We start from the raw sequence: 57671 nt of genomic DNA, 5'->3' as shown, positions 1-57671 counted from the left end.
TCCGATATTTCATCTGCTGCATTCTTTATGGTGGGTGCTGCCATTACTGAAGGTTCCGATGTCACTTTGGAAGCGGTAGGGATTAACCCGACCCGTACCGGTGTGATTGAAATCCTGAAACAGATGGGTGCAGATTTAACGGTTGAAAATGAACGTATTGCAGGCGGTGAACCGATTGCCGACATTCGTATTCGCGGCACGCGCACCTTAAAAGGTATTCACATGCCGGAAGATCAGGTGCCATTGGCGATTGATGAATTCCCTGCTTTATTTATTGCCGCTGCCTGTGCAGAGGGTCAAACCATTTTGACCGGTGCTGCCGAGCTTCGCGTAAAAGAATCCGACCGTATTCAGGTGATGGCAGATGGCTTGCAAACCATGGGCATTGACTGCACGCCAACCGATGATGGCATCATCATTGAAGGTAAGGGCAAGTCTGGTGACTGGTCTGCAATTTTCACAGGCGGTGAAATTGAATCACATCATGACCATCGTATCGCCATGAGTTTTTCCATGGCGGGCTTGCGTACTTCAGGTGAAATTAAAATTGTCGGTACTGAAACCGTGGCAACCAGTTTCCCAACCTTCACTGAATTGGCTAACCAGGCAGGTCTGGCGATTCAGGTCAGTGAATAATTAGTCTAATTTTGTGTATTTGTTAAATAACAGCCAAGCTTTTGCTTGGCTGTTTTGCTTTTATTGCTTATGCTAAAACCATACAACAAGAAAGCCTTTGGATACACAGATGAGAAAATTACAATTTACTGCAAACTGTGAAAAGCATAGTCATGTGTCACAGCAACCGAATGACTGTCATGTGACTCAGGAATATGTTGCGGACTTATTGTCTAAAGAACTGGGTCAATACGGTTTTCAGACCTTGTCGCAAAGTGGTGATCAGGTTGCGGTAAGTGTAGACAATCAATCCTTGCCATTATCGGTCACCTGCCAGAGTCGTGATGCAGAAGGGCACCTGGTCTGTGAGATTACTTCTTACCCAGCTGAAGATCAGGATTGGCTAGACCGTATTACGGAACAAAGTTTATTGAATCAATTGGCCCAAGCAGTAGAAAATACCTTAAAAGAAGATGAATCTTTTAGTGGCTTTACATGGAAGGGTTAAATATTTATTTTGACCACATGAATAAATCAAGAGGAGGGCTAAGCCTCCTCTTTTATTTGAAGCTATGCAGAAACCCCATATAAATGGATGCTCTATGCTGCTATTGTAAGTTTATTCATCTACAAGAAAGCGGGAGATCGCCACCCGTAATTGCTTTAAATATCCAGTAAAGAAATGATTTGCGCCGGGCAAGATGGTGAGTAAATGTCGCTGCGGTTTGGCCCATTCAATCAAGTCGGACAATAAGGTCACTTCGTCAGCTTCACCATGCAGGAACAGAATATCTCCTTTAATCTGGGGGGTGACGTAATGACGCACACCTGCAACTGTCGCAGTAGGTAGTCCACATAAAATCAACTGTTTGGGTTTAATTTCATCGGGCAAGGCATGAAAACACTTTGCCATGACATGGGCACCAAAGCTAAAGCCACCCGCATAAAAAGGCAGGCTAATATGCTTGCAGCGAATCTGTTGAATGATTTCTAGAATATCATCGGTTTCACCATGGCCTTTATCGTGCTCACCCGTACTCTGGCCAGAACCACGGAAACTCGGGCGATAAACCATACAGCCACGCTCAAGAAACATCTGCGCAAGTAGCGCTGGAACTTTATGCTGTGGCGTTCCGCCTTGTAACGGATGGGGATGACATACCAGCGCGAATCCTTTCACTTCACCCTGTGGATAATCAACAAAAACTTCCAGCTGACCTGCAGGACCTTGAAGGAAAATTTGCTCGGACATGTAAAACCGACTTATGACAGAAGAATCGGTTATTTTAGCGCTAAGACCCAGTAAAAACACACATTGGCAATAACACAACGCTACTGTTATAGTCTGTTTAATTGTTTTTTGAACAGGTTATTCATGCTCGCCTTAATTTCTCCTGCCAAGACTTTAGATTACGAATCTGTACTTCCAACCGATGCACATACACTGCCAAGATTGCTGAAACATTCACAAGAACTTATAAATGTGAGTCGTCATCTTTCTGCGACCGAGATTGCTAATTTAATGAGTGTGAGTGAAAAAATCGCCAATTTAAATGTCGAGCGTTTTAATGACTGGCAACCGGAATTCAATTTTTCTAATGCACGACAGGCTTTATTTGCCTTTAAAGGGGATGTGTATACCGGACTGGATGCCTATGCGCTGAATGAGCAGCATATTGCATATGCACAGCAGCATTTGCGAATGCTGTCCGGACTGTATGGCCTGTTGCGTCCTCTGGATTTGATGATGCCTTATCGCCTGGAAATGGGAACCAAGCTTGAAAATCCACGTGGTCATCATCTTTATGATTTTTGGGATAATATCATTACCGATTTGATTAACCAGGATTTAGCCGAGGTGCATTCAGATCTATTGGTGAATCTTGCTTCGGATGAATATTACAAGTCAGTCAAACCAGGCAAAATTAAAGCCGAGATTATTAAGCCGGTTTTTCTGGACCAGAAAAATGGCAAATACAAGGTGATTAGTTTTTATGCAAAAAAAGCACGTGGATTAATGGCACGTTTTATCATTGAAAACCAGGCAAAACGTGCTGAGGACTTAAAATCATTTAATATGGATGGTTACTATTTTGATGCGGACAGTTCGCTAAAAGGTGAGCTGGTCTTTAAGCGTGACGAGCAGCAAGCCGCTTAAATGAGAGAATAACGAGGTAAAAATCCCGATAAATTTCGGGATTTTTATTGCTCAAAAATAAACAGGATTTTGAAATATTTTATCATTATATTTTAGTGTACGTTTGTTAACATCATGAGAAATGATGAACAATAAAAAATTATGATGAAAAAATTATTAGTTCCCACCCTTATTTTTGCTGTGGTTTTACTGGGATATGGGGTTTATCACGACAATCAAATGAAAAAAAGACAGGAAATGGATCAATTGATTCAGGATGCTCATCAATCTTTGAAAACTGTTGAAACGAATCCAAATAATATGGTTCTAGAACCGCTGGAAACTGCAAAAACCCCTTCTGCAGGGCCTTTACATGTGAAATCTAGCCAGTTTTAGCCTCAGGATTTTTACTATAGGTTTGAAAAATATTGTTATCTTATTGAAGATTAATTCAAAATAAATTTTAAAAACAATAAAAAAGCATTGTGTTATAATTTGCCAAGATTTTAATTGAATCATTATATTTATATTGTAAGTATTTGATTTATTTTATCTATGTAGGCTGCATAAAAGTTATGCGGCTTTTTTGTTTACAATTTTTGCGATCCGGTTGTATCGAACTGAATGAGAAATTGTGCAAAATATTTGTTTTTAAAAGGAAATTTTTAAATATCCATTGCCTGGCATCTATAAACTTAATGGTGATTTGAGAAACGGATCATTAATTTTGTAGCGTGCTGACGGCATAAAGTTTACTTACAGGGGTAAAGTCATGACGACTCCTAATCCATCTTCAGAGCATATGCTTGAACGCTTATTTAAGCTGAGTGAAAATAAAACCAGTTTTCGCACAGAAGTTCTTGCAGGTGTAACAACTTTCTTAACCATGTGTTACATCATTATTGTCAATCCAATGATTTTATCCGAAACCGGCATGGATCATGGGGCTGTCTTTGTTGCAACCTGTCTCGCAGCCGCAATTGGCTGTCTGGTTATGGGACTGATTGCGAATTATCCGATTGCACTTGCGCCTGGTATGGGCCTGAATGCTTACTTTACCTATTCTGTGTGTATGGGCATGGGTGTACCTTGGCAAACTGCACTGGCTGCTGTATTTGTCTCCGGTCTGGTATTTATTGCAATCAGTATGTTTAAAATCCGTGAAGCCATTGTCAATGCTATTCCCATGTCGCTGAAATTTGCGATAGGCGGGGGGATTGGCTTATTCCTGGCACTGATTGCATTAAAGAATTCAGGCATTATTGTCGACAATCCGGCAACGCTTGTTGGCTTGGGTGACTTGAAACAACCGACGGTATTGCTGACCTTGCTTGGCTTCCTGATGATTGTGGTGATGCATCACTTTAAAGTCCGTGGGGCAATCATTATCAGTATTCTGGTGATTACCGCGATTGCTACGGCAATGGGACTGAACGAGTTTAAAGGTGTTGTAGGGGCCATTCCATCGATTGCTCCAACTTTCCTGCAAATGGACTTTGAAGGCTTGTTCACAGCCAGCCTGATTGGTGTCATCTTTGTATTTTTCCTGGTCGACCTGTTTGACTCGACGGGTACGCTGGTGGGGGTTTCACATCGTGCGGGTCTGTTAAAAGATGGCAAATTACCACGTTTGAAAAAAGCACTGTTTGCTGACTCGACCGCAATTGTGGCGGGTGCGGCATTGGGTACTTCATCAACTACGCCTTATATCGAATCGTCTGCGGGCGTTGCGGCTGGTGGCCGTACCGGTTTGACTGCTGTGGTTGTTGCCGTGTTGTTCGTGCTGTGCTTATTCCTGGCACCTTTGGCGCAATCGGTTCCAGGTTTTGCTACTGCACCTGCATTATTATTTGTAGGTGTGTTAATGATTCAGGGTATCGTCAACATTGAATGGGATGATATTACGGAAGCTGTTCCTGCTTTTTTAACCATCGTATGCATGCCATTTACCTATTCAATTGCCGATGGTATCGCGATGGGCTTTATCAGCTATGCATTAATCAAGCTCTTCACAGGTAAAGCGAAAACTGTGCCTTATATGGTCTGGATTGTTGCGGCACTTTGGGCATTGAAATTTGCTGTATTTGGCGGCTAATTCACCCCATTCAGAATAGGGTGTAAACTCGGTTTGCACCCTTTTTTATTTTTGAAAAATTTTATAAGGATAAGATATGAATCAACTTGAGCTTATTCAAGCCCTGCCAAAGGCAGAGTTACACGTCCATATTGAAGGGACTTTCGAGCCTGAGCTGATGTTCGAGATTGCTCAACGCAATCATATTGATATTCCGTATAAATCTGTTGAGGAAGTAAAACAGGCTTATAACTTTCATAATCTGCAATCTTTTTTGGATATTTATTATGCAGGTGCGAATGTCCTGATCCATGAACAGGACTTCTATGATCTGGCCTGGGCATATTTTGAAAAATGTGCTGAAGACCATGTGGTTCATACCGAAATGTTCTTCGATCCGCAGACTCATACCGATCGTGGCATTGCTTTTGCAACGGTGATTCAGGGCTTAAAACGTGCCTGTGATGATGCACAAAGCAAATTGGGTATCAGCTCGCATTTGATCATGTGTTTCTTGCGCCATTTAAGTGAAGAAGCGGCATTTCAAACTCTGGAACAGGCTTTACCTTTTAAAGAGCAAATTATTGCAGTAGGGCTGGACTCGAGTGAAGTGGGACATCCACCATCTAAATTTGAACGTGTGTTTGCCAAAGCGCGAGAAGAAGGCTTTTTGGTGGTGGCACATGCTGGCGAAGAAGGTCCGGCTGAATATGTCTGGGAAGCACTGGATTTGCTGAGAGTGAACCGGATTGACCATGGTGTGCGTTCAGAAGAAGATCCAATGCTGATGCAGCGTTTGATTGCAGAGAAAATGCCTTTAACCGTATGTCCTTTAAGTAATTTAAAACTCTGTGTGGTAGATGATATGGCTCAGCACAATATCCGCCGTTTATTGCAACAGGGCGTGCATGTAACAGTCAATTCAGATGATCCATCCTATTTTGGCGGTTATATGAATGATAATTTCATTGCAATTACCAAAGCTTTAAACCTGTCAAATGATGAGTTGAAGCAATTGGCAAAAAATTCGTTTGAAGCCTCCTTTATTCCTGCTGCTGAAAAGCAGAAATGGGCGAAGGAAATTGATGCTTTAGCATAATTGAGCATCTTGACATATGTTTCTGATTCAGCGGATTCATGTATGGGGCTGCTGAATAATCACGGGTTAAATATTAGGGTCGAATGTGAAAAAGAGTTTTTGCTGGCTATTTGCTGTCGCTTTGCTGGCTGGTTCTGTACCGGTTTTTGCAACGGATAAAAATTCTACTTTCACCCAGAAGATGTTGAAACCGGTGATCGAGCAAGGCTGTAAAAGTGAATTAAATGCTTCAAAAGTCTGGCAATCCTCAGCCTTGTTTATGAGTTCAGGGCAGCAAACTACAGCACAAAAACAAATTTGTGGTTGCGTTGGTGAGCATGCATTGCAGGATATCTCGGCCAAAGAACTGGCTATGGCATCGATGAATGAATCTGCAAAGAATAGTCTGATTAAACAGGCGGTGATCAATAGCGTAAAAGGCTGTGCCCAAGATGCTTTGAAATAGCTTAGCCTGATAAATTGCACAATAAAAATGCCGCATCCGTGATACACTAGTGCGGCTTTTTTATGGTAACAACATTGATTATTTTGCTTGTCGGGTCATGCTGCGCAAGATGTTATCTTTATCAATGAAATGATGTTTTAATGCCGCGGCAATATGACCGATGACAAGTAAGCCTGCAAACCAGGACAAATAAATGTGTACAGGTTTCACGATGGCTAAAAGATCGGGATCGTCCTGAACCAAACGTGGAATTTCGAATAAATATAATACAGGTGCCGGATGTCCCGCACTCCAGCTAAATAGACAGCCGGTAATGGGTAGGGCAAGTAACATGAGATATAAAGCGAAATGGCCCAGATGTGCAAAAGTTTTCATGAGCGGTGACATGCTGTCGGGTAGCGCTGGAACAGGGTGGGTATAGCGCCAGAATATGCGAATCATAACCAGAAAAAGAATGGTGGTGGCGATGTTCTTATGTAAGGTAATGACCTGACCTTTAAAGCTGCCATCGACATCATAACTTAGAAAATTTCCGCTATAAAAGCCAATGCACCATGCCGCAATAAAAATAGCAGCCATGAGCCAATGCAGCATTTGTGCCGTACGCGTATAGTATTGTGAGGTATTTTTCATGTTATACCCATGTATCCATATATCATTCTTAATTCTGGGTATGCTAATCAAAAAGCCCATATTTGAAAATGATGGATATGGAACGAAGCGTGTGCTTCTTGCAACACTGAGTGTATGCAGGTTTTTTAAGCAGATCATCCGAGTGTGGAAAATTCAATTGAAATATAGATTTCTTCCTGAGAAAAGTTTCGGCAAAATATGCTCAACAGATTTTAGACTCAAGGATTAACTGTGAAAAAAATAATTGCTGTCCTGGTACCTCTTGCTTTGGCTTTAACTGCTTGTGTGTCAACGAATACCACAACCGGCACAGCGCCTACAACACAATCGGCAACTCAACAACTTGGTATGACTGCAATTAAAATTGCAATTAATGCAAAATGTACCACCGAGTTGAATGCTATTCCGGCATGGCAAAATGCAACCAAGTTAATGACCGCAACTCAAAAGCAAAATATTCAGACCGAAATTTGTGGTTGTGTCAGTGAAAAAGCACCGCAAAACGTAACGGCAGTAGATTTGGCGACAGCTGCAATTGATCCGGCTGCACGTAATACTATTGTTTCAAATGCAGTGACTAAAACCATTAATGCTTGTGTTGCTGAAGCAATGAACTAATACAGCTTTAATTCATGTTAAAATTAAAGAGGCTGATGTTATTCAGCCTCTTTTTTTGTAGGTAAAGTATTGATGAAAATTGCGGGTGTAGATGAAGCGGGGCGTGGCCCTCTGGTGGGTTCGGTGGTTGCGGCTGCAGTTATTTTAGATCCCAATAATCCGATAGAAGGTTTAAATGATTCTAAAAAACTCACTGAAAAAAAGCGTGAAAAATTATTCATAGAAATTCAGGAGAAAGCCTTGGCCTGGGCCATTGCTGAAGCGAGCCATGAAGAAATAGACCAGATCAATATTCTACAGGCTTCTTTATTGGCTATGCGTCGCGCTGTAGAGGCTTTGCAGCTTCAGCCAGAACATGTACTGGTCGATGGCAATAAAGTTCCACAAGGCTTAAGCATGAGCTGTGATGCGGTGGTCGGTGGGGATGCGCTGCATGCAGAAATTTCAGCGGCCAGTATTTTGGCAAAAGTGACACGTGACCGTGAGATGGTGGTGCTGGATCAGCAATATCCGCATTTTGGTTTTGCCAAACATAAGGGTTATCCAACCAAAGCCCATTTTGAGGCGATTGCTGAGCATGGCGTGATTGATCAGCATCGCCGTAGTTATGCACCGGTTAAAAAGGCGTTGGCCTTGCTGGAAAAAAAATAAGCAGCAGATAAATTTAAAGCGGCTATATAGCCGCTTTATATTAGAACAACCTTTAACGGTTTAACGATTAAAGTCGTTCTGGATATTTTGTGGGAAATTATCTTCTTCAAAAGAAGGTTGATAATCCTGATCCAGGTGTTGCAGATGTTCATGCATAGCGCGTTCATGTTGAATTCGTTGGTAAATTTCTTCACGATGAACAGATACTTCTTTTGGAGCATTTACGCCAATACGAACCTGGTTACCTTTTACGCCAAGCACAGTGACACTGACTTGGTCCCCAATCATTAATGTTTCACCGACACGTCGGGTTAGAATCAGCATGTTTATCTCCTTGCAAAACGCTAAACGTGCAATTGATTTTAAAAGTTAAAAACACAACCTTAGTACCATAGAAATATTATCAGAACGCTCTGTCAAAAAGTTGACACAAAATAATTCTGTTAATATTTTCAAAATCCTCGGTTACAAATATAACAGAGCCACTATAAAAAAAACTATAGTGGCTCTGTTCTTTTTGTAGTATTTCGCAAATTCTGTCCAACAATGACCAGATTTGTTACTTTACATATTTAAGCACGTGCGCTTGATTCACCAGATTCACGGTCTAAACCGAAAGCAGTGTGAAGAGTACGCACAGCAAGCTCTAAATAATTTTCTTCAATGATTACTGAAATTTTAATTTCAGACGTTGAAATCATTAGGATGTTGATGCCTTCTTCAGCTAGAGCAGTAAACATTTTGCTTGCCACGCCAGCATGTGAGCGCATGCCTACACCTACGATCGATACTTTAACGATGTCTGAACGGGTCGCAACTTCACGTGCACCAATTTCTTTCGCAGTTTGCTCCAGAATTGCTTTTGCTTTAGCAAACTCGCCACGGTTGACCGTGAAAGTGAAGTCAGTGGTACCGTCTTCTTCCACATTCTGGATGATCATGTCGACTTCAATATTCGCTGCACCGATTGGCGCCAGGATTTTGGATGCAATACCAGGCAGGTCAGGCACGCCCAAGATAGTCAATTTTGCTTCGTCACGGTTAAACGCGATACCAGAGATAATTGGCTGTTCCATGTTGTCTTCCAATTCAGTAGTAATAAGAGTTCCGACGTTGTTTTTGAAGTCTTCGTCAAATGCGCCATCATCATCGTTATCGAAGCTTGATAATACGCGTAAAGGCACCTGATATTTTCCAGCAAATTCAACTGAACGGATTTGCAGGACTTTCGAACCCAGTGATGCCATTTCCAGCATTTCTTCAAAAGAAATACGATCAACTTTTTTCGCTTTTGGTGCAACGCGTGGGTCAGTGGTATAAACACCATCTACGTCTGTATAAATCTGGCATTCATCTGCTTTAAGTGCAGCTGCAAGTGCCACACCAGAGGTATCTGAACCACCACGGCCTAAAGTTGTGGTGTTGCCCAGTTCATCAAAGCCCTGGAAACCGGCAACTACAAGTACGCGGCCTGCATCCAGGTTTTCAGTGAGTACGTCAGTATCAATAGACTCAATGCGGGCTTTATTAAATGCGCTGTCGGTTTTAATGCCAACCTGGCGGCCAGTCAGTGATTTTGCTTCTACTCCAATCGAGTTAAGCGCCATCGCTAACATAGAAATCGTAACCTGTTCACCCGTAGACACCATCTGGTCTAATTCGCGTGGATCAGGGGTTTCGGTAATGGCCTTCGCTAAAGCAAGCAGGCGATTGGTTTCGCCACTCATTGCCGATACAACCACCACCACCTTGTGGCCGTGGTCATGCCAGCGCTTTACACGACGAGCAACATTTAAAATGCGCTCGGGAGTACCCATAGAGGTACCGCCATATTTTTGAACGATTAATGCCATAGTTGTTCCATATAAACCATGACCCTGATTTTCCGGTCAGGGTCAGTTACACAAAAGGTGAAGTTTTATTTTGCTTCAAGCCAAGCAGTCAAATCTGCCATCACTGTCGCAAACTTCTCGTTAAGTGGCGCGCCACCTTGTGCCAAGTCAGGTTTGCCACCACCTTTACCACCCAGCTCGGTTGCCAAGTGTTTGATGATGTCACCTGCTTTAATGTTTGCAGTAAAGTCTTTTGCTACAGAAGCGAGAAGGCTGACCTTATCACCTTCTACAGCCGCAAGTACAATCACTGCATTGTCTAATTTAGATTTTACACCATCGTGCAGGTTGCGAAGCGATTTCGCATCCATGTTTTGCACAGTGGTAATCAATGTTTGACGACCAGCCACAGTTTGAACTTGGCTTAAAAGTTCAGCTGCCTGGAAGTTTGCCAATTTCTGGTTGAGCTGTTCAATCTGTTTTTGCAGGCTGGATGCTGTATCTGCCAGCGCTTCAACTTTCTCAATGGTTTGTTCTTTTTGTGCTTTTAACAGACCGTTGATGGTGTTGATATCACGGTCGGCTTTTTGAACCACTTCAACCGCTTTTGTGCCCGTTACCGCTTCGATACGACGTACACCTGCCGCTACACCACCTTCAGAAGTGATTTTAAACAGACCGATGTCACCGGTACGTTTCACGTGAATACCGCCACACAGTTCGATCGAGAAGTTTTTATCTTCAATGATTGAACCCATGGAAAGTACACGAACTTCATCGCCATATTTTTCACCGAACAGCATCATTGCACCTTTTGCTTTGGCAGATTCGATGTCGAGAAGCTCGGTAGAAACGGCGGTGTTGGCAATCACTTCACGGTTAACAAGACGCTCAACTTCCTGCAGTTGTTCGAATGAAACAGGTTGGTCATTGGCAAAGTCAAAACGTAAAATGTCAGATGCAACCAGTGAACCTTTTTGCTGTACATGAGAACCCAACACTTGACGAAGGGCAGCATGCAACAGGTGTGTTGCAGAGTGGTTGCGTGCAGTTGCTTCACGGATGTCTGCTTTAACAATTGCTTCAACAGATTGAGCGGCTTTTAAGCTACCCATAGTCACGATACCTTGGTGTACGAATGCACCACCAGATTTCTTGGTATCCTGAACTTCGAAGATGCCGGTCTCGTTTTTGAAAATACCCGTATCGCCAATCTGACCGCCGCTTTCTGCATAGAAAGGTGTCTGGTTCAATACAATCAGTGCTTCATCGCCTTCAACCACTTCATCAACCTGTTCGCCATCTTTATAGATTGCAACAATTTGGCCTTGAGCTTGAGTGGCTTCGTAACCTTCGAACTGGGTTTCACCTTCAACTTTTACAATGCTGTTGTAGTCGATGGCGAATTTGCCTGCATCACGTGCACGTTGACGTTGTGCCGCCATTTCAACTTCAAAGCCAGCTTCATCAATCGTGAGGTCGCGTTCACGTGCGATGTCAGCGGTTAAGTCAGTCGGGAAGCCGTAAGTATCATAGAGTTTGAAAACGGTTTCGCCTGGAATCACTGAACCTTTCAGTTGAGCCAATTCGCCTTCAAGCAATTTCAGACCTTGCTCTAAAGTTTTCGCGAATTGTTCTTCTTCTTTTAAAAGTTGTGCTTCGATACGTGCCTGGTTAGCCGCAAGTTCAGGGTATGCGGCACCCATTGCTTCGATTAAAGGTTGCAACATTTTGTGGAAGAACGAACCGGTTGCACCCAGTTTGTTACCGTGACGCACTGCACGACGGATGATACGACGCAGCACATAACCACGGCCTTCATTCGACGGGTTCACGCCATCTGCAATCAGGAAGCAGCATGAACGGGCATGGTCAGCCACCACTTTAAGGGAAGCAGGGTAGTCAACAGGTTTGTTTGCTGCTTTTGCGGCAGCTTCAATTTCAGTGGTATCTAGGCCAATGATTTCAGCCGCAGCTTTTAACAACTGCTGGAACAGGTCAATTTCGTAGTTTGAGTTAACGTGTTGCAATACTGCAGAAATACGTTCCAAGCCCATGCCAGTATCGACAGATGGTGCTGGAAGAGGGTGCAATACACCATCCGCAGTACGGTTGAACTGCATGAATACGTTGTTCCAGATCTCGATGAAACGGTCGCCATCTTCTTCAGGCGTACCCGGCAGGCCGCCCCAAATGTGATCGCCATGGTCAAAGAAGATTTCAGAACAAGGACCACAAGGACCGGTATCACCCATTGCCCAGAAGTTGTCCGATGCGTATTGACCGCCTTTGTTGTCGCCAATACGGATGATGCGAGACGCATCTAAACCAATTTCTTTGTTCCAGATGTCGAATGCTTCGTCATCGGTATGGTAAACAGTGGCATAGAGTTTGTCTTTTGGCAGACCTAACCATTTCTCATTGGTCAAAAAATCCCAGGCAAATTTGATCGCATCACGCTTGAAATAATCACCAAAAGAGAAGTTGCCTAACATTTCAAAGAATGTGTGGTGACGTGCGGTATAACCGACGTTGTCCAGGTCGTTGTGTTTACCGCCTGCGCGTACACATTTTTGTGATGACACTGCACGCACATAATCACGTTTTTCAAGACCCAGGAAGCAGTCTTTAAACTGGTTCATCCCAGCGTTGGTGAATAATAATGTTGGGTCGTTGGCAGGAACCAGAGAACTCGACGCGACACGTGTATGCCCTTGCGATTCAAAATAGCTTAAAAAAGCTTCGCGAATTTCAGCTGATGTCATAAAACGAGTACTCACAACCAAGTCACTCCATAAATCTTGTATTTGGCTAATAGCATGTCAAGCAAGTCTTACTTTTATAAAGCTGGCCTGAGATACTGGCTTAAAATTTTAAAACGCTAAAGTATAACGGAAAAAGCCGCATGCACCAATCACTTTAAGGCGAATTAATCACAATTCTATTTAAGCGGTATTTGGCTTTCTGGCCTTCAATTGATCAGCCGAATTCTGCCTTAGGTATAGGATATAAAATAAATGAAAAGTGAAGTAAATATTTTGATGCAGCCTTCTCTGAATAAATTTTGAGGCAAAATAAGCTTAAAAGCAGCAGGCTAAAACCCTTGCTGCCAGATATTTCATGCATAGAACAGCATAAATGGTATCGGTATCTGGTTAAAATCCATTAACATAGAGCTGTGTTTACATCTACCCAAGAGTTAAGGATATCTGATGCAACGAGTAGCCATTAATGGTTTCGGGCGAATTGGTCGCAATGTATTACGGGCTTGGTTTGAAAATCCTAAGGATTTTCATTTTGATATCGTGGCCATTAACGATATTGCAGATGTAGAAACACTGGTGCATTTATTTAAATATGACACCACTCATGGGCGCTTTAAGGGCAAGGTTGAAGTGCTTTTACAGGATGAACAGATTTTTTTGCACATTTCTGCAGGTCTGGCGCAATTAAAGGTACAGGTCTTTGGTCAGCAACAGCCTGAAAGCCTGCCTTGGAAGGACCTAAATATTGATGTGGTGCTGGAATGTACCGGTTTATTCCGTTCGCGTGCAGCAGCCACAGGGCATATTCACGCAGGGGCAAAACGGGTCATTATTGGTGCTGCGCCTTTTGATACGGTGGATGCGGCCATTGTGTATGGGGTCAACCATCACGAAGTCAAAGCCACAGACCAGATTATTTCCAGTGTATCCTGCACCACGCAGGCCTTGGTGCCTTTGGTTAAAATTATTGATGATGCTTTTGGCATTGATACGGCATTGATGACAGAAATTCATGCAGTGACGGCAGATCAGTCGGTGCTGGATCATGCCCACCGCGATTTACGCCGTGCCCGTGCTTCGGGACATAACATTATTCCAACCACATCTTCGGCGCTGGGGGCATTAAAACGGGTGATGCCAAAAATGGCAGAGCGTATAGATGGCTATTCCATACGCGTACCGACCATTAATGTAGCTGCCATTGACCTCACTTTTGTTGCGCAGTCGCATGTCACAGCACATAAAATCAATGAGATCCTGATCAAGTCGGCACGTCAGGATTATGCGGAAATTATGGATGTTACCGATGAACCGGTGGTTTCCTCAGACTTTAACCATTCGCCTTATTCACTCATCGTGGATTTAAGTCAAACTATGGTGGTGGGACATCAGGCCAAAGTCTTTGCCTGGTATGACAATGAATGGGGTTATGCGAATCGCTTGCTGGACCTCTGCGAATCCTTTACCCATAAATAGTGGGCCTTGTTTAAAAGAGAGTGCAAGATGGATTTTTCATCTTGCTTACTTTTGAAAGGCATGGGGTTTTATAGCGTCTGGGGTAAATAATGCGACCTGTAACTCAATTATTATTAATTTGTTCGAATGGTTTGTTAATTCTTGAGTAAAGATGCAGGTTTCAGTAGGATGAATAGGCTGCCATGAAGTTACATTTTATTTGATGATTTAGCAGTGGCAGTGAATTGCCGACCCGAAGTCGACTTATAATGATGCTTATAATAAATATAAATCTAAGCACGGTTAATTTTATAATCACTTTTCGATTACTATATGAAAATTATAAGCTTTTGAAATTTAATCCCATCGATTCATGACACAGATCAGTCATCAATCAATAACACGAGCAGCGTACCTATGTTGATATTTATCTGGGGATTTATTTTCCTTTTAGCCATAGCAGTGATCTTTTTGATTTGGGCACAATTTACCAATCAAGGTGCTGCCCTCAGTGAAATTCAATTGAATCAACAATTGGAAACAAAAGTGATTCATCTGGAAGAAAACCTTAAAAAAACCCTGGAAATTATGCAGGACCTGGCGAAGAAAATGCATATTCAGCAAGAAGTGATTGATAAGACCACGACTAAACTGAGTCAGGTGGAATCCCAAAATGCCGAATTGATTGGGCTGTTGGCAAAAACGGTTCATTCAACCGACAAAACCTCACTTTAATTTGAAAATTTAAAGGTAAGCTTTATGCCCGTAGCATTCTTAAAATTACTGCGGATGCCATACTTATGGCCAGCGTAGGTGATAAAGAAAAACGTGATGCTGCCAACAGGATAATGACAATAGCAATCATATTCGCGGGGTTGTTATTGACCAAATATGCTGCAATGACTGAGTTCAGCACGCTGCCGGGCACAACTTCTATAATTTGGCATTGCTTATTGCTGAGTGTTTTATTTTTGAGTCAAACATAGCGCAGGATACGTGTCAGATAGATATTACAGAACAGCATAGGTTCACCTGAAAAGAAAGCAACATGACTGTACCTTCTTATCGCCGGGTTGAAGCAAATGGCATACGCTTGAATCTGATAGAAAAAGGTCAGAGCCCGTTGGTCCTGTTCTGTCACGGATTTCCAGAAACTTCCCATGCATGGCGTAACCAGTTGTCCGCACTAGCCGCTGCAGGCTACCGTACTGTCGCACCTGACCTCCGTGGTTATGGGGGTAGCGACCGGCCAGAGGCAGTCGGCGCGTATACGGTGCTGCAAGTGATCGGTGACATGGTCGCTCTTATGGATGTGCTTGGAGAGAAGCAAGCCGTCATTGTTGGAGGGGACTGGGGTGCGATAATAGCTTGGCAAGCAGCACTTATCCGGCCAGAACGATTTCGTGCGGTCGCGGCACTGGGCGTGCCTATGATGGGACGTGCACCCATGCTACCCAGCAAGCTTTTCCCACAAACTTCCGATGCCTGGTTCTACACACATTACTTTGCATCACCGGGGCTTGCGGAGCGTGAGCTGGAAGCCAATGTTGCTGCAACCCTGCGAAAAATATACTTTGCCGCTTCAGGGGATGCAGGCCCGCGTGATGATCCGAAAACACCGAATCCGTTTGGAATGGTTCCTCGCTCTGGCGGACTGCTCGCCATGCTGCCTGACCCTCAAACCCTACCAGCTTGGCTTGGTCCCGACGATTTTACCTTATTTGTGCGCTCATTCGAGCAAAGTGGCTTTCGCGGCGGCCTGAATTACTACCGCAACCTAGACCAAAACTGGGAATCAGAAGCTGCTTTTCAAGGCTTGCATGTTAATGTGCCCGCCATGTATCTCGTGGGTGAGCGAGATACCGGACTCGCCATTCCTGGGATGAAAGACATCATCAATGCAATGCCATCTTTACTGTCTTAGCTTTGAGAGTAGTTCAAGTCATCCCAAAGGCTGGTCATTGGCTTCAGCAGGAAGCGCGCGATGTGCTCAATGCTCTGCTTCTGGGTTTTCTAGATTCCCTCTAAAAAGTCTTCGAGCGCGATGTGCTTGTTAGCGCTCCCCATGTAACATGAATATTCATCACAAGCATGGAGAGTGACCAGTTATATTGCAAAATAGAAGGGGTATTTCTGATGTTAATCCAGACAAAATAACGTGATCCCGGCGCCTGGAGTAGCTAACTTATTATTGATTTTAAAGTCGCGAGATAGAGTCAAAGTATAAAAATTATTTAATTGGCAATGAATCACATCTTTTATGCAAAAGTCTGATGCACAGTAAAGATGATCGTGCTAGACTAGGAGAAATCGGGTGTGCTCCCGATTTTTTTATGCGGATTACTTCCGCGCTGACAAGTATTTAGGTTTACAACATGCCCATTTCAGAGACATGGTTATTACCTGATGGTGTAGCTGATGTATTACCAGAACAAGCGCAAGTAATAGAAGCTTTGCGCCGTGAAGCATTGGATTTCCTCGCATCTCGAGGTTATCAGCTGGTGTACACGCCATTTATCGAATACATCGAATCTCTTTCTTCTCTTTCAGAATCGAATCAAGATTTAGACTTAGCCACTTTTAAAGTCATCGACCAGCTTTCTGGCCGTTTGCTGGGTGTGCGTGCCGATATGACACCGCAAGTGGCCCGTATCGATGCGCATGTATATCCGGTCGAAGGTGTAGCGCGTTATTGCTACGCTGGCACGGTTTTACACACCAAGCCTCAAGGTTTTAATACCACGCGTGCACCGCTACAACTGGGTGCGGAACTTTTTGGTTCAGACAGTATTGATGCTGACGTCGAAATGATTGACGTGATGCTCAACTTATTGAAAACAGCAAGCTTTGCGGATGGCATCCATCTGGATTTAGGTCATGTGGGCTTGTTCCGCAGTCTGGTTAAACACGCTGGTTTAACCAAGGCGGAAGAAAATCAGCTTTCGGATCTTTACCAGCGCAAAGCCTTGCCTGAACTGGCTGAATTTACACAAGAATTAAAATTCGGTGCAGATTTTTATGCACTAGGCCGCTATTCAAGTGATTTGGATGCCTTAGAAGCCAACCTCAGTGCTGAAATTATTGCAGACCCGGCATTTAAACAGGCATTTGATGCAGTAAAAACGACCCGATCTGAAATTCAGGCACGTTGGCCAGACTTGCATATTGGTATTGATGTTGTAGAACTTCGTTCATATCACTACCACACTGGTTTAATGTATGCCGTTTATGCGCCAAACCGTGCAGCACCGCTGGCTCAAGGTGGTCGTTATGACGGCATTGGCGAACATTTTGGACGCGCGCGCCCGGCAACAGGCTTCTCTTGTGACTTATATGCACTCAGTGCAGGTCAGTTCAAACAGGTTCAAAAAGTGGTTGCACCGAAAGGTACAGACAAAGCATTGCTTGAGGCGATCGCTGCTCTGCGTGCACAAGGCTTAAGTGTGATTCAGTTATTAGGTAATGATGATTTAAACTCGATTCCGTTTGCGACTCACCAGTTGGTGAACAAGGCGGGTGAGTGGACAGTCGAACCGATTTAATCGCAGAACTGGATGTTCATGTCATTCAGTTGTGTTTTCTATTTTAACAGCATGATGCAATGAGGCTATTATGGGCAAGAATGTTGTGGTACTCGGTACCCAATGGGGCGACGAAGGTAAAGGCAAAATCGTCGACCTGCTCACAGATCAAGCGGCAGCGGTCGTTCGTTATCAAGGCGGACACAACGCAGGTCATACTCTTGTGGTTGGTGGTAAGAAAACTGTATTACACCTCATTCCATCTGGTATTTTACGTGAAAACGTACTGTGCTTAATTGGTAACGGTGTTGTACTTTCACCGGAAGCGCTGATTAAAGAGATGGATATTCTTGAAAAAGAAGGCGTGCCAGTACGTGAACGTTTACGTATTTCTCCAAACTGTCCATTAATCCTTCCAAACCATATTGCACTTGACCAAGCGCGTGAGAAAAAACGTGGCAATGCAAAAATTGGTACAACTGGCCGTGGTATTGGTCCCGCTTACGAAGATAAAGTTGCACGTCGTGCAATTCGTGTTGCTGACCTGGTACGTGGTGGTGAACATCTTAAAGCTCAACTTACCGAGCTTCTTGAATACCACAACTTCCAGTTGACTCAATTCTACGGTGTAGAAGCGATTAATCTTGAAGATGTACTTACTCTTTGCGACCAATGGCGTGAAGTTGTTGCTCCATTAGTTGTGGATGTAACAGGTGAACTTCATAAATACCGTAAAAACGGTGATAACATCATGTTTGAAGGCGCTCAAGGTTCACTTCTTGACGTTGACCATGGTACATATCCGTATGTAACGTCTTCAAACACGACTGCTGGTGGCGTAAGTTCTGGTTCTGGTCTTGGTCCATTGCACCTTGACTATGTATTGGGTATCACTAAAGCCTATACAACACGTGTAGGTGCTGGTCCATTCCCAACTGAACTTGTTTACGATGCTGCGAACGATGTTGGTGATGCAATCGGTAAACACTTGGGTACTGTAGGTTCAGAATTTGGTGCGTCTACTGGCCGTCAACGTCGTTGTGGTTGGTTCGATGCTGAAATTCTTCGCCGTTCAGTAGAAGTAAACTCACTTTCTGGTATCTGCTTGACTAAACTTGACGTTCTTGACGGTTTAGAAGAAGTGAAAATCTGTGTCGGTTACGAAGCTGCTGATTCTGGTTGCGTAGGTTCTTCTGATGCGCTTGCATTCGAAACTTTAAAGCCAATCTACGAAACCATGCCAGGCTGGTCTGAGTCTACTTTTGGTGCTAAATCAATTGATCAGTTACCAGAAGCTGCACTTAACTACGTAAAACGTCTTGAGCAATTGATTGAATGTCCAATCGACATCATTTCAACTGGTCCAGACCGTGAAGAAACAATTATTCTTCGCCATCCATTCGAAGCTTAATCTGCCAAGAATCAGGACGTATAAAAAGCCCCGCAATTGTGGGGCTTTTTTGTGCCCGTTTTATTTAGAAAATATATCTACGACCAGTATGCAGACTGTTTTGCCAGACTAAAGTTGCATCTAGGCATACTGTTTAATTCACTTGCACTTGCTAGAATGTCAAATATAAAACAAATACAAGGTTGTGCATGATGCATAAAAATATATCAGCGACGATGTTTTATTCATTACTGTTTGCAATGGGTGGTGCACCGACGATTGCCATGCTGGTTATTCAGGCACAAACACAGGATCCCGCAATTATTAATGCGGCGTTCATTGGATTAAGTGTCATCGTTGCATGTATTTTGGTTCCGGTCGTGCTTATTCAAAATGCGTTTTTATTTTTTAAGCGCAAAAATGAACAACTGGAACAGAAAATTAAACCACTTTGCCAGATATATTTAGGGCTGAATGTTTTGTGTTTAATTTATTGGCTTAGTTTTCAATTTCTTAAATAAGCCTGTTTACATAAATGATATGATTGTGGAGATAATATTAATTTAAAGATTATCCACTATTTCATATAATCTCTTGAAAAGAGATATCTATTTTCAAGGTGGAGATTATTATAATGAACAGCAAGCTGATTTTAAGTTTGTGTGCAGCAAGTGTAATCACGATTTCCGGTTGTACTACTGTAGCGGACATGGCAGGGGCAGACTCATCCACATTAAATGTTACTGCTGCGCAGGGCTTTAATAAGACTGTTCAGGAAGCGAGTGCCAATAAAACCTTAGATACTTCATCTGCGACTTATAAGCGAATTAATTCGGTATTTTTACGTCTAAAACCTTATGGCGACCAAATCAACCAGACAGGCCAAAAGTTCGACTGGCAATTGGCTGTGCTGAAGTCAGACCAGATCAATGCTTATGTGGCACCAGGCGGTAAAGTGGTGTTTTACACTGGTATTGTAAATAAGTTAAATCTGACCGATGCTGAAATTGCAGCGGTGATGGGCCATGAAATGGTGCATGCCTTGGAAGAACATTCCAAACAAAAAATTGGTGCACAGGCTTTAACAGACCTGGCGTTAAACATTGGTTTGGGCTATGCAGGCAATAATGTCAGTCAATTGGGTGCAGCAGCAGCTCAGTTAGGTGCACAGGTGGGTGTGGGTTTACCCTATTCACGTAGCCTTGAAAGCCGTGCTGACCAAGGTGGTTTGATGTTGATGGCGCGTGCCGGTTATAATCCGCAAGCCGCAATCACGCTTTGGGAAAAAATGAACAAGTTGGAAGGTGCGGGAGGTACATCATTCCTGTCGACTCACCCTTCAAATGGTCAGCGTATTGAAGCAATGCGTAAAAACTTGCCAGCTGCTCAAGCCATCTATAACAGACGTTAATCAGTCGTTAAGCAAAAAAAGGATGCTTATTGCATCCTTTTTTGTACGCAAATTTTTTGATTTTAAAGAATATAAGTTATTTGACGCAGGTGAAGCAACACTTCACCTTAATGAGTTACGGCGAAATATCTATGGTGCTGGATTCGGCTGCTGGCGGTGAATATCTTCAATACCCTGTAAAATTTCAGCAGATAAGTCAATTTCAAAGGCCTGGATGTTTTCCTTAAGCTGATCCGGATTGGTTGCGCCAATAATGGTACTGGTCACAAAGAATTGCTGCTTGATAAATGCCAATGCCAGTTGGGTCAGGGTTAAACCATGCCGTTCTGCAAGCTGAGCATACTGTTCGGTTGCCCATTCACTTTCAGGATTGCTATAACGGCTAAAACGGGAAAATAGGGTGACCCGTGCATTAGCTGGACGAGCGCCATGACGGAATTTACCGGTTAAATAACCAAAAGCGAGAGGTGAGTAAGCAAGTAAGCCGACATTTTCATAATGGGCAATTTCAGACATGCCAATTTCATAAGTTCGGTTCAGCAGGCTATAAGGGTTTTGTACGCTGACAAATTTTTCCAGGCCTAATTTTTCAGCCAGATGTAAAAATTTTAAAGTTCCCCACGGGGTTTCATTGGACAGCCCGATATAACGGATACGGCCTTTTTTTATTTCATCACTTAAGGCACTTAAGGTTTCTTCTAAGGCGGTGACTTGCTGCTGGTTTTGTGCTTCTGTATTGCCATAACCCAATTTTCCGAAGAAATTGGTTGGGCGTTGTGGCCAATGTAACTGATACAGGTCGATATAATCGCTTTGTAAACGTTTTAAGGAACCATCAAGTGCCGAGCTAATCTCAGCTGCAGTAAAGCGGGTTTTGCCGTCACGGATATGGCTGCCACCTTGTGAAGGACCGGCAATTTTTGAAGCAATGAACAGCTGGTCGCGCTGACCACGCTGTGCAATCCAGTTGCCCAGGATGGTTTCAGTTGCTCCTTGAGTTTCAGGCTTTGGCGGTACCGGATACATTTCTGCCGTATCCCAGAAAAATAACCCTTGATCTAAAGCATATTCAAGCTGTTGAAAGGCTTCTGCCTGGGTATTTTGTTCGCCAAAGGTCATGGTGCCCAAACAAATTTCAGGAAGCAGAATCCCGGTGTTGGCTAAAGGTTTGAGTCGCATAAAGGTGGATCCTTTAATTTTTATCAAGTTTGAAATCGTGCACTAGGCTAACTGATTTTCGGATCGGCGTTAAATCATGAATTGTTTTAAAGTTGTCATAAAAATTTAAAAAGAACAGCTCAGAAATATAGACATAAAAAAAAGCAAATCTCAGGATTTGCTTTTAGGGTGAATGGAAGAAAATTTATTCTTCATCATCCTCGTCTTCTAAAGACGCATCATTTTCTTCAGCAGAAACATCATAAATCAGGATGGCTTTACCATCGGTCTGGATCATGCCTTGTTCTTCCAGTGTTTTTAGGACACGGCCGACCATTTCACGCGAACAACCCACAATACGGCCAATTTCCTGACGGGTAATACGGATTTGGCGGCCATTTGGTAAAATCATGGCTTCTGGTTGTGAAGAAAGGTCAATCAGGCAGCGTGCAATACGGCCAGATACATCAATAAATGCCAGGTCAGTCACTTTACGAGTCGTATTTTTTAAGCGACGTACAAGCTGGGCAAATACGGCATAGCTCAGATCTGGATACTGTTTGCTTAATTCGTGGAAGTTTTCATAAGTGATTTCGGCAATTTCACATACGTCGCGTGTACGAACTTCTGCAGTACGTTGTGGATTTGCTTCAAAAAGACCCATTTCCCCAAAAAAGTCTCCAGCATTCAAATAAGCAACCACAATTTCACGTTCATCATCTTCACGTAAAATAATGGAAACTGAACCTTTTAAAATCAAATAAAGCGATTTTGATTCTGAGCCTGCATCTACAATTGCAGTGCGTTTTGGATAACGATTTATATAGGCACGTTTTAATAATGCTTTCACTGACTCTGGAAGTTGACCTGGAGACAGTGCATCAGTGCTAAGTTGTGAAAAGTTTGAAGTCATGCTAACGGTTCCGAATATGGATAATTAATAGATCGCACAAGACCTAAAGTGAACTTGTCACACAGAAGAGCTGAAATTCCTTCTCAACTCAATTTATGTTAGTGTACAGGTACATCGTAAATTTATAGTTTTTTTCAGGTAGTTGCAATGCAAACAAGCGTTCATTGGCTAGAGAATGTTGCTTTTGAGGCAAAATCGGAAAGTGGTCACCAAATCGTGATGGATGGGGCTGAAGCATATGGCGGTCAAAACCGTGGACCACGTCCTATGGAATTGATATTAATGGGACTTGGTGGGTGTGCTTCCTTTGATATTGTGACGATTTTAAAAAAATCACGCCAAGATGTGACGGATGTCGTGTGTCAGCTCAAGGCTGAACGTGCGGATAGTATCCCAGCCGTGTTTACCAAAATCCATTTACATTTTGTGGTAACGGGTAAAGCAGTCAAAGAAAAACAGGTCGCTAAAGCAGTTGAACTTTCAGCTGAAAAATATTGTTCTGCAAGTAAAATGTTATCGGATGGTGGTGTGGAAATTACCCACGATTTTGAAATTATTGAAGTGGAATAATAAACTTTAGATGGCAATTCATTTCCGGATTGCCATTTTTATGCTGCATCAGCATTAAAAAATACTAATAAAGAAAAAAGATTCTATCCCGGTAAAGATTTAAAAATAATCTATAGCATTTTAATAGATCTTTTCCTCCAAATCTTAAGGCCTAGAAGGTTCATCAAGCAAATGAATTGACTCACAGTCAAAATGAACTTTTATAAACTCTCATGACATTTCTCTAAAAGATATAAAAATATATATGGAATAAAATTTCATACATAAATGTCCCAAATGAACTTGAAAAAATTAGCTTAAATACCCATATTATAATTAAGGTTTATATTTAACTTTAATTATATTAGTTCTTGAAATTTAAAAATATTTTTTAAAAATATTATTGAAAAATATCAAACCATTCCCATCTTTTATCCAAGTACAAAATTTGTTGTGAGGAAAATAAGAATGCGTTTTGAAAAATTTACAAACCGCTTGCAGCAAGCTCTATCAGATGCTCAATCTCTGGCAATGGGTAAAGACAATACTTCGATTGAAGGTATTCATATTTTATCCGTGCTTCTGGAAGAGCCAGCCAATATCAGCTTGTTTCAGCAGGCCGGGGCAAATCTGCGTGATCTGCAAACCAAAGTGCAGCAAGCATTAAATGATGCACCGACCATTGCCAATCCGACTGGAGATATCAACCTTAATCCTGAAGCAGTACGCGCTTTGAATCTGGCAGACAGTTATGCCCAAAAAGCCGGAGATGAATTTTTATCCACCGACTGGGTGCTGCTCGCTTTGGCGGAAACCGGTGCAACCAAAACTTTACTCAACAATGTCGGCGTAACTACTGAAAGCTTACGCAAAGCGATTGAAAAAATTCGAGGTGACGAAAAAGTCATGAGTAATACCCATGAAGATCAACGTGATTCACTCAATAAATACACCATAGACTTAACTGAACGTGCCATGTCCGGCAAACTGGACCCTGTGATTGGTCGTGATGAAGAAATCCGACGTACCATTCAGGTCTTGTCACGCCGTACCAAAAATAATCCGGTACTGATTGGCGAGCCTGGAGTGGGTAAAACGGCAATTGTGGAAGGTTTGGCACAACGTATTGTTAATGGTGAAGTTCCGGAAGGTCTGAAAGGTAAACGGGTTTTATCTTTGGACTTGGGTTCATTGCTGGCGGGTGCAAAATATCGCGGTGAGTTTGAAGAGCGATTAAAAGCAGTTCTGAAAGACTTGGCCAAACATGAAGGCGAAATCATCCTCTTCATTGATGAGTTGCACACGCTTGTAGGTGCAGGTAAAGGTGAGGGTGCCATGGATGCAGGCAATATGCTGAAACCTGCATTGGCCCGTGGTGAGCTGCGCTGTGTCGGTGCAACCACATTGGATGAATACCGCCAGTTCATTGAAAAAGATGCTGCCTTGGAACGCCGTTTCCAGAAAGTATTGGTTGATGAACCAAGCGTTGAAGATACCATTGCAATTCTGCGTGGCTTAAAAGAGAAATATGCCACCCATCATGGGGTACAGATTCTGGATTCAGCGATTATTGCCGCAGCGAAAATGTCGCACCGCTATATCACTGACCGTCAATTGCCCGATAAAGCCATTGACCTGATTGATGAAGCAGCTTCGCGGATTAAAATGGAAATTGACTCCAAACCTGAGCCACTCGACCGTTTGGACCGTCGCCTAATTCAGTTGAAAATGCAGCTGGAAGCGGTGAAACAGGATGCAGATTCGGTAAGCAAGGCAGAAGTCAGCCATTTGGAAAAACAGATCGAAGAAGTACAGAAAGAATACAGTGATCTGGAAGAACAGTGGATTGCTGAAAAACGACTGGTTGAAGGCACCAGCCAAGCGCAAGTTGAACTCGATAAAGCGCGTACTGCGTTTGAAAAAGCCCAGCGTGAAGGTGACTTAGCCGAAGCAAGCCGTTTGCAGTATGGGGTTATTCCTGAGCTGCAAAAACGTCTCGCTGCTGAAGAAGTCGCAGAGGAAAACGGTGAGGAACCGAAACTGATCCGTACCAAAGTCACTGAAAATGAAATTGCCGAAGTGGTCAGTGCTGCAACGGGTATTCCAGTTGCGAAAATGCTGCAAGGTGAGCGCGAGAAACTGCTGCATATGGAAGAATTCCTGCATAGCCGTGTGGTTGGGCAGGATGAAGCTGTGGTGGCTGTGTCCAATGCGGTGCGCCGTTCACGTGCAGGCTTGTCTGACCCGAACCGTCCAAGTGGTTCGTTCCTGTTCCTCGGTCCAACCGGGGTAGGTAAAACCGAATTGACCAAAGCTTTGGCAAACTTCCTGTTCGACAGTGATGATGCCATGGTGCGTATTGACATGAGTGAATTCATGGAGAAGCATTCGGTCAGCCGTCTGGTGGGTGCGCCTCCGGGATACGTCGGTTATGAAGAGGGCGGGATCTTGACTGAAGCGGTACGCCGTAAGCCTTATAGCGTGGTGTTGTTCGATGAGGTCGAGAAAGCGCATCCAGATGTGTTTAACATTTTGCTGCAAGTACTGGATGATGGTCGTTTAACCGACTCGCAAGGCCGTGTAGTGGACTTTAAAAATACGGTGATTGTGTTGACTTCCAATCTGGGTTCACAAGATGTTCGTGAATTGGGCGATAACGCATCCGATGATGAAGTTCGTGCAGTGGTGATGGGTGCTGTATCTCAACACTTCCGTCCGGAATTTATTAACCGTATTGATGAGTTGGTCGTGTTCCATTCACTAAAAAAAGCACAAATTCGTGGTATTGCCGATATTCAGTTGGAGCGTTTACGTGAACGTTTAAGTGAAAAAGATATGAGACTAACAGTGGATGACAGTGCGTTTGATCAGTTGATTGAAGCTGGTTTTGATCCGGTGTACGGTGCTCGTCCATTGAAACGTGCCATTCAACAGCAAATTGAAAATACCTTGGCTCAAAAAATTCTGGGTGGTGAATTTATCCCAGGAGATACCATTCATGTTAAGGGTGAAAATGGTCATCTTGAGTTTGAGAAAATGAAATTAAGTTAGTTACTTGTCTTTACTGAAAGATAAAAAATGAGAAAAACCTGGCTTCGGCCGGGTTTTTTTATTCATTCGCGTTTATTATTTTTTGTGAAGTTCATCTGACTTTATTTGATTTCTCAACTTTTTAAACGCTAAAATGGCAACGCCTTATATAAATACACTTGTATAAAAAGCAGTTAAAATAAAAACAATATCACCTTCCAAAGAGAAGGTTAAATGGAATAGTAATCATGATCGAATTTAAGCGGATTCGTCTGCTCAAAAATGAGCCCTATAGTGCATATAAGAAATGCAGCCAGGTAACCGTCCAAGAACTCAAGCGTATGTATGGTATTTATCAAAAATATTATGCCAATACACGCTATGAAATTTTTGAACGTGACTTTTTAGAAAAAACTGGTGTTTTCCTTATTTTTGAACCTAAAAATAAACAAATTGTTGGCTTTTCTACAGTTTCAGTCCGGTGATTACCACGGGTTCTGGCTTAATTCGCTATGTCATTGATGATGAACTGGAAGTGGTTGATTTTTATCAAGCTATTCCATGTTTCCGCTTTTTAGGCCGGAAAATGACGGTGGATTTGGTGGGTGAAAAACTGGATCATAGCGTGGCGGTCAAAGTTCTGGCAGAGTTTAGGCAAGAGGATTATTTACCCATCAGTATTTTGGGTATTGAGCATTGCAATAAGAAAAAGCCCTATTACATTATGTTGAGTGAAGGAAATATTCATAAAAAACCCAGTGCTGCTGCTTTAGATCAACGCTTAAAAGAAAATTTTCATTATGAGTTGGCGCGTAGTGCACTGTGTCATCAGGCGATATCCTAAAAATCGGCATTGAATATAAATACGGTGAAAAGAAATTTTTAAATTAACCCATGTCAAAACAAAGGCTGCCAGATCGGCAGCCTTTTTAGTTAGTGGAGTACTCTAAATATATTAGCCATTTTGTGGATGCTGAATTTTCCAGGCACGGTGGATTTTGGCATTACGCTTGAAGTCCGGGCCAATGGTTTCATTGGTAATTTCCTGAACATCAAAGAAGGCCAGAATTTCCTCATCCATCTCGAAACCACGATAGTTATTCGAGAAGTATAAGGTTCCTTCTGTGGTCAGGCGGTTCATGGCACGCTTGATCAGGGACAAATGGTCACGTTGCACATCGAAGGTGCCATGAAACTTTTTCGAATTCGAGAAGGTTGGCGGATCGATAAAAATCAGGTCATATTGTTCATGACCTTCTTTCAGCCACTCAAAACAGTCGCTGGCAAAGAACTGGTGCTGCTCATCGGCATGATCTACGGTTAAACCATTCAAGACAAAGTTTTCTTTGGACCAGTTCAGGTAAGTGTTGGATAAGTCGACACTGGTGGTACTTGCAGCGCCACCTAAAGCAGCATGCAGGCTTGCTGTAGAGGTATAACTATACAGGTTGAGGAAATGCTTGCCTTTGGCTTCTGCTGCAATACGCAAACGCATTTGACGATGATCCAGGAACAGGCCAGTATCAAGGTAATCAGTCAGGTTAACTAAAATTTTGGCTTTGCCTTCCTGTACGATAAAGCGTTTAGAAGCAGTACTCTGTTTGGTGTACTGGCTTTTACCTTCCTGGCGTGCGCGGGTTTTAATGAAAATGGCATCTCGTCCCAAACCGGTCACTGCACGAATGGCTTGCAAGGCTAAGTTAAAACGCTTTTTAGCTTTTTCGGGATCAATCGATTTCGGTGGGGCATATTCCTGTACATGCAGGCGATCACCATACAAATCCACCGCAATGTTAAAATCTGGCAAGTCGGCATCATATAAACGCAAACAGAAAATATTTTCTTTCACCGCCCATTTTTTTAGATTTTGCATGTTTTTTTGCAGACGGTTGGTAAAGTCCTGCGCGCCTTCAATCGGCTCGAACTGTTGTGGCTGCCAGTTTGCCAAGAACGGTTCTGATACGGCAGCCGGTTTGATGGTGCCGAAACGTACATAAATTGGCAGTTTACCATTCATCAGACGCAGAATTTGCGGTTCATTGAATGCCAGCACGTCGGCTTGTTCAACCTGTGCAGCGATCACGGCTGCATACTGATTCGGGAAGTTCTTTTGTAACAGGGCAGACAAGCCTAAATATAAGGCACGGTTAGAGGCTTTATCTCCTAAACGCTCACCATAAGGCGGGTTGGTGACAATAAATGAGGTTTTGCCTTCAGCCTTGAAATCCGGCCAGTCTGCAAGTGTACGCTCTTCAATTTTGATATGGTCGAGCAATGCTTCAAAGCCTGCCGCAATAATATTTTTCTTGGTGGCTTTGACGGCTTCCCAGTCGGCATCATAGGCATAAAATTGCGGTAAAGGCTGTTGCAATGCTGTTTGATGGCGTTCTGCGGCTTCTGCTTTAATTGACATCCACAATTCATGGTCATGTCCATTCCAGCCATTGAAACCAAAACGACGCACCAGACCCGGTGCACGGTCGGTCAGCATCATCAAAGATTCAATGATAAAAGTCCCTGAACCGCACATTGGATCTAAAATAATGTCTGGCTTACGCTGTTTTAATTTGGCCTTTTGCAGAATGGCGGCTGCCAGATTTTCTTTAATCGGGGCATCGGTCATGTAATGACGATAACCACGTTTATGTAAAGAATCACCGGATAAATCCAGGCAATAGGTGTGTGCAGTTTTACCAGCAAGCACATAGAGGGTAATTTCTGGCTGCTTGATGTCGATGCTTGGACGTTTGCCCACCGCTTCCATAAAGGAATCCACCACACCATCTTTTACCCGTAACGTGGCAAATTGTGTATTGACCTTAATGTCACGTTCTACATGTAAACGGATGGCAAATGTACTTTGTGGTGCGAAAATGAGCGACCAGTCAAAGTTGATTGCACCTTCATAGAGCTCTTCTGCCACATCACGTGCGTCGTGGGTAAATTCAAGTTCATGCGTATGAATGGGTGTTAATACACGTGAAGCCAAACGGGACCACATGCAAATACGGTATGCATCTGCCAATGTGCCTTTGAAAATTAAACGGCCCGGTAAACGTTCAATATTTTGAACACCCAAACCTTCCAATTCTTCTTGGAGTAAGGTTTCAAGACCATCTGCACAGGTGACCCAGTAATTGCTTAAACGTGAAGAGGTATTCATAAAATAGAGAGACCGAAAAAAATAAAATAAAAACTTGCATAAGTTTAACTTATTTTAGGGCTGAAAACTTTTTATATTTTGAAAACTTCAAGCGATTTATGTCGATGTATTAATTATAAAAAGCTCTAAATGTTGGAATAAAAAGCCAATTGAAAATTCAGGGGATATGTAAAATTACATGGCGCTTCCAAGTGAATTTTAAAGTTTAATGCATGGATTTTATTAAGGGTAAATTATGAATATTACAGCAAAAAAGGATGATATTTTTTCAGTCGCGACATTGTTATATGCACGCTTAAGGAAAGTGAATAGCCGGGTTATTGATGTCATGTATTTAATGCAAGATCGTTCCTATGCACATCATGTGGTCACACTGGCACTTGAGACCAAGGATGCAGAACTTGCAAGCTATGTAGAACGTTTGCGTGTTCTTCTAGATTTACAAGAGGATCATGATCTTATAAATGGAGAAGACCAGCAGATTCTGCTTTCGAAGGAAAACAAGACCAATAAAAAAGCGCTTGACGAAGGCCATGTAAGTTTTAGCCTATTCTAAAATATAATAAAAACATTATTTTAAGTAAGCCCATATGTTGAATCATGTGGGCTTTTTTTATATTGGTACGAATATTGCAAAAAAAATAGTCCGGTGAGGCTGCTTGATCATCAAGGAGAACACTTGATGCCTCACTTTTTTTTTTAGAGATGGGAATGACAAATGTCAGAAAGTGTAATCATTACAAATGAAACTTTTTCAGTGGCAACACTTATTTATGCACGGTTAAGACGGGTATCAGGGCGCGTGATTGATGCAAGCTATCTTACAGAGAACGTGGAATATGCCGAACATGTGATGGCAATGGCGAAACAGACCCAAGACCCTGAATTACTTCGCCTGGTTGAACGCCTGACGAAAGTGCTGGGATTAAAAGTGGATGAAGAACCCGTAAATGAAATTCAGTTCACGCAACATGTAGACTTAATTTCGGTTGAACCCACCCAAGAAGACATAGAGCGTGCACAAGGGGCTAACCGCTACATTGGGGCTCTCCGTTAGTTGCCTGGGGTAACTCGGAGCTGGACTGGGTTACCTGTTTTTATTTTTAAAATCAGATGGCTAAATCATTGAATGGTTAATTTATGTTATTGAAAAATTAAATGGGAATGATATTTTTTATTTCAAATACCGAGCTGCTTTTTAGACAAGTAAGATCAAGCTGAACTATTTAAATCGCTTAAACTCTGTATAATACGTTGACTTAACGTATAAGGAATCTCTCATGCACTTGGCGGCATTGCATACTCCGAGCCAGATTCAACTCAACCAAGATGGTAACTTAAAACACTTCCTCACCATCGAAGGCCTTTCCAAAGAAACCCTCACAAAAATATTGGACACTGCGCAGTCCTTTTTTAATGACCAAAATCAGCTGATTACCAATAACCTGCTGGAAGGTCGTACGGTAATGAACCTGTTTTTTGAAAACTCTACCCGTACCCGTACCACTTTTGAAGCTGCAGCAAAGCGTCTGTCTGCCAATGTCCTTAACATTGATATTGCCCGTTCAAGTACCTCTAAAGGCGAAACCCTGCGTGACACGCTGTGGAATCTGGAAGCCATGGCAACCGACATTTTTGTGGTGCGTCATTCATCTTCAGGTGCGCCGCACTTTATTGCCAAAGATGTGTGCCCGAATGTCGCGATTATTAATGCCGGCGACGGCCGTCATGCGCATCCAACGCAGGCGATGCTGGACATGCTCACCATTCGCCGTGAAACCAAAAAGAATTTTGAAGATATCAGCATTGCCATCATTGGGGACATCAAGCATTCACGTGTAGCACGTTCAGATGTTGCGGCATTGCAAACGCTAGGCTGTAAAGATATCCGCGTGATTGCGCCAAATACCTTGTTGCCTTATGGTTTTGCTGAATATGGCGAAGATGTCCGTCTATTTAACAACATGGAAGAGGGTATTAAAGATTGCGACGTGATTATTACCCTGCGTATTCAAAACGAACGTATTGATTCGCCAGCGCTATCTTCGCAAGCTGAATTTTACAAAATGTACGGCTTGAACAAAGAGCGTCTGGCCTTGGCAAAACCGGATTGTATCGTGATGCACCCAGGTCCAATGAACCGTGGTGTGGAAATCGATTCCAGTATTGCCGATGGCACCCAGTCCGTGATTTTAAATCAGGTGACCAATGGGATTGCGGTACGTATGGCGGTATTGGCGCTGGCAATGCAAGGTCAGTTGCAGGAAAAAGGTTTGTTAGAAGCAGTTGCGGGATAAGGGAAAGTCATGAGTATTGTAAAAATTGAAAATGTACGTGTCTTGGACCCCATCAACAAAACCGACAGCGTACAAACGGTATATCTTGAAAATGGCAAACTGGTTGCCGAAACTGCCAATGTGACTGAAACCATTGACGGGCAAGGCAAATGGCTGATGCCCACCATGGTGGATCTGTGTGCACGTTTACGAGAACCGGGTCAGCAGCAGCATGGGACCTTAAAGTCTGAAGGGAAGGCGGCACGTGAAAACGGTATTCTGCATGTGTTTACTCCGCCAGATTCAAAACCGATCGTGCAGGACAATGGTGCACTCATTCACGGCCTGGTTGAAAAAGCCATGCTGGATGGTGGCATTTACCTAGAAGTCATTGGTGCGCAAACGCAAGGTTTGAAAGGCAATCAGCCTGCCAATATGGCGGGTCTGAAAAAAGGTGGCTGTACCGCAGTTTCCAATGCCAATGCACCATTTGCTGACGATGATGTGGTGATTCGTACCCTGGAATATGCTGCAGGGCTGAATATGACTGTGGTGTTCTATGCAGAAGAACCACAAATTGCCAAAGATGGCTGTGTGCATGAAGGCTTTATTGCTTCACGTCAGGGCTTGCCAATGATTCCCGCTTTGGCTGAAACCGTCGCCATTGCAAAATATCTGCTCATGATTGAAGCGACTAAAGTGCGTGCCCACTTCGGTTTGCTGTCATGTGGTGCTTCTGTGGAGCTGATTCGCATCGCAAAAGCAAAAGGCTTGCCGGTGACTTGCGATGTGGCAATGCACCAGTTACACCTGACCGATCAACTGATTGACGGCTTCAATTCACTCGCACATGTACGTCCGCCATTACGTTCCGAGCAAGACAAAGAATTGCTGCGTCAGGGTTTGAAAGAGGGCGTCATTGATGCCATTTCGACCCATCATGAACCGCTCAGCAGTTCTGCAAAAATGGCACCATTTGCTGAAACCCAACCGGGCTTTACTGCATTTGATACATTTGTGCCATTTGGACTTCAGCTCATTAACGAAGGGTTGTTCGAGCCTTTGGAATGGGTGGAAAAAGTCACCGTTGCACCGGCAAAAGTGGCCAACATGGTAGAGCGCTGGACTGAAGAAGCGGGTTGGGCTTTGCTTGATCCCCAACTGGAATGGACAGTCAGCAAAGAGAGCATTATCTCTCAAGGCAAAAATACGCCACTAATTAACCAAAAAGTGGTTGGTAAAGTGATTAAAACTTTTGCGGCTTAAGCAATCAGATTGTTTTTAAAATATAAGAAAGTCAGCTTCGGCTGGCTTTTTTTGTGACTAAATTGTTATTTTTTAATGATTTTGTTTATAATTGTGTAAACAAAAGAGGGTATTTTAATGAAACTTAACAATAAAACATTTTTCGTACTTATTTCAACATTAGCTTTAGCTGGATGTAATAATCTTTTCTCTAAACATGTGAAATGTGATGATGAATCTGCAACATCTTTGGTAACACAAGTATTACAAGATGATTTGGCCCAATCTCTAGAGCATGAACTAAAAGCCTTGATTAAAAATGGGGCAATTAAAGATTTAGACCCAACAAAACTTAAACTCTCGGCAAAAAATATCCAGTTTGCTTTGACAGATAGCAGAACTGATTTTATTGATCCAAATAGCCCAAAGACCTCTTGTTCAGTAGATTTAACTGCAACCATTCCATCGGATCTGGTCAAAAAATCTGATCAAGCAAGAGCTAAAGTAGATGTTGTAAGTGTAGAACAGCATGCAAATAATTTAGGTGTAAATTATGAAAATAATAAGGTGCATTTAACACTTGAGTATGTGCTGCAACCTACCGATAAAGGCGATAAAGTTTTAGCATTACTTAAAAATACTTCTGATGTACAAACATTGCTTTCAGAAACTTTAACTTATGCATTTTTAAAACCACAAATTGAAAAAAATCAGATAAGAAATCTGGAAGCAAGTAAAGAAGCTATTCAAAACAATAATGCTAACAATGCAACTTATGATGCAAATTATGAAGCGAATGCAGCTGCAGAGGCGGCCACAGAAGCTGCATATGAAGCTACAGCTGCAGCAGAAGAAGCTTACTACGCTGAATAGACATCATTGATTGTTGAAAATAAAGTTGAATTTAAAAAGGGTAATTATGAGATTTAAATTATTGGCATTGTTGTGCAGTACTTTAGTGGTGTCGGGATGTGACAAAGTACAATCTATTACTGGGGCTTCGGTTAAATGTAATGATGAAACTGCCAAACAGTTAGTTGTTGAAAGTTTTAGCAAGACGGTCAGTGATATTTCTGCAGAACGTGTGAAAGAGTTAATTGATACCGAAAACGTGACCATTGATATGGGGAAATTACGTAGTACTCTTCAACAAATCACGTTTAATGTGAATGATGTGCGTACCAATAATTCAGATCCGAATAGCAAAAAACAGTATTGTGCAACGGAGTTTTTGGTTAAAATTCCAGCGCAAATGATTAAAGATGCAGATGCTGCCCGTGCTGTTTATGATGAAAATAATATTGCTCAAGCGGCTGTATTATCAGACTTGTCATTTGAAGCAAATCAGTTAAAAAAAGAAATTGAATATTTGGTTCAACCTACAGATGATGGCAAGAAAGTTTATGTAACTTTAGAAAATCCAGATGCTCTAGCATATTTTGTGCGAGATATAGCAGTAGATTCCCTAGTTAAAACAGCACGACAAAATGCGGCTGAAGTTGCAAAACAGGAAGAGATGAAACGTGTTGCCGATGAAGAGGCAGCGGCACAGGAGTACCAATCAGTATTAGTTGCGGAAGCAAAAACGAATCTAGATAAAGCGAATGAAAATTTAAATTTGGTTTGGAACTCAACCACAAAAGAAGTGCGTAACCAACTTCTGGATGAGCAACGAATTTGGCTGAAAAAGCGCGAGTTAGAATGTAAATTAGAAAGTTCAAACTCAGATAATCCTGAAATTTATCGACTAAATTGTGAAACGAACATGACCAGCCAGCGTACCAATGAATTACGTCAGAAAATTTACTATTTAGAACCTTAATTCATTTACTGCTAAGCTTTATTAAAGTCAGCTTCGGCTGGCTTTTTTATTGTTGAAAAATAATACTATTCAAATAATACAATTTATTACACTGTCTAAAAAATGAGCGAATAGACTAAAAAAAGACATGATAAGAAGACAATAAGAGGAATAAGCCATGAATCTTAATTTGATTGATTTATTAAAGCAGAAAGTGTCTGCCACGGTTCTTGAGGGAGAAACAGCATACTTAAGTGAAAAGAGTCAGGCCTTAAGCAATTTTATCCCTATTTTATTATCTATCTTTAAATCTAAACCCGAGTTTATTACAAATTTACAGCAACAATTAAATCCAAGACTGGGCGATATCTTCATCCTCAACCCCTCTTTAAAGCAGGAATTTTTACAACAGATTTCTGGCACGGTGCCGACCGAAATAATCGAATCAACGCTGAATCGTTCTATAGCACCCACCTTGGGCGTACTGGAAGATGAGGCTGGATCTTCTGATTCCAGTGCGATCACCCATCTGATTGAAAACCATTGGCCAGCAGTATCCAGTGCTTTGCCACACTGGGCTCCCGCACTACTCAGCGCTTTGGGGATGAATACGGCATCGGGGCAAACTTTACATCAAGCGCCTCCGGTTGACCCTGATCGGGTACCCGAAGAAAAAAGAAAATCCGGTTTTTTAATTCCCTTGATTGTTTTCCTTGTTTTAGCTGCATTATTGGCATTTATTTTCAAGTCATGTGCAGATAGAACAGAAAGTACTTCAGCCAGTGGTATACCTGCTGAAACCGCGAGTAGTGAGCCGGCAAAACTGCAACTCAGTACCGGTTCGACAGGAGATTTAATTACATGTCAATTATATTCCGGCAATGCCAGCTATATTGATATTCTGCAAAAAGAAATTAAACAGATTTTTAATCACAACACCGGTTGCGGTGTGGAAAACAATGCCCGCTATCATTCAGAATTTATCGATCAGGATGTCATTCCAACTGTATTGAAAATGGTCAAAGGTGTGCCAAATGCTTCATTAACCTGGATGGGGGATCAGCTTGCTATTCAGACTGCTCATCCGGCGGATGCTGAACAGCTTGCAGCTCAAATTCGTCCCTTGGTAAAAAACATGATTGTGCTGACTCCGGCTGGAATGCAGAGTGCATCTGCAGTTGTAGATCCCGATACTGCCATTGCTACCGGCAATAGCAATGCAGAACAGGCATTGGCGGAAATTAATCCGGATCAGATTCGTGCACTGGATATTGCAACTGCACTGAATATGCAGATTATTAATTTTGATACCGCAAGTGCCGAGATTCCAGATGCTAATAAATCTATTCTGGATCAAGCTGCTGCTTTGATTAAACGCGTGCCACAGGCACATTTAACCGTCAAAGGGCATACAGATGCCGTAGGGAGTGCTGAACAAAATAAGGCATTGTCGCAAAAGCGTGCTCAAGCCATTGTGGATTACCTGGTCAAACAGGGCGTGGATCCTGCGCAGTTACAAGCGGTGGGGTATGGTTCGCAACAACCTGTAGCGGATAATGCAACGCCTGAAGGACAGTTTAAAAACCGCCGTATTGAGTTTGAAGTATTAAATACCGAAACGGGAATTGTACGTGCAGTGGATAATGAAGGTGTGGTTGAAAAGAAAATAAACTAAGATGACTGCGTAACGAAAGAAGGACGAAGATTCGTCCTTTTTTATTTGCAGAATAAACGTAGTGTTTAAGCAGCTACTTTCTGTAAAGCCACACCTGTGACTTTTTGAATCTCATCAAAGCTGACATCGGGTGCCAGTTCGACCAGTTGCACGCCTTGTGGAGTAATATCGAGCACACCCAAGTCGGTAATGATGCGATGGACCACCGCTTTACCCGTAAGTGGTAAACTGCACTGCGATACAATTTTAGGTGTACCATCTTTGGCGCAGTGTTCCATCAAGACCACGACTTTTTGTACGCCTGCAACCAAATCCATTGCACCGCCCATGCCTTTGACTTTCTTGCCAGGAATCATCCAGTTGGCCAGATCACCAGTTTCTGAAACTTCCATTGCACCTAAAATGGCGATATTGACATGCCCGCCACGAATCATGGCAAAGGAATCTGCGCTAGAGAAAAAAGCCGCACCTTTACGCGCAGTCACGGTTTGTTTGCCTGCATTAATCAGGTCGGCATCTACTGTTGCTTCAGTCGGAAATTCACCAATGCCAAGTAAGCCATTCTCAGACTGCAGCCAGACATTAATATTTTCAGGAATATAGTTGGCGACCAGTGTCGGTAAGCCAATGCCTAAATTGACATAAAAACCATCTTCTAACTCTTGTGCGGCGCGCTGCGCCATTTGATTACGCGTCCAAGCCATCTGATTAAGCCTCCGCCTTTAAAGTCATTTGTTCGATACGTTTTTCTGGAGTTGCATTCAGTACAATACGATTCACATAAATCCCGGGGAGGTGAATCTCATCCGGGTCTAAATCGCCAATCTCTACAATTTCCTCAACCTCTGCAATGGTGATTTTGCCCGCCATGGCACAGACTGGATTAAAGTTTTGGGCGGTTTTACGGAAGATCAAATTGCCGGCTGGATCGGCTTTGTAGGCTTTGACCAGTGCTACATCTGCCGTTAAAGATTCTTCTAAAATATACTCTTTGCCTTTAAATTCTCGGACTTCTTTGCCTTCTGCAATTAAGGTGCCGACACCGGTTTGGGTAAAGAAAGCCGGAATGCCCGCACCGCCAGCACGTAATTTTTCTGCCAATGTGCCTTGTGGAGTGAGTTCAACCTCTAATTCTCCATTTAAAAACTGGCGTTCAAACTCTTTGTTTTCACCGACATAAGATGAAATCATTTTTTTGATTTGTTTGGTTTCGAGTAACAGGCCTAAACCAAAACCATCGACACCAGCGTTATTAGAAATACAGGTCAGTTGTTTCGCACCTGTAGCTTTTAGCGCAGCAATCAGGGATTCAGGAATACCACATAAACCAAAACCGCCAACTGCCAAGGTCTGTCCATCCTGAACCACGCCATTTAATGCAGCTTGTGCGCTGTCATATACCTTATTGGACATTTGTCACCTCTATTTATTCTCTACCTGGCATTCACTTGCCGTTGAATTTGTTGTAATACGTGTTACCTGTGTGCCCAAGCTTATTTACGCCTACGACGCTTTAGGCACAGGCCTTTTGCCAGTAGGCATTGGCATAGTTAGATGGATTGTTGCGCTGTAATACTTCGCTGATGTTACGGCTTGCCTGCATTAAAGCATCGACCTGAATACCCGTTTCAAAGCCCATATTGGAGAGTAGGTAATACAAATCCTCAGTCGAGACATTGCCTGAAGCACCTTTGGCATAGGGGCAACCGCCCAAACCTGCAATGGATGAATCAAATACCCGAATGCCTTGCAAGAGCGACTGATAAATATTGGCAATCGCCATGCCGTAAGTATTGTGAAAATGACCTGCCAGAACTTTGGCATCAACTTGCGCCAAGCACGCTTCCCAGACTTTTTGCACACGGTCAGGCGTTGCGGTACCAATGGTTTCACCCAACGACACTTCATAACAGCCCATGTCCAATAACTGCTGTGTGACTTTTGCAACCTGTTTCGGGTCAATTGCACCTTCATAAGGGCAGTCCACCATACAAGACACATAACCACGTACTTGAATATCATGTGCTTTGGCTAGGCGCATCACATCGCTAAACTTTTCCAGACTTTCATCAATCGAGCAGTTGATGTTTTTTCGGGTAAAGCTTTCTGAAGCTGCGGTAAACACTGCAACCTCTTTGCAACCCACCGCCAAAGCCGACTCAAAACCTTTTAAGTTTGGAGTCAGTAAACTGAATTGAATGTTTGGATCTTGTGGCAGGCTGGCAAACAGCACGTCGCTGTCTGCCATTTGCGGAACCCATTTGGCTGAAACACATGAACCAACTTCGATGTTTTTCAAACCCGTTTGCATTAAATCCAGAATCAGGTTTTTGCGGTCTGCCAAAGTGAGTGGTGTTTTCTCATTTTGCAGACCATCACGTGGGCCGACTTCTACAATTTTGACAAATTCAGTCATGCAACTTCCTCCGTCAAGGCTTCAAATTCAACCAGTTCATCGCCAGCTTTGACCTGATCGCCTGCCTGGAAATATGAACTTGCCACAATGCCATCGAAAGGCGCACGAATTGAATATTCAATTTTCATGGCTTCCAGGGTCATCAGCACATCATCTTTTTTCACGCGGGCATTGGCTGCCACCAGGACTTGGGTGATCACACCCGGCATTGGAGCAGTCAGGTTATTTTCTGCGCCTTGCTCATCCTGCTGCTGATAATCTGGCTTAATGTAATCGAAGCTATGCGTTTGACCATTATGGAACAGGGTAATGCCATTTTCATTCTGGCTAAAAGCCAGTTTTTGCTGTTTGGCATTCAGTTGCAGCGCTAAAGTGTGCGCATCAATAAACTGACCCTGAACTGGAAATTGCTGACCGTTATAGTGGGCAACAAAGCCCTGATCTTGAGTATTGAACTGAACTTTAAGCGTAATATTATTACGTTGTAATTGCACTGTATGTGTATTTTGCTGATTCAGACGCCAGAAAGACTTCTGCTGCCAGACTGAATTATTTGCAACCGGGTTTTGAGCCTGGCGTGTTAGCAGCTCAATTAGTGCAGCACTGACCACCAGTTCAGCATTGATTTCTGCAGAAGGCTTCAGTAAAAATGCTTCTTCACGTTGAATCAGGCCTGTGTCTAAATTGGTATTTTTAAAGGAATCACACAGCACTAAGCGATCCAGGAAGGCAATATTGTTGCCTAAACCATCGACATGGAACTGGCCCAAAGCATGATGCATTTGTGTTAATGCAGCTTCACGGTTTTTGCCCCAGACAATCAGTTTGGCAATCATTGGGTCATAGTAGGTGCTGATTTCATCGCCTTCTACAATGCCGCTGTCTACACGTACTGCATCATTTTGCTCTGGATAATGCAGGTAGCTGATTTGACCGATGGCAGGAATAAAACCTTTCTCTGGCTCTTCGGCATAGACACGTGCTTCGAGTGCATGACCGTGAATCTGCAATTCATGCTGCTGTTTTGGCAATGGTTCACCAAAGGCAACCCGCAACTGCCATTCTACAAGATCTTGCCCTGTAATCATTTCAGTGACAGGGTGTTCTACTTGAAGACGGGTATTCATTTCCATGAAATAAGCCGTACCGTCTTGTTCGACAATAAACTCTACCGTACCCGCACCGACGTAATCGACCGCACGTGCGGCATCAATGGCAGCTTGGCGCATGGCTTCAAGTTTATCTTCTGGCATTTTTGGCGCAGGTGCTTCTTCAAGTACTTTTTGATGACGACGCTGTACTGAGCAATCGCGCTCAAATAAATGCACGTAATTGCCGTGGGTATCTCCAAAAACCTGTACTTCAATATGACGTGGCTGAATCACATAGCGTTCAATCAGCACATCTTCATTGCCAAAGCTGGAACGTGCTTCACTTTTACATGAAGCAAGTAAGCTGAGAAAGTCTTCACTGCGTTCCACCAAGCGCATGCCTTTACCGCCACCGCCTGCGCTGGCTTTAATGAGGACAGGATAGCCAATTTGATCGGCTTGTTGTTTTAAGAATGCTGCATCTTGATTGCTGCCATGATAGCCCGGAGTTAGCGGCACACCTGCTTTTTCCATCAAAGCTTTAGAAGTTGCTTTAAGACCCATTGCTAAAATGGCTTCTACTGGTGGACCAATAAAGACAATATTGTTGTCCTTACAGGCCAGTGCAAACTGGTCATTTTCAGACAGGAAGCCATAGCCTGGGTGAATGGCTTGCGCCCCTGAGCTTTTAGCCGCCTGAATAATACGATCAACTTGCAAATAACTTTGTGCCGCAGGGGATTCACCAATATAAATGGCTTCATCTGCCAGTTTGACGTGTTGTGATTGCGCATCAGCATCTGAATACACCGCAACTGTAGCAATCCCGAGTTTTTTTGCGGTACGAATTACACGGCAGGCAATTTCACCACGGTTGGCAATTAAAATCTTTTCAAACATAGTGCGATCCTTCTTTTATTATGCCGTGGTCTTGATCCAAGCCGGGCTTTGTTTATTCAAAAATGCATTTAAGCCATTTTTCGCCTCATCTCCTTGGCGAACATGCGCAATATGCTGTGCAGTTTGTTGCAATAAGTCTTCGGTTAAAACTTGATGATTGACAATCTGAATCAGTTGCTTAGAGGCATGTTGCGCCTCTGGGCCACCAAGCAATAAGGCTTGCACAATTTCATCAATTTTGCTGTCTAAGTCTTCGGCTGAAGTGACTTCATGCGCTAAACCAATTTGCTGTGCCTGTTCTGCAGAAATACGCTCTGCCGTTAAAAAGTAACGTGATGCCTGACGTGCGCCAATCGCACGAATGACGTAAGGGCTAATGGTAGATGGTGCTAAACCTAAACGTACTTCAGAGGTCGCAAACTTGGCATCGGTGCTGGCAACGCAAATATCACAGGCAGCTGCCAAACCCATACCACCACCAAAGGCAATACCATGCACACGGGCAATAGTCGGTTGTTTTAACGTCGCTAAACTTTGCAGCATTTTTGCCAGTTTTAGGGCATCGGCTTGATTTTCTGCTGTAGAAGCTTGACCTGCCTGTTTCATCCAGTTCAAATCTGCACCTGCAGAAAAGCTTTTGCCGCGTCCTGCCAAAATCACCACTCGAATATCATCACGGCTATTCAGTGCCTGAAAGCAGGCGTGTAATTCTTCAATCACCTCTGTATTGAAAGCGTTATGCAATTCCGCACGATTAATCCAAACCGTAGCCACTTGGTTGTTCTGTTCGAGCTGTAAAAACTGATAATCCATTTTGTCACCTCTTACATGCGGAACACGCCAAATTTGGTCGGTTGGATGGGTGCATTGAGGGCAGCGGCTAAACTTAATGCCAAAACTTCACGCGACTGTGCTGGATCAATCACACCATCATCCCATAAGCGTGCAGACGCATAATATGGATGACCCTGACGTTCGTATTGTTCACGAATTGGCTGTTTGAACTGATCTTCTTCTTCTGCAGACCAGCTACCACCTTTGGCTTCAATCTGATCACGCTTTAAGGTAGACAATACGCTCGATGCTTGTTCGCCACCCATCACTGAAATACGTGAGTTTGGCCATGTCCACATAAAACGTGGTGAATAAGCACGACCACACATCCCGTAGTTACCTGCACCAAAAGAACCGCCAATCACCAAAGTCAGTTTAGGCACATTGGCTGTGGCAACCGCCATCACCAGTTTGGCACCATTTTTGGCAATGCCTTCATTTTCATATTGGCGTCCAACCATGAAGCCTGTGATATTTTGAATAAATAACAGGGGAATGTTGCGTTGGGTGCATAGTTCAATAAAGTGTGCGCCTTTTTGTGCCGACTCGGAAAATAAAATACCGTTGTTGGCAATAATCCCGACAGGCATACCATATAGTTTGGCAAAACCTGTAATTAATGTGGTGCCAAAGCGCGCTTTAAATTCATCAAAACGTGAACCATCGACAATACGGGCAATCACTTCACGTACATCAAACGGTTTACGCGCGTCAGTCGGAACAATGCCATACAGTTCAGAGGCATTGAATAATGGTGCTTCTATATGCTCAGGCTGCGGGTTTGGCTTTTTATTTAAATTGGCAACGATGTTGCGGGCAATTGCCAAGGCATGTTCATCATTTTCTGCCAAATGATCGGCTACACCTGAAAGGCGAGTGTGTACATCGCCACCACCCAAGTCTTCGCTGCTAACCACTTCACCTGTTGCGGCTTTAACCAGCGGTGGGCCGCCCAAGAAAATAGTCCCTTGATTACGCACAATAATGGTTTCATCTGACATGGCAGGGACATAAGCACCGCCTGCGGTACAACTTCCCATCACAACGGCAATTTGGGCAATACCCATGCTCGACATGCGGGCTTGGTTGTAGAAAATGCGTCCGAAATGATCACGGTCTGGAAAGACCTCATCTTGTAGCGGCAAATATGCACCGCCTGAATCGACCAGATAAATACAAGTCAGGTGATTCTGTTCGGCAATTTCCTGTGCGCGTAAATGCTTTTTCACAGTCAGCGGGTAGTAGGTTCCACCTTTTACTGTGGCATCGTTGGCAATGATCATGCAGGTCACGCCATTCACCTGACCGACACCCGCCACCACACCTGCAGCAGGCACGTCATCCTGATAGACCTGATAAGCGGCCAACTGACCAATTTCAATAAATGCAGTACCGGGATCAATCAGGTGGTCAATCCGTTCACGCGGCAGTAATTTGCCACGGTCTAAATGTTTTTGGCGTGCAGTTTCGCCACCACCCAAAGCAATTTTTTGGACTTTTTCTCTGAGGTCATCGACTAGGCTTTGCATCGCAGCTTGGTTGTTTTTAAACTCGTCGCTGCGAATATTAATTTTGCTCTGTAATTGATTCATGCCAACATCCTTGTCTATTCTTGTGATTTATTTTTAGGCAGTTTCGTTAAACAATTCACGGCCAATCAACATACGGCGAATTTCTGAAGTACCCGCACCAATTTCATAGAGTTTGGCATCACGCCATAAACGTCCTGCAGAGAACTCATTGATATAGCCATTACCGCCCAAGGTTTGAATGGTTTCACCTGCCATCCATGTGGCTTTTTCGGCAGCGTATAAAATGGCACTGGCTGCATCTTTACGTAAACTACGGCTGTGTTCAGCTTTGTCACATTCTGCGCCAACGGCATAGACCAGTGCTTTACATGCCAACCAAGTCGAATACATATCGGCAATTTTGCCTTGCATAAGCTGGAATTCACCCAATGCCTGACCAAACTGTTTACGCTCATGAATATAAGGAATCACGGTATCCATGCAGGCATCCATAATGCCTAGCGGCCCTGCACTTAAAACTGCACGTTCATAGTCCAGTCCACTCATTAGTACTTTTGTACCATTGCCCACACCGCCCAAGACGTTTTCTTTTGGTACTTCAACATTGTCAAAGAACAATGGATAGGTATTTGAGCCGCGCATCCCGAGTTTGTCTAAATGGCTGCCGTGGCTAAAACCTGACATGGTTTTTTCAATTAAGAAAGCAGTCATACCTTTGGCGCCTGCCTGTAAGTCAGTTTTGGCATACACCACCAAAACATCGGCATCACCGCCATTGGTAATCCACATTTTTGAGCCGTTGAGCAAGTAATGATCGCCTTTATCTTCAGCTTTCAGTTTCATGCTAACCACGTCTGAGCCTGCATTTGGTTCAGACATTGCCAAAGCGCCGACGTAATCGCCTGAAATCAGTTTTGGTAAATAGCGTTGCTTCTGTTCTTCTGTCCCATTTCGCTTAATTTGGTTCACACATAGGTTAGAATGAGCACCGTAAGACAAACCAATGGATGCTGATGCACGAGAAATTTCTTGCATGGCAATGATGTGAGCTAAATAGCCTAAGTTAGTGCCGCCGTATTCTTCACTCACGGTTAAGCCAAGTAAGCCCATATCACCAAATTTTTTCCAAAGCTGGGCAGGGAACTCGTTATCACGATCGACCTGTTGTGCAATGGGTGCAATTTCTTTTTTACAAAAAGCAGCGATTGAATCACGCAGTGCGATTAAGGTTTCATCCAAACCGAAGTCTAAGCTTTGTAAATTCATGTATTCATTCATCCTGAGGTTATATTTGTTGTTCCTAAAACAAGCATTGTTGTTGTGCTTAGGTTCTAACATACATCGAAAATTTAAAAAAGTGAACTAAAATTCACAAAATGATTTACAATTCATTTTATCTGGTTGAGAATAAGATATGAGTTATAAAAGATCATCATTGATGCAGGAACGTATGGAACAAAATCGCAACGCGATTTTAGATTCTGCTCGTGAACTTATTGCTCATGGGGGCTTTAAAGAAGCGTCTATACAAGCCATTGCAGAACGCGCAGGCGTATCTACAGGTTTGGTGTATCGCTACTTTGAAAATAAAAGTCAGATTTTGATTGAAGTTTTATCGGATGCGATTCGTCGTGAGGTCGAAATTTTGGACCACATTGCGAAGTCAGATTTAAGTGCAAAACAAAAATTGCAAAAATCTGTTACAACTTTTGTGAAGCGTGCGATGAACAGCCCTCAATTGGCGTATTCGTTAATGTTCGAGCCTGTAGACCCAGAAATGGAACATGAGCGTTTTCGCAGTAAACAACTGATCAAACAGAGCATCAAGGAAATTTTGGCTGAAGGAAAAGTCAATGGTGAGTTTGATTTTGAAGATTTGAACACTGCCGCTTTAGGTGTGGTTGGCTCCATGACCTTTGTAGTGATTGAACCTTTAAACCCGTCTCGCAATGTGATGTTTGATCAAAATTATAAAGATTACTTTGTCAAACAAATTGCCGACTTTTGTGTAAATGCAGTGCGAAAACAGCAGGGAGGGTAGTAAAAACAACGCACAAAACAGGCAAAAAGTAATCGTCGTCATAGAACAATTAGTCATGTTGGAAAACAGAATTACAAAGAATCAAGGAGATCGATTCAATGACACAAGTACGGTTAAGTTATGCCTATGGCACCAGTAATCAGCCTTTGTTAGGCATGACCATTGGTGAAAAGTTTGATCAGGCTTGCCAGCAATATGCAGATCAGGATGCTTTGGTAAGCGTGCATCAAAATGTGCGTCTGACCTATAAGCAACTGCAGCAACAGGTCAATGCCTTTGCCTGTAGTTTGTTAAAACTCGGTTTTAAAAAAGGTGACCGCCTTGCCATTTGGTCTCCGAATTGTGTGGAATGGACGATCACTCAATTCGCAGCCTTTAAGGCAGGGGTGATTCTGGTGAATTTAAATCCTGCCTATAAAAGCAATGAACTGGAATTTGTGCTCAATAAAGTTTCTTGTAAGGGTTTGGTGATTGCATCGCAGTTTAAAAGCACCAATTATCAGGAAATTTTAACCAAAATTGCTCCAGAGCTGTGTCAGGCAGACAACAAAGTGCTCAATGCTAAGCGCTTACCACATTTAAAGCATGTGATTAAAATTGATGATCAAGCCCAGACAGGCATGCATCGTTTTCAGGATTTGCTGCCAAGTCCAACCACACACATGCTGAAAAAGCTGGATCAAATTGCCAGTGAATTGCAATTTGATGAAACCATCAATATTCAATTTACCTCGGGCACGACGGGCAACCCCAAAGGTACCATGCTGACCCACAATAACATTTTAAATAATGGTTACTTTGTAGGCGAGGCGATTCATTTAAGTCCGCAAGATCGTGTCTGTATTTCAGTGCCGTTATTCCACTGTTTTGGGATGGTGATGGGGAATTTGGCCTGTATCACACATGGCTCAACCATGGTCTATCCATCTGCAGTGTTTAATCCACTCGATACCTTAAAAGCCATTCAGCAAGAAAAATGCACGGCCGCTTATGGTGTACCGACCATGTTTATTGCCATTTTAGAGCATGAGCAGTTTGATGAATTTGATTTGTCTAGCTTGCGTACAGGCATTATGGCAGGCAGTCCATGTCCGCAAGAAATTATGCAACGTGTGATAGACCGTATGCACATGTCACAAATCACCATTTGTTATGGTATGACCGAAACAGCGCCTGTGAGCGCACAAAGTTCGACGGATGATTCGGTGGAACGCCGTGTCAGTACAGTGGGTCGTGTGCATCCACACTTGGAAGTTAAAATTGTGGATGAAGATGGCAAGGTCGTACCGCGCGGACAGTTGGGTGAATTGTGTGTGCGTGGCTATTCGGTGATGCTGGGTTATTGGGATGAGCACGACAAAACCCAAGAAGTCATTGATGCCGCACGCTGGATGCACACGGGCGATATTGCAGAAATGGACGATGAAGGCTTTGTGAAAATCAAAGGTCGCATTAAAGATGTAGTAATTCGTGGTGGAGAAAACCTGTTCCCTAAAGAAATTGAAGATTTCTTATATACCCACGATGCGGTCTGTGATGTGCAAGTGATTGGCGTGCCAGATCATCGTTATGGTGAAGAACTGTGTGCTTGTATTATTTTGCATGAACATCATGAATGTACCGAAGAGGCGATTCGCCAATACTGTGCAGAACACATTTCACATAATAAAGTCCCACGTTATGTGCGTTTCTTTAGTGAATTTCCAATGACCGCTTCAGGTAAGGCACAGAAATTTAAATTACGTGAATTTATGCGTGAAGAGTTAAATTTAAAGGAAATTGCTTAAAGTCGTATTTCTGGCATGCATTGTTACGAGATTGACCTTTAAATTCAGTACACACCCTTTATTTCTTGCGCAGAGATAAAGGGTAAAACACCCCAATAAGTGCTCGCTCATTCTGTGAAAAATTACCCTAATTATAAGAGCGATGCGTGATCATCAAGGATGAAAATAATGACCGTACGTAATGATTGGACCCGAGAAGAAATTCAGCAGTTATATGAACAGCCTTTTCTGGATTTGGTCTTTGAAGCACAGCGCGTGCATCGCCAACATTTTTCTGCCAATACCGTACAAGTCAGTACCTTATTGTCGATTAAAACAGGCAAATGCCCAGAAGACTGTAAATATTGCTCGCAGTCTGCGCATTATGATTCACAGCTTGAAGCTGAAAAACGCATTGCGGTTGAAAAAGTCATTCAGGAAGCCAAAGAAGCTTTAGAGTCTGGTTCTTCTCGTTTTTGCATGGGGGCTGCATGGCGTAACCCGCATGAACGTGATATGCCGTATGTTCTGGAAATGGTGCGTGAAGTCAAAGCATTAGGCTTAGAAACTTGCATGACTTTGGGTATGTTAAACCAATCTCAGGCAGAACGTTTAAAAGATGCAGGTTTGGATTATTACAACCATAACCTCGATACTTCGCGTGAATATTATCCCAATGTGATCAGTACCCGTAGCTTTGACGATCGTTTACATACCTTGGATATTGTGCGTCAAACAGGCATGAAAGTCTGCAGTGGTGGTATTGTCGGTTTAGGTGAAGATACTCAAGACCGTATTGGGTTATTGCATGAATTGGCAACTTTGCCGTTACACCCTGAATCGGTGCCCATCAATATGCTGGTTCCGATTGAAGGCACGCCTTTGGCTGAAGTCGAAAAACTGGATGTGATTGAATGGATTCGTACCATTGCAGTTGCACGTATTATCATGCCAAACAGCTATATTCGATTATCTGCAGGACGTGAATCGTTGTCTGATTCAGATCAGGCCTTGGCCTTTATGGCAGGTGCGAACTCGTTATTTTCAGGCGAAAAGCTTTTGACTACACCAAATGCAGGCGAAGGCAAAGACAAACAATTGTTCCAAAAGCTAGGCCTAGTGCCAGAACGTGCCAAACCAACCGTTGAAGAATTATCGGTAGATGCGATGGCAGTGGCCTAAGCAGATCTCAAAAATAATTTAACTTTGGATGTCAGTAAATTAAATAAGAATCATGTGATATGGCAAAAGATTTTCACAGTGCAACCGTGGTTGCAGGCTATGACAGTCATATTCGGAAACTCATTCCTGGATATGAATTGGTACATCAACACATCAACGCAATTTTAAGCAGCCATTTGCCCGAAACAGCACAGCTTTTGGTGGTGGGTTGTGGCACAGGTTATGAGTTGCAGTATTTACTGCAGCAACATCCACAGTGGCAATTCACTGCCATCGACCCATCTTTAAGCATGTTGCAGCAGGCAGAAAAAAATATTCAGTCTGTGGCAGGGCATGAGCGAGTGCGTTTTATACAGGCCGATACACATCAATTTGCTCAGCAAGCGCAGGTTGAAAACTTGCAGTTTGACGCCGCATTGGCGATTTTGGTGGCGCATTTTGTACCTGTGGCAGAAAAAATATTATTTTTTCAGGATATTTACCAAACATTAAAACCTGCAGCGATTTTATTAAGCTATGATCTGATGCAGCAGACTGAAAATATAGAACTGCGTTGGATGCAGAATTTGGCTCTGGATTGTGGTTTAACCACGGTACAAGCGGAAAAAATGCTTGCACGCTTGGCCGATGATTTTCATTTAATTACTGTCGATGTGCAGGCAGCATTGCTTACTCAAGTCGGTTTTCACCAATGTAAAACATATTGCCAACTCATGAATTATTATGGTTTTTTTGCTCAGAAATAGTTTAGGGTCTGTTGATATTTCATAAATGGCTTGCGCTGTAGGTTAAAACTGAGCAGATCAGGCATGAAACGCAAGGAATAGCGAGACTATTGCTAAGTTTCATAACGCAATCTGAGAAAGTTTTAGCCACAGCCTTTCAGGGCGAGCATATTTTTTGCTGCTATTGCGTTATGTGCCAGTCATTTAGAATGACTAAATTTCCTGTCCCATGCCTTATATCAGCTAAAAAATATGCTCGCCGCAAACATTGACGAATTGTCAACAGACCCTATTAATAACATCATTAAGTCAGCAAATATTTGTAGTAAAAGTATCAGTATAAAAAGTCAGATCAGGGAAAGAGAAAAAATGTCAGCCTATTACACTTTACTCAAACGTGAACAACATGCCGATGGTGGTTGTACTGCGTACTATCGTTCCAACATTCATGCACAGGGCGCATGGAATCCGCATGAGCAACACATGGCACCTGCAACGGGTATTTTATGTGCAGAACTTGAGCAATTTATGCCACGTGATGATATGCGAATTGGTCGGGTCAGTTTAGATATTTTTGGTTTGATCGCCTTTGGTGAGTTCAGTATCACGACTCGCATGATCCGACCTGGTAAAACCATCGAACTGATTGAAGCGGAAATGTGTGCTGAAGGAAAAACCTGTATTGTGGCGCGCGCATGGAAAATGAAAACCTCAGACACACGTGCAGTTGCAGGGTTGGAAGACTTACCTGTAGAAAACCCTGAATATTTGGCCGATTGGGATGGCATGCGCTGCTGGCCAGGGGGCTATATTCAAAGTATTGAAACCCGAGCACATTTAGACCGTCGTGCAGGTAAGGGTATTGTCTGGCTGAGAAATCAATTAGAGATGATTGAAAATCAAGCCACATCTAGTTTTGTTCGTTTAATGGGCATGGTAGATACTGCCAATGGTGTGGTGCCACGCTTAGACCCGAATGCGGGTTGGGGTTTTCCAAATTTAGATTTGCAAATCCATTTACACCGTTTACCGCAAGGTGAGTGGTTGGGTTTGGAAGTGACACAGCAATATGGTGAAGATGGAATCGGGCTGACCAGCGGAATTTTGCACGATACCCAAGGTCCATTTGGACGCAGTGAGCAGATTTTAACTTTGCGTCAATTCTAAAATTGATACACGCTTAAACAAAAACATCAGGACGAATTGCTTCGTCCTTTTATTCTTGGCATGCTTGGACTGAATTGTAAAACGTGAACTTAGCTATGCGAATCAGTTTTATTGGTGCAGGACGGGTGGCACATCATCTGGCTGCCGTTTTAAGCCAGAATCATCAGATTGTACAGATCTACAGCCGGACTTTAGAACATGCCCAGGCCCTGGCGAGTCAGGTCGCTGCAAAAGCCACAGCCAATATTGCAGAACTTGAACCAGATGTAGATCTGGTGATTATTGCGGTGAGCGATCAGGCAATTGCCGAGGTCATTCAACAGCTGCATGCACAATTCACAGATGTGTTGATTGTGCATACATCAGGCAGTACCGATATTCAGGTTCTGGCAGAGGTTCATGCACGCGCCGGGGTATTTTATCCTTTGCAAACCTTTAGCTTGGCCCGTGAAGTAGACTGGCAGGCCACGCCTTTGTTTGTAGAGGCAGTCCAGCCGCAGGATCAGGCGCAATTGATCCAGTTAGCAAATAGCCTAAGTTCACACGTGTATGCCTATACATCGGCACAGCGTTTAAGTTTACATTTGGCGGCAGTGTTTGCCTGTAATTTTAGCAATTACTGTTATGACATGGCGAAGCAGATAGTCGATGCCAAGCAGGTCGATTTCTCGCTGCTTTATCCCCTAATTCTGGAAACAGCCCATAAAGCCGTACAGCATGAGCCTAAACAGATGCAGACCGGGCCAGCCATGCGGGGAGATCAGAATATCTTAAACAGGCATCAGCAGATGCTGGAGGATGCTAAACGTGAAGATTTGAAAAAAGTTTACAATTTAATGAGTCAACAGATTCTGCAATCACATCAGACTAAAGCGTGAACTAAGCTTAAAAAATTTAGCCCCTGTATTGCAAAAGGAGGCAGCGATGGCAAAAGATTTTAATAGTCAGTATGTTGTAGATGGTTATGATGAACATATCCGCAAATTAATTCCCGGCTATGAAATCGTACATCAACAGATCCGGGCTTTATTGAAAACGTATGTAGATGAATATGCGCATGTGCTGATTGTCGGTTGTGGTACTGGCTATGAGCTGGGTCATCTGGTCCAGTTGTTTCCTGACTGGACCTTTACCGCCACAGAGTTGTCACAAAACATGCTGGATAAGGCCAGACACCATATCCACGCCTTGAATGCCTCGCATCGGGTGGAGTTCGTATTGGGCGATGTAGACCAGTTAAAAACGGACCAGTCTTACGATGCGGCACTGTCCATTCTGGTTACGCATTTTGTGGCTTATCTAGAGAAGCCCAAGTTCTTTAAAGCCATTTCCTCACGTTTAAAATCTCAAGGCATATTCATCACTTTTGACTTGACCAAAATCAAGTCGGAGCAGGAGTTGCAGACCCTCAAATATCTATGTGAGGCCAATGGCTTAACGCCTTCACAGGCTGCGGTCATGCTGGAGCGTCTAGAAGATGATTTTTATCCGTTATCGGAGCAGGAAACTTTTGAACAACTGAAAGCGAGTGGTTTTGAAGCTGTGCAGGGGTTTACCCAGATTTTGTTCTATCAAGGTTATATGGCGATAAAAGCTTAAACTTTGAGTATAAAAAATGGCTCATTGATATGAGCCATTTTTATGCTGTCAATTAAGGTTATTTGATTTTCTTGAACAGAAAATCATTGATTTTATGACCTTCCTCTAAGCCGCGACGCTCAAACTTGGTTTGCGGGCGCCATTCCGGGCGAGGGTAGCTGTTGCCTTTGCCGGCCATATTTTCAAGGTTTGGACGGTTATCCAAAACATCCAGCATCCATTCAGCATACGGTTCCCAATCGGTCGCCGAGTGGAAGGTACCGCCCATTTCCAGTTTCTGTTCAACCAGCGGCATACGGTCGTGCGATACAAAGCGACGTTTGAAATGACGTTTCTTTTGCCATGGATCAGGGAAATACAGCTGGATCGCGTTAATGCTGTTGTCAGGCATTTCACGCAGTACCTGAATGGCATCGGCATCAAGCAAACGTAGATTGGTTAAGCCTGCCATACCCGCTTCATACACACATTGCGCAATACCCGGAACATGCACTTCAATACCGACATAGTTACGCTCAGGGTTGGCTTTCGCCATCAGCACCAGTGAACGTCCCATACCGAAACCGATTTCTACAGTAAGCGGACGTTCTGGATGTTCAAACTGCTGACGTAAATCACCCACCGGATATTCCAAAATTAGGTGACCATATTGTTCAAGCGCAGTACGTTGAGAGGTATTCAGCGGAGATGAACGACGCATAAAAGTGACAATTTCGCGATGTTCATTCAAGTTGTCCAGCTCTACGACTTGCTGGTCTAATGGATCGTTCGACATAATTTTGGCAAATGTAAAAAATACGAATGCGGTATTTTAAGTCCTGAGCCTGACAAGTCAAACTTTTCTCGGTTTTTTCGGTCGCTAAAAGTAGCTTTAAAAATAAAAGAACCCGAAAGCTGTTTATCTTTTATGAAGATTGATTGTATTGAGCAATCAAGGTGCTGCTGGCTTCGTTCAAGCCTATCACTTCAACCTCAATAGCTTGATCTTTAAATTTCTGCACCACGTTATTCAGCATATTCACTGAAGTAATATCCCAAACATGGGCATGACTCAGATCGATCACAACTTTGGAAACATTTTCTTTAAAGTCAAAAAACTGGAAGAATTTTTCTGAACTGCTAAAGAAGATTTGCCCGGTAATCACATAGTGGCGTTGCTGATTGTGCAAGGTCGATTGTACTTTCACTTCACTTTCCAGCTTGTTGATAATGAACAGTGCAGACAGCAGCACACCAGTCAACACGCCCAAAGCCAGGTTATGCGTTGCCAGTACCACAATCACCACAGCAATCATCACCACATTAAATGCAGCAGGATGCTGACGGAACTGTTTGACCGAGTCCCATTGGAAAGTGGTGAAGGCTACCATCACCATAATCGCCACCAATGCTGCCATGGGCACATAAGCCAGCCAGTCTTTAAAAAAAACAACCAGACAAAGCAAGAACACGCCAGCCACTAAAGTTGACAGTCGGGTACGTGCACCTGAAGATACATTAATGATGGACTGGCCGATCATGGCGCAACCTGCCATACCGCCCATAAAGCCACTGACAATATTGGCAATCCCTTGGCCGCGACATTCCTGATGACGGTCGGATTCCGTTTCAGTCACCTCATTAATTACTGTGGTGGTCATCATGGTCTCCAGTAAACCGACCGTGGCTAGAGTGATGGAATAAGGGAAGATGATTTGCAGCGTTTCGAAGTTCAGCGGAATGCCTGGAATCAGGAAAATTGGCAAAGTATCCGGAAACTGTCCCAAATCACTGACGGTACGCATGTCGGCACCCAGTAAAATAGCTAAACCACTCAGTACCACAATACAGATTAAAGGTGAGGGAAGGGTTTTGCCAATTTTGGGCAAATAAGGAAACAGATAAATGATGCCCAGACCCAGTGCCATAAATAAATAGCCTAAGCTATCCATTTTGCTCATTTCCGGCAGTTGTGCGGCAAAAATCAAAATGGCAAGGGCATTTAAAAAACCATAAACGACGGACTGCGAAACAAAACGCATCAGTTTTGCCACTTTAAAGTAGGCTGCAATCACCTGAATGATCCCGGTTAAAATCGTGGCAGCCAATAAGTATTGCAGCCCATCATCTTTCACCAGGGTAATCATCAATAATGCCATGGCACCCGTAGCCGCAGATATCATGGCAGGGCGACCGCCAAAAAAAGCAATCGTTACGGCTATACAAAAAGAGGCATATAAGCCGACTTGCGGGTCAACACCTGCGATCGCCGAAAAAGCGATGGATTCGGGAATTAAGGCTAAACCCACCACCAGACCCGCCAATACATCGGTACGGATATTGGAAAACCATTGTTCTTTTTTCAGGTTAATCACGCTAATTGATTTCACAAATTTTAAAGATGCGTATGGTAAAACAAGTTCAGTCAAAAAAGCATACGAGTTTGACTTGAAAATATGCGTGATTTATACAATATTCAAAGAGTAAGTGATTTTTATACATTTACGCTTTTTTGCAATTTACAGGTTTGATCACTTGAAAGTTTGTTAGAAGCAATTTAAAACAGTGAATAGATATATAACAAGGATCAGGTATGAAGCTTTATTATTCTCCAGGTGCATGTTCTTTGGCATCACACATTATTTTAAATGAAATTAATGTTGATTTTGACTTGGAGCGCGTTGATTTAAAAACACATAAAACTGAAAAAGGAACAGATTATTACGAGATTAACCCTAAAGGTTATGTTCCGGCCTTAGAAATTAATCCGGGTCTGATTCTTACTGAAAACGTTGCCATTTTACCTTTCCTTGCTCAGCACGACCCTAAACAAGATTTGATTCCACCATCAGGACTAGGACGTGCCAAAGTTCTGGAATGGTTAGGATATTTAAACTCAGAATTACATGATGCTTATGCAGTTTTCTTTGGGGCTCCCCTAGAAAAAGAAGCGAAAGAAAAAGCTTATGCCGAAATCGACCGTTTATTGACTTATATCGATAAAGCAATTGGCGAATCAGATAACGATTATCTGGTAGATGATAACTTTGGTCCGGCAGATGCTTATCTGTTTGTACTCACAAACTGGTCGAATGGTATTGGTCATGATCTTACGCCGTATAAAAATATTATTGCCCTGCGTAATAAAGTGGCAGAACGTCAATCAGTACAGATTGCCATGCGAGATGAAGGCTTGATTCCTTAATTCTCTTCATTGATTTGAAAAAGCACCTGAGGGTGCTTTTTTTAGGTTTAAAAATTGATTGGAAGTTGCTTGATCAATAATTTTATTATTGATTTTTTATCAATAGTATTTTGCAAATACATGAATTTTTATCAATAAGGTATTTAAGTATATTGGCCTCATGAAAATATATGATTCAAGGCGAATAAATGAGTAATATCCTGATCGTGAATGGGGCCAAACAGTTTGCACACTCAAATGGCGAGTTAAATGACACCTTGACTGAGTTGGCAAATACTGTGCTTGGCGAGCTGGGGCATCGCGTTAAAATTTCCCGTGCAGATAGTGACTATGAAATTCAGGAAGAGATTCAAAAATATGTATGGGCAGATGTCATTATTTATCAAATGCCTGGATGGTGGATGGGTGCGCCGTGGACAGTAAAAAAATATATGGATGATATTTTTACCGAAGGGCATGGCACTTTATATGCCAGTGATGGCCGATCGCGTTCGGACGCATCGAAAAAATATGGTTCGGGTGGTCTCATTCACGATAAAAAGTATATGTTGTCCTTAACCTGGAATGCACCTATCGAAGCGTTTAATGATCCTGAGCAATTTTTTCAGGGTGTCGGGGTCGACGGGGTTTATCTGCCCTTTCATAAAGCCAATCAATTTTTGGGTATGCAAAGTTTAGAAACTTTCATTGTGAATGATGTGATTAAGATGCCCAATGTTGCTCAATATGAACATGACTATCATCAACATCTGATGAATATTTTTGCTTAATTGATGGGTTGTTTAGGGAGCAGGTTATGTTGATTGTGATTGCAGATATTCAGATTCGCCCGGGTGTTCAACATCGTGAAAATGTATTAAATGCCTTTAGGAACATAACACCTGTTGTTTTGCAGGAAGAAGGCTGTCACGGTTATGAATTACTGGTAGATCATGATTCAGATGTTCATTATCAGACTAAAGTGCCTGATTCAATTATCATGTTAGAACAGTGGGAAAGTATTGAACATTTAAATGCACATTTACAGACCTCACATATGCAAGCCTACCAGCAGCAAGTTAAAAATGATGTATTAGATGTAAAAATCCGGATTATGCAGAAAAGGCTAAACCGTTAAGTGCATTTTCTTGAAATATAAAAAAGGCGATCTATATCGCCTTTTTTATTGTTGAATTAAAATTATTTAAAGAAGTAACCGGTTTCAGGTGAGCTGGCATTGGCCATGCGTTTATGTGGCATACGGCCAGCAAGGAATGCTTCACGACCAGCCTCAACAGCTTTTTTCATTGCCGAGGCCATTAAAACCGGATTTTGCGCAGCGGCAATGGCGGTATTCATCAGTACGCCATCACAGCCCAGTTCCATTGCAATCGCGGCATCACTGGCAGTACCAACACCGGCATCAACCAGTACCGGAACTTTGGCATTTTCCTTAATAATCGAAATGGTATGCGGATTTAAAATGCCTAAACCTGAACCGATCAGGCTGCCCAGAGGCATAATCGCCACACAGCCCATACTCTCCAATTCCTGAGCAATAATCGGGTCATCCGAGGTGTAGACCATAATCTCGAAACCGTCGTCAATTAAGGTGCGCGCTGCTTTTAATGTTTCCGTGACATTCGGGTAAAGGGTTTTTTCATCACCCAGTACTTCCAGTTTCACCAGGTTGTGTCCATCCAGCAGTTCACGCGCCAGCATGCAGGTACGCACGGCACTGTTGGCATCAAAGCAGCCGGCCGTGTTGGGCAGAATGGTATATTTTTCTGGCGGCACAACCGAAAGTAAATTCGGCTGATCCGGATGCTGGCCGATATTGACCCGACGGATTGCCACAGTCACAATTTCTGCACCGCTGGCCTGAATGGCTAAATCGGTTTCAGTTAAATCTTTATATTTACCTGTACCGACCAATAAGCGTGAATTAAATGTACGAGAACCAATTATAAGTGGGGTGTCTTCCATGGGAGCTCCGATTAACCGCCACCGACGGCATGAATAATTTCAATATGATCTTCAGCGCAAATTGGGGTTTGTGCCAATCTGCTTTTGGAAATGATCATTTCATTCTGTTCTACAGCAAAACGTTTACCTTCAAGTTCAAGCTCTTGAATTAATTCTAATAGATTGGTGCATGTGGTATTGGTTGCTTCGCCATTTAAATAAATCTGCATCATTCATTCCCTTTATTTATTTCACGTATTTAAAGGCATTCCACGCCAGAACCAGCCAGCCAGCAATCATCAAAGCACCGCCAATTGGAGTAATGGCACCTAAAATGCGGGGTAGGCCTAAGGCCATGACATACAGTGAGCCACAGAAAAAGAAAATACCGACCTGAATCAGGATAAAGCTGGCTTTAATGGGAAGCTGGGGAAGCACTTTGGCTAAAATGGCAAGCGCCAAAAGTCCAAGCGCATGATAGAAAAAATAATCAGTTGCGGTATGCCACCACGCCAATTGAGCTTCTGTTGCACGTGTTTTTAAGCCATGGGCACCAAAAGCACCAAGCATGACGGCAAAAGCTAAATTGAGGGCTGAAATTGCAATCCACATAAGCAATGACCACCTGAATAAATTTGCGCATAACTTAGCATATTCTTGCACTTGCACGAAAGGCAAAAAGCAACATTACCGCAGCCTAAAGATAAAAAAAGAGCACTCAGCCACTACTGTCCCACAAATATCACAAGAAGAACCTCAATTGAGGTTCTTCTTGTTTTCGCCATTTTTTATCAGGCACAAAGAGTGACCTTAAAAGTTTCCTTTCAAATAAAT

Annotated in this window: 57 protein-coding genes (1 of these 57 running past the window's edge); 37 read left to right on the top strand and 20 right to left on the bottom strand. The window is 43.0% G+C overall.

Going from position 1 to position 57671, the window contains the following annotated elements; genetic code table 11:
• Positions 1–636 carry the final stretch of a bifunctional prephenate dehydrogenase/3-phosphoshikimate 1-carboxyvinyltransferase gene (locus ACPUEY_RS07685; RefSeq protein WP_425121701.1) on the top strand. 1611 nt of this gene lie to the left of the window's left edge, so the window shows 636 of its 2247 coding nt (coding positions 1612–2247); its start codon lies off the left edge, out of view; it ends in the stop codon at positions 634–636.
• Positions 637–745: 109 nt separating this feature from the next.
• Positions 746–1123, top strand: coding sequence for a hypothetical protein (locus ACPUEY_RS07680; RefSeq protein ID WP_092818502.1), 378 nt, complete (start codon positions 746–748; stop codon positions 1121–1123).
• Positions 1124–1234: 111 nt separating this feature from the next.
• Here the strand turns inward: ACPUEY_RS07680 and ACPUEY_RS07675 are convergent, their stop codons facing one another.
• Positions 1235–1867: an alpha/beta hydrolase gene (locus ACPUEY_RS07675; RefSeq protein ID WP_092818501.1), complete on the bottom strand. Its 633-nt coding sequence runs from the start codon at positions 1865–1867 to the stop codon at positions 1235–1237.
• A gap of 123 nt (positions 1868–1990) precedes the next feature.
• Here ACPUEY_RS07675 and yaaA point away from each other — a divergent pair, with 123 nt between their 5' ends.
• The 5 genes from yaaA (at position 1991) to ACPUEY_RS07650 (ending at position 6370) form a co-directional block, all read left to right on the top strand.
• The gene (gene yaaA, locus ACPUEY_RS07670) at positions 1991–2773 is read left to right on the top strand and encodes a peroxide stress protein YaaA (RefSeq protein ID WP_425121700.1); all 783 of its coding nucleotides are present in this window, start codon (positions 1991–1993) and stop codon (positions 2771–2773) included.
• A gap of 144 nt (positions 2774–2917) precedes the next feature.
• Entirely contained in the window at positions 2918–3148 is a 231-nt protein-coding gene (locus ACPUEY_RS07665; RefSeq protein ID WP_425121699.1) for a hypothetical protein, read from the top strand.
• Positions 3149–3524: 376 nt separating this feature from the next.
• Positions 3525–4847, top strand: coding sequence for an NCS2 family permease (locus ACPUEY_RS07660; RefSeq protein ID WP_092818498.1), 1323 nt, complete (start codon positions 3525–3527; stop codon positions 4845–4847).
• Between the two features lie 76 nt (positions 4848–4923).
• Positions 4924–5925, top strand: coding sequence for an adenosine deaminase (locus tag ACPUEY_RS07655; RefSeq protein ID WP_425121698.1), 1002 nt, complete (start codon positions 4924–4926; stop codon positions 5923–5925).
• Positions 5926–6010: 85 nt separating this feature from the next.
• Positions 6011–6370, top strand: a complete 360-nt coding sequence (locus ACPUEY_RS07650) for a hypothetical protein (protein ID WP_228143238.1) — start codon at positions 6011–6013, stop codon at positions 6368–6370.
• A gap of 78 nt (positions 6371–6448) precedes the next feature.
• On the opposite strand, the gene ACPUEY_RS07645 is transcribed toward ACPUEY_RS07650, so the two are convergent.
• The gene (locus tag ACPUEY_RS07645; RefSeq protein ID WP_092818496.1) at positions 6449–7003 is read right to left on the bottom strand and encodes a cytochrome b; all 555 of its coding nucleotides are present in this window, start codon (positions 7001–7003) and stop codon (positions 6449–6451) included.
• Positions 7004–7234: 231 nt separating this feature from the next.
• Between ACPUEY_RS07645 and ACPUEY_RS07640 the strand changes: the two genes are divergently transcribed.
• Both ACPUEY_RS07640 and rnhB read left to right on the top strand, forming a co-directional pair.
• Positions 7235–7621 (top strand): hypothetical protein, encoded by a 387-nt coding sequence (locus ACPUEY_RS07640; RefSeq protein WP_092818494.1) that lies wholly within the window; start codon positions 7235–7237, stop codon positions 7619–7621.
• A 72-nt stretch (positions 7622–7693) separates the two neighbouring features.
• Entirely contained in the window at positions 7694–8272 is a 579-nt protein-coding gene (gene rnhB, locus ACPUEY_RS07635) for a ribonuclease HII (RefSeq protein WP_092818493.1), read from the top strand.
• 60 nt (positions 8273–8332) lie between these two features.
• Here the strand turns inward: rnhB and csrA are convergent, their stop codons facing one another.
• The 3 genes from csrA to alaS all read right to left on the bottom strand — a co-directional run bounded on the left by csrA (position 8333) and on the right by alaS (position 12884).
• Complete coding sequence (gene csrA / locus ACPUEY_RS07630; RefSeq protein WP_092818492.1) at positions 8333–8596, bottom strand: carbon storage regulator CsrA; 264 nt, start codon at positions 8594–8596, stop codon at positions 8333–8335.
• A gap of 248 nt (positions 8597–8844) precedes the next feature.
• Positions 8845–10125, bottom strand: coding sequence for an aspartate kinase (locus tag ACPUEY_RS07625; RefSeq protein WP_092818491.1), 1281 nt, complete (start codon positions 10123–10125; stop codon positions 8845–8847).
• 65 nt (positions 10126–10190) lie between these two features.
• Complete coding sequence (gene alaS / locus ACPUEY_RS07620; protein ID WP_425121697.1) at positions 10191–12884, bottom strand: alanine--tRNA ligase; 2694 nt, start codon at positions 12882–12884, stop codon at positions 10191–10193.
• A gap of 432 nt (positions 12885–13316) precedes the next feature.
• Here alaS and ACPUEY_RS07615 point away from each other — a divergent pair, with 432 nt between their 5' ends.
• The 7 genes from ACPUEY_RS07615 to ACPUEY_RS07585 all read left to right on the top strand — a co-directional run bounded on the left by ACPUEY_RS07615 (position 13317) and on the right by ACPUEY_RS07585 (position 20646).
• Complete coding sequence (locus tag ACPUEY_RS07615) at positions 13317–14345, top strand: type I glyceraldehyde-3-phosphate dehydrogenase (RefSeq protein ID WP_425121696.1); 1029 nt, start codon at positions 13317–13319, stop codon at positions 14343–14345.
• Between the two features lie 396 nt (positions 14346–14741).
• On the top strand, positions 14742–15059 hold the full coding sequence (locus ACPUEY_RS07610; RefSeq protein ID WP_409976756.1) for a hypothetical protein: 318 nt from the start codon (positions 14742–14744) through the stop codon (positions 15057–15059).
• A 313-nt stretch (positions 15060–15372) separates the two neighbouring features.
• On the top strand, positions 15373–16248 hold the full coding sequence (locus ACPUEY_RS07605) for an alpha/beta fold hydrolase (RefSeq protein ID WP_425121695.1): 876 nt from the start codon (positions 15373–15375) through the stop codon (positions 16246–16248).
• A 451-nt stretch (positions 16249–16699) separates the two neighbouring features.
• Positions 16700–17866, top strand: a complete 1167-nt coding sequence (locus ACPUEY_RS07600; RefSeq protein ID WP_425121694.1) for an ATP phosphoribosyltransferase regulatory subunit — start codon at positions 16700–16702, stop codon at positions 17864–17866.
• A gap of 70 nt (positions 17867–17936) precedes the next feature.
• Positions 17937–19256, top strand: coding sequence for an adenylosuccinate synthase (locus tag ACPUEY_RS07595; RefSeq protein WP_092818486.1), 1320 nt, complete (start codon positions 17937–17939; stop codon positions 19254–19256).
• 191 nt (positions 19257–19447) lie between these two features.
• Entirely contained in the window at positions 19448–19756 is a 309-nt protein-coding gene (locus tag ACPUEY_RS07590) for a hypothetical protein (RefSeq protein ID WP_092818485.1), read from the top strand.
• 113 nt (positions 19757–19869) lie between these two features.
• Positions 19870–20646, top strand: coding sequence for a M48 family metallopeptidase (locus ACPUEY_RS07585; RefSeq protein WP_261183036.1), 777 nt, complete (start codon positions 19870–19872; stop codon positions 20644–20646).
• Between the two features lie 129 nt (positions 20647–20775).
• Here ACPUEY_RS07585 and ACPUEY_RS07580 read toward each other — a convergent pair whose 3' ends face one another.
• Both ACPUEY_RS07580 and crp read right to left on the bottom strand, forming a co-directional pair.
• On the bottom strand, positions 20776–21825 hold the full coding sequence (locus ACPUEY_RS07580) for an NADP(H)-dependent aldo-keto reductase (protein ID WP_425121693.1): 1050 nt from the start codon (positions 21823–21825) through the stop codon (positions 20776–20778).
• Positions 21826–22009: 184 nt separating this feature from the next.
• Positions 22010–22717 (bottom strand): cAMP-activated global transcriptional regulator CRP, encoded by a 708-nt coding sequence (gene crp, locus ACPUEY_RS07575; protein ID WP_092818482.1) that lies wholly within the window; start codon positions 22715–22717, stop codon positions 22010–22012.
• A gap of 147 nt (positions 22718–22864) precedes the next feature.
• Here crp and ACPUEY_RS07570 point away from each other — a divergent pair, with 147 nt between their 5' ends.
• From ACPUEY_RS07570 to ACPUEY_RS07555, 4 genes are all read left to right on the top strand, one after another.
• Positions 22865–23287: an OsmC family protein gene (locus tag ACPUEY_RS07570; RefSeq protein ID WP_086195592.1), complete on the top strand. Its 423-nt coding sequence runs from the start codon at positions 22865–22867 to the stop codon at positions 23285–23287.
• A 447-nt stretch (positions 23288–23734) separates the two neighbouring features.
• Complete coding sequence (gene clpB, locus ACPUEY_RS07565; RefSeq protein WP_425121692.1) at positions 23735–26317, top strand: ATP-dependent chaperone ClpB; 2583 nt, start codon at positions 23735–23737, stop codon at positions 26315–26317.
• A gap of 227 nt (positions 26318–26544) precedes the next feature.
• Positions 26545–26781, top strand: coding sequence for a hypothetical protein (locus tag ACPUEY_RS07560; protein ID WP_425121691.1), 237 nt, complete (start codon positions 26545–26547; stop codon positions 26779–26781).
• Positions 26778–27140, top strand: coding sequence for a hypothetical protein (locus ACPUEY_RS07555; protein WP_425121690.1), 363 nt, complete (start codon positions 26778–26780; stop codon positions 27138–27140). Before ACPUEY_RS07560 ends, ACPUEY_RS07555 begins: the two co-directional genes overlap by 4 nt.
• Positions 27141–27251: 111 nt before the next feature.
• Here the strand turns inward: ACPUEY_RS07555 and rlmKL are convergent, their stop codons facing one another.
• The gene (gene rlmKL, locus ACPUEY_RS07550) at positions 27252–29459 is read right to left on the bottom strand and encodes a bifunctional 23S rRNA (guanine(2069)-N(7))-methyltransferase RlmK/23S rRNA (guanine(2445)-N(2))-methyltransferase RlmL (RefSeq protein WP_425121689.1); all 2208 of its coding nucleotides are present in this window, start codon (positions 29457–29459) and stop codon (positions 27252–27254) included.
• Between the two features lie 235 nt (positions 29460–29694).
• Between rlmKL and ACPUEY_RS07545 the strand changes: the two genes are divergently transcribed.
• The 7 genes from ACPUEY_RS07545 to ACPUEY_RS07515 all read left to right on the top strand — a co-directional run bounded on the left by ACPUEY_RS07545 (position 29695) and on the right by ACPUEY_RS07515 (position 36456).
• Entirely contained in the window at positions 29695–30015 is a 321-nt protein-coding gene (locus ACPUEY_RS07545; protein ID WP_092818476.1) for a hypothetical protein, read from the top strand.
• 162 nt (positions 30016–30177) lie between these two features.
• Positions 30178–30516 (top strand): hypothetical protein, encoded by a 339-nt coding sequence (locus tag ACPUEY_RS07540; protein WP_092818475.1) that lies wholly within the window; start codon positions 30178–30180, stop codon positions 30514–30516.
• Positions 30517–30739: 223 nt separating this feature from the next.
• Positions 30740–31756 (top strand): aspartate carbamoyltransferase catalytic subunit, encoded by a 1017-nt coding sequence (locus tag ACPUEY_RS07535; protein WP_131272715.1) that lies wholly within the window; start codon positions 30740–30742, stop codon positions 31754–31756.
• A 9-nt stretch (positions 31757–31765) separates the two neighbouring features.
• Entirely contained in the window at positions 31766–33001 is a 1236-nt protein-coding gene (locus ACPUEY_RS07530) for a dihydroorotase (RefSeq protein WP_425121688.1), read from the top strand.
• 117 nt (positions 33002–33118) lie between these two features.
• The gene (locus ACPUEY_RS07525; RefSeq protein ID WP_425121687.1) at positions 33119–33853 is read left to right on the top strand and encodes a hypothetical protein; all 735 of its coding nucleotides are present in this window, start codon (positions 33119–33121) and stop codon (positions 33851–33853) included.
• A gap of 46 nt (positions 33854–33899) precedes the next feature.
• Positions 33900–34802 carry a DUF1311 domain-containing protein gene (locus ACPUEY_RS07520; RefSeq protein ID WP_261183027.1) on the top strand — a complete coding sequence of 301 codons (903 nt, stop codon included), beginning with the start codon at positions 33900–33902 and terminating at the stop codon, positions 34800–34802.
• Between the two features lie 157 nt (positions 34803–34959).
• Positions 34960–36456, top strand: coding sequence for an OmpA family protein (locus ACPUEY_RS07515; protein WP_425121686.1), 1497 nt, complete (start codon positions 34960–34962; stop codon positions 36454–36456).
• 65 nt (positions 36457–36521) lie between these two features.
• On the opposite strand, the gene ACPUEY_RS07510 is transcribed toward ACPUEY_RS07515, so the two are convergent.
• The 7 genes from ACPUEY_RS07510 to ACPUEY_RS07480 all read right to left on the bottom strand — a co-directional run bounded on the left by ACPUEY_RS07510 (position 36522) and on the right by ACPUEY_RS07480 (position 44495).
• Positions 36522–37160, bottom strand: a complete 639-nt coding sequence (locus tag ACPUEY_RS07510; RefSeq protein WP_092818471.1) for a CoA transferase subunit B — start codon at positions 37158–37160, stop codon at positions 36522–36524.
• Positions 37161–37164: 4 nt separating this feature from the next.
• The gene (locus ACPUEY_RS07505; RefSeq protein WP_425121685.1) at positions 37165–37869 is read right to left on the bottom strand and encodes a CoA transferase subunit A; all 705 of its coding nucleotides are present in this window, start codon (positions 37867–37869) and stop codon (positions 37165–37167) included.
• Between the two features lie 100 nt (positions 37870–37969).
• Positions 37970–38872, bottom strand: coding sequence for a hydroxymethylglutaryl-CoA lyase (locus tag ACPUEY_RS07500; protein ID WP_092818469.1), 903 nt, complete (start codon positions 38870–38872; stop codon positions 37970–37972).
• Entirely contained in the window at positions 38869–40863 is a 1995-nt protein-coding gene (locus tag ACPUEY_RS07495; RefSeq protein ID WP_425121684.1) for an acetyl/propionyl/methylcrotonyl-CoA carboxylase subunit alpha, read from the bottom strand. The genes ACPUEY_RS07500 and ACPUEY_RS07495 overlap by 4 nt, the downstream gene beginning before the upstream one ends.
• An 18-nt stretch (positions 40864–40881) precedes the next feature.
• Positions 40882–41676: an enoyl-CoA hydratase/isomerase family protein gene (locus ACPUEY_RS07490; protein WP_425121683.1), complete on the bottom strand. Its 795-nt coding sequence runs from the start codon at positions 41674–41676 to the stop codon at positions 40882–40884.
• Positions 41677–41687: 11 nt separating this feature from the next.
• Positions 41688–43289 carry a carboxyl transferase domain-containing protein gene (locus ACPUEY_RS07485; protein ID WP_425121682.1) on the bottom strand — a complete coding sequence of 534 codons (1602 nt, stop codon included), beginning with the start codon at positions 43287–43289 and terminating at the stop codon, positions 41688–41690.
• Between the two features lie 33 nt (positions 43290–43322).
• Complete coding sequence (locus tag ACPUEY_RS07480; RefSeq protein WP_425121681.1) at positions 43323–44495, bottom strand: isovaleryl-CoA dehydrogenase; 1173 nt, start codon at positions 44493–44495, stop codon at positions 43323–43325.
• 148 nt (positions 44496–44643) lie between these two features.
• Between ACPUEY_RS07480 and ACPUEY_RS07475 the strand changes: the two genes are divergently transcribed.
• From ACPUEY_RS07475 to ACPUEY_RS07445, 7 genes are all read left to right on the top strand, one after another.
• A complete protein-coding gene (locus ACPUEY_RS07475) occupies positions 44644–45270 on the top strand; it encodes a TetR/AcrR family transcriptional regulator (protein WP_180050162.1) in 627 nt (208 codons plus the stop codon).
• A gap of 98 nt (positions 45271–45368) precedes the next feature.
• A complete protein-coding gene (locus tag ACPUEY_RS07470; protein WP_131272725.1) occupies positions 45369–47057 on the top strand; it encodes an AMP-binding protein in 1689 nt (562 codons plus the stop codon).
• 168 nt (positions 47058–47225) lie between these two features.
• On the top strand, positions 47226–48218 hold the full coding sequence (bioB, locus tag ACPUEY_RS07465; RefSeq protein WP_092818462.1) for a biotin synthase BioB: 993 nt from the start codon (positions 47226–47228) through the stop codon (positions 48216–48218).
• Positions 48219–48277: 59 nt separating this feature from the next.
• Positions 48278–48964, top strand: coding sequence for a class I SAM-dependent methyltransferase (locus ACPUEY_RS07460; protein WP_092818461.1), 687 nt, complete (start codon positions 48278–48280; stop codon positions 48962–48964).
• Positions 48965–49312: 348 nt separating this feature from the next.
• A complete protein-coding gene (locus ACPUEY_RS07455; RefSeq protein WP_425121680.1) occupies positions 49313–50110 on the top strand; it encodes a thioesterase family protein in 798 nt (265 codons plus the stop codon).
• 95 nt (positions 50111–50205) lie between these two features.
• Positions 50206–50988, top strand: a complete 783-nt coding sequence (locus tag ACPUEY_RS07450) for a Rossmann-like and DUF2520 domain-containing protein (protein ID WP_425121679.1) — start codon at positions 50206–50208, stop codon at positions 50986–50988.
• 46 nt (positions 50989–51034) lie between these two features.
• Positions 51035–51709: a class I SAM-dependent methyltransferase gene (locus ACPUEY_RS07445; RefSeq protein ID WP_092818458.1), complete on the top strand. Its 675-nt coding sequence runs from the start codon at positions 51035–51037 to the stop codon at positions 51707–51709.
• Between the two features lie 58 nt (positions 51710–51767).
• Here the strand turns inward: ACPUEY_RS07445 and trmB are convergent, their stop codons facing one another.
• Positions 51768–52484 (bottom strand): tRNA (guanosine(46)-N7)-methyltransferase TrmB, encoded by a 717-nt coding sequence (gene trmB / locus ACPUEY_RS07440; RefSeq protein ID WP_092818457.1) that lies wholly within the window; start codon positions 52482–52484, stop codon positions 51768–51770.
• A 130-nt stretch (positions 52485–52614) separates the two neighbouring features.
• The gene (locus tag ACPUEY_RS07435; RefSeq protein WP_425121704.1) at positions 52615–54063 is read right to left on the bottom strand and encodes a SulP family inorganic anion transporter; all 1449 of its coding nucleotides are present in this window, start codon (positions 54061–54063) and stop codon (positions 52615–52617) included.
• A gap of 218 nt (positions 54064–54281) precedes the next feature.
• Between ACPUEY_RS07435 and ACPUEY_RS07430 the strand changes: the two genes are divergently transcribed.
• The 3 genes from ACPUEY_RS07430 (at position 54282) to ACPUEY_RS07420 (ending at position 56010) form a co-directional block, all read left to right on the top strand.
• Complete coding sequence (locus ACPUEY_RS07430; protein ID WP_092818456.1) at positions 54282–54893, top strand: glutathione binding-like protein; 612 nt, start codon at positions 54282–54284, stop codon at positions 54891–54893.
• A gap of 188 nt (positions 54894–55081) precedes the next feature.
• Positions 55082–55663 (top strand): NAD(P)H-dependent oxidoreductase, encoded by a 582-nt coding sequence (locus tag ACPUEY_RS07425; protein WP_180176509.1) that lies wholly within the window; start codon positions 55082–55084, stop codon positions 55661–55663.
• A 26-nt stretch (positions 55664–55689) separates the two neighbouring features.
• Complete coding sequence (locus ACPUEY_RS07420; RefSeq protein ID WP_180176510.1) at positions 55690–56010, top strand: putative quinol monooxygenase; 321 nt, start codon at positions 55690–55692, stop codon at positions 56008–56010.
• 62 nt (positions 56011–56072) lie between these two features.
• Here ACPUEY_RS07420 and ACPUEY_RS07415 read toward each other — a convergent pair whose 3' ends face one another.
• Genes ACPUEY_RS07415 through ACPUEY_RS07405 form a run of 3 tightly spaced genes read right to left on the bottom strand, consistent with a single transcriptional unit; the run spans position 56073 to position 57449 of the window.
• Complete coding sequence (locus ACPUEY_RS07415) at positions 56073–56858, bottom strand: thiazole synthase (protein ID WP_425121678.1); 786 nt, start codon at positions 56856–56858, stop codon at positions 56073–56075.
• A gap of 11 nt (positions 56859–56869) precedes the next feature.
• Positions 56870–57067, bottom strand: a complete 198-nt coding sequence (thiS, locus tag ACPUEY_RS07410) for a sulfur carrier protein ThiS (protein ID WP_131272735.1) — start codon at positions 57065–57067, stop codon at positions 56870–56872.
• 16 nt (positions 57068–57083) lie between these two features.
• On the bottom strand, positions 57084–57449 hold the full coding sequence (locus ACPUEY_RS07405; protein WP_425121677.1) for a DUF423 domain-containing protein: 366 nt from the start codon (positions 57447–57449) through the stop codon (positions 57084–57086).
• Positions 57450–57671: the final 222 nt, after the last annotated feature.

It is taken from the genome of Acinetobacter sp. G11 (assembly GCF_049808495.1).
In the GTDB taxonomy this organism is placed as follows: Bacteria; Pseudomonadota; Gammaproteobacteria; order Pseudomonadales; family Moraxellaceae; genus Acinetobacter; species Acinetobacter kookii.
Note: the sequence above shows the minus strand (reverse complement) of the source record. Positions and strands in the feature narration are given on the sequence as shown.

What these genes read in the sequence shown, in the direction of transcription:
- ACPUEY_RS07505 (WP_425121685.1), bottom strand. Translation starts at nt 37,869, where the DNA reads ATGTCCAATAAGGTATATGACAGCGCACAAGCTGCATTAAATGGCGTG.
- trmB (WP_092818457.1), bottom strand. Translation starts at nt 52,484, where the DNA reads ATGTCGAACGATCCATTAGACCAGCAAGTCGTAGAGCTGGACAACTTG.
- ACPUEY_RS07470 (WP_131272725.1), top strand. Translation starts at nt 45,369, where the DNA reads ATGACACAAGTACGGTTAAGTTATGCCTATGGCACCAGTAATCAGCCT.
- ACPUEY_RS07510 (WP_092818471.1), bottom strand. Translation starts at nt 37,160, where the DNA reads ATGGCTTGGACGCGTAATCAAATGGCGCAGCGCGCCGCACAAGAGTTA.
- ACPUEY_RS07485 (WP_425121682.1), bottom strand. Translation starts at nt 43,289, where the DNA reads ATGAATCAATTACAGAGCAAAATTAATATTCGCAGCGACGAGTTTAAA.
- ACPUEY_RS07680 (WP_092818502.1), top strand. Translation starts at nt 746, where the DNA reads ATGAGAAAATTACAATTTACTGCAAACTGTGAAAAGCATAGTCATGTG.
- ACPUEY_RS07645 (WP_092818496.1), bottom strand. Translation starts at nt 7,003, where the DNA reads ATGAAAAATACCTCACAATACTATACGCGTACGGCACAAATGCTGCAT.
- bioB (WP_092818462.1), top strand. Translation starts at nt 47,226, where the DNA reads ATGACCGTACGTAATGATTGGACCCGAGAAGAAATTCAGCAGTTATAT.
- thiS (WP_131272735.1), bottom strand. Translation starts at nt 57,067, where the DNA reads ATGCAGATTTATTTAAATGGCGAAGCAACCAATACCACATGCACCAAT.
- ACPUEY_RS07540 (WP_092818475.1), top strand. Translation starts at nt 30,178, where the DNA reads ATGTCAGAAAGTGTAATCATTACAAATGAAACTTTTTCAGTGGCAACA.
- ACPUEY_RS07445 (WP_092818458.1), top strand. Translation starts at nt 51,035, where the DNA reads ATGGCAAAAGATTTTAATAGTCAGTATGTTGTAGATGGTTATGATGAA.
- rlmKL (WP_425121689.1), bottom strand. Translation starts at nt 29,459, where the DNA reads ATGAATACCTCTTCACGTTTAAGCAATTACTGGGTCACCTGTGCAGAT.
- ACPUEY_RS07405 (WP_425121677.1), bottom strand. Translation starts at nt 57,449, where the DNA reads ATGTGGATTGCAATTTCAGCCCTCAATTTAGCTTTTGCCGTCATGCTT.
- ACPUEY_RS07530 (WP_425121688.1), top strand. Translation starts at nt 31,766, where the DNA reads ATGAGTATTGTAAAAATTGAAAATGTACGTGTCTTGGACCCCATCAAC.
- ACPUEY_RS07515 (WP_425121686.1), top strand. Translation starts at nt 34,960, where the DNA reads ATGAATCTTAATTTGATTGATTTATTAAAGCAGAAAGTGTCTGCCACG.
- ACPUEY_RS07455 (WP_425121680.1), top strand. Translation starts at nt 49,313, where the DNA reads ATGTCAGCCTATTACACTTTACTCAAACGTGAACAACATGCCGATGGT.
- ACPUEY_RS07560 (WP_425121691.1), top strand. Translation starts at nt 26,545, where the DNA reads ATGATCGAATTTAAGCGGATTCGTCTGCTCAAAAATGAGCCCTATAGT.
- ACPUEY_RS07570 (WP_086195592.1), top strand. Translation starts at nt 22,865, where the DNA reads ATGCAAACAAGCGTTCATTGGCTAGAGAATGTTGCTTTTGAGGCAAAA.
- ACPUEY_RS07660 (WP_092818498.1), top strand. Translation starts at nt 3,525, where the DNA reads ATGACGACTCCTAATCCATCTTCAGAGCATATGCTTGAACGCTTATTT.
- ACPUEY_RS07605 (WP_425121695.1), top strand. Translation starts at nt 15,373, where the DNA reads ATGACTGTACCTTCTTATCGCCGGGTTGAAGCAAATGGCATACGCTTG.
- ACPUEY_RS07450 (WP_425121679.1), top strand. Translation starts at nt 50,206, where the DNA reads ATGCGAATCAGTTTTATTGGTGCAGGACGGGTGGCACATCATCTGGCT.
- ACPUEY_RS07590 (WP_092818485.1), top strand. Translation starts at nt 19,448, where the DNA reads ATGCATAAAAATATATCAGCGACGATGTTTTATTCATTACTGTTTGCA.
- ACPUEY_RS07525 (WP_425121687.1), top strand. Translation starts at nt 33,119, where the DNA reads ATGAAACTTAACAATAAAACATTTTTCGTACTTATTTCAACATTAGCT.
- rnhB (WP_092818493.1), top strand. Translation starts at nt 7,694, where the DNA reads ATGAAAATTGCGGGTGTAGATGAAGCGGGGCGTGGCCCTCTGGTGGGT.
- ACPUEY_RS07615 (WP_425121696.1), top strand. Translation starts at nt 13,317, where the DNA reads ATGCAACGAGTAGCCATTAATGGTTTCGGGCGAATTGGTCGCAATGTA.
- ACPUEY_RS07610 (WP_409976756.1), top strand. Translation starts at nt 14,742, where the DNA reads ATGTTGATATTTATCTGGGGATTTATTTTCCTTTTAGCCATAGCAGTG.
- ACPUEY_RS07595 (WP_092818486.1), top strand. Translation starts at nt 17,937, where the DNA reads ATGGGCAAGAATGTTGTGGTACTCGGTACCCAATGGGGCGACGAAGGT.
- ACPUEY_RS07495 (WP_425121684.1), bottom strand. Translation starts at nt 40,863, where the DNA reads ATGTTTGAAAAGATTTTAATTGCCAACCGTGGTGAAATTGCCTGCCGT.
- ACPUEY_RS07580 (WP_425121693.1), bottom strand. Translation starts at nt 21,825, where the DNA reads ATGCGACTCAAACCTTTAGCCAACACCGGGATTCTGCTTCCTGAAATT.
- ACPUEY_RS07585 (WP_261183036.1), top strand. Translation starts at nt 19,870, where the DNA reads ATGAACAGCAAGCTGATTTTAAGTTTGTGTGCAGCAAGTGTAATCACG.
- ACPUEY_RS07545 (WP_092818476.1), top strand. Translation starts at nt 29,695, where the DNA reads ATGAATATTACAGCAAAAAAGGATGATATTTTTTCAGTCGCGACATTG.
- ACPUEY_RS07460 (WP_092818461.1), top strand. Translation starts at nt 48,278, where the DNA reads ATGGCAAAAGATTTTCACAGTGCAACCGTGGTTGCAGGCTATGACAGT.
- crp (WP_092818482.1), bottom strand. Translation starts at nt 22,717, where the DNA reads ATGACTTCAAACTTTTCACAACTTAGCACTGATGCACTGTCTCCAGGT.
- ACPUEY_RS07675 (WP_092818501.1), bottom strand. Translation starts at nt 1,867, where the DNA reads ATGTCCGAGCAAATTTTCCTTCAAGGTCCTGCAGGTCAGCTGGAAGTT.
- ACPUEY_RS07520 (WP_261183027.1), top strand. Translation starts at nt 33,900, where the DNA reads ATGAGATTTAAATTATTGGCATTGTTGTGCAGTACTTTAGTGGTGTCG.
- csrA (WP_092818492.1), bottom strand. Translation starts at nt 8,596, where the DNA reads ATGCTGATTCTAACCCGACGTGTCGGTGAAACATTAATGATTGGGGAC.
- ACPUEY_RS07420 (WP_180176510.1), top strand. Translation starts at nt 55,690, where the DNA reads ATGTTGATTGTGATTGCAGATATTCAGATTCGCCCGGGTGTTCAACAT.
- ACPUEY_RS07665 (WP_425121699.1), top strand. Translation starts at nt 2,918, where the DNA reads ATGAAAAAATTATTAGTTCCCACCCTTATTTTTGCTGTGGTTTTACTG.
- clpB (WP_425121692.1), top strand. Translation starts at nt 23,735, where the DNA reads ATGCGTTTTGAAAAATTTACAAACCGCTTGCAGCAAGCTCTATCAGAT.
- ACPUEY_RS07655 (WP_425121698.1), top strand. Translation starts at nt 4,924, where the DNA reads ATGAATCAACTTGAGCTTATTCAAGCCCTGCCAAAGGCAGAGTTACAC.
- ACPUEY_RS07490 (WP_425121683.1), bottom strand. Translation starts at nt 41,676, where the DNA reads ATGGATTATCAGTTTTTACAGCTCGAACAGAACAACCAAGTGGCTACG.
- ACPUEY_RS07480 (WP_425121681.1), bottom strand. Translation starts at nt 44,495, where the DNA reads ATGAATTTACAAAGCTTAGACTTCGGTTTGGATGAAACCTTAATCGCA.
- ACPUEY_RS07535 (WP_131272715.1), top strand. Translation starts at nt 30,740, where the DNA reads ATGCACTTGGCGGCATTGCATACTCCGAGCCAGATTCAACTCAACCAA.
- ACPUEY_RS07500 (WP_092818469.1), bottom strand. Translation starts at nt 38,872, where the DNA reads ATGACTGAATTTGTCAAAATTGTAGAAGTCGGCCCACGTGATGGTCTG.
- ACPUEY_RS07425 (WP_180176509.1), top strand. Translation starts at nt 55,082, where the DNA reads ATGAGTAATATCCTGATCGTGAATGGGGCCAAACAGTTTGCACACTCA.
- ACPUEY_RS07625 (WP_092818491.1), bottom strand. Translation starts at nt 10,125, where the DNA reads ATGGCATTAATCGTTCAAAAATATGGCGGTACCTCTATGGGTACTCCC.
- yaaA (WP_425121700.1), top strand. Translation starts at nt 1,991, where the DNA reads ATGCTCGCCTTAATTTCTCCTGCCAAGACTTTAGATTACGAATCTGTA.
- ACPUEY_RS07415 (WP_425121678.1), bottom strand. Translation starts at nt 56,858, where the DNA reads ATGGAAGACACCCCACTTATAATTGGTTCTCGTACATTTAATTCACGC.
- ACPUEY_RS07475 (WP_180050162.1), top strand. Translation starts at nt 44,644, where the DNA reads ATGAGTTATAAAAGATCATCATTGATGCAGGAACGTATGGAACAAAAT.
- ACPUEY_RS07430 (WP_092818456.1), top strand. Translation starts at nt 54,282, where the DNA reads ATGAAGCTTTATTATTCTCCAGGTGCATGTTCTTTGGCATCACACATT.
- ACPUEY_RS07600 (WP_425121694.1), top strand. Translation starts at nt 16,700, where the DNA reads ATGCCCATTTCAGAGACATGGTTATTACCTGATGGTGTAGCTGATGTA.